General features: G+C 51.7%; 52 protein-coding genes (1 of these 52 running past the window's edge). 27 read left to right on the top strand and 25 right to left on the bottom strand.

Annotated elements, in window-relative coordinates:
* Both EG028_RS25280 and EG028_RS25275 read right to left on the bottom strand, forming a co-directional pair.
* Positions 1–978, bottom strand: partial view of an FRG domain-containing protein gene (locus tag EG028_RS25280; RefSeq protein ID WP_120519141.1) — the 5' portion only. Its footprint begins 507 nt before the window's first position; the window shows 978 of its 1,485 coding nt (coding positions 1–978); the start codon lies at positions 976–978; the stop codon falls past the left edge of the window.
* A 44-nt stretch (positions 979–1,022) separates the two neighbouring features.
* Positions 1,023–1,880: an AraC family transcriptional regulator gene (locus EG028_RS25275; protein ID WP_120519140.1), complete on the bottom strand. Its 858-nt coding sequence runs from the start codon at positions 1,878–1,880 to the stop codon at positions 1,023–1,025.
* Between the two features lie 130 nt (positions 1,881–2,010).
* Here EG028_RS25275 and EG028_RS25270 point away from each other — a divergent pair, with 130 nt between their 5' ends.
* The 5 genes from EG028_RS25270 to EG028_RS25250 all read left to right on the top strand — a co-directional run bounded on the left by EG028_RS25270 (position 2,011) and on the right by EG028_RS25250 (position 8,628).
* Positions 2,011–2,961 (top strand): dihydrodipicolinate synthase family protein, encoded by a 951-nt coding sequence (locus EG028_RS25270; RefSeq protein ID WP_174235439.1) that lies wholly within the window; start codon positions 2,011–2,013, stop codon positions 2,959–2,961.
* Between the two features lie 193 nt (positions 2,962–3,154).
* On the top strand, positions 3,155–4,585 hold the full coding sequence (locus EG028_RS25265; RefSeq protein ID WP_120519139.1) for an aldehyde dehydrogenase (NADP(+)): 1,431 nt from the start codon (positions 3,155–3,157) through the stop codon (positions 4,583–4,585).
* A gap of 29 nt (positions 4,586–4,614) precedes the next feature.
* On the top strand, positions 4,615–5,628 hold the full coding sequence (locus EG028_RS25260) for a 4-hydroxyproline epimerase (RefSeq protein WP_120519138.1): 1,014 nt from the start codon (positions 4,615–4,617) through the stop codon (positions 5,626–5,628).
* A 27-nt stretch (positions 5,629–5,655) separates the two neighbouring features.
* Complete coding sequence (locus tag EG028_RS25255; protein ID WP_120519137.1) at positions 5,656–6,900, top strand: NAD(P)/FAD-dependent oxidoreductase; 1,245 nt, start codon at positions 5,656–5,658, stop codon at positions 6,898–6,900.
* 9 nt (positions 6,901–6,909) lie between these two features.
* A complete protein-coding gene (locus EG028_RS25250; RefSeq protein ID WP_206614516.1) occupies positions 6,910–8,628 on the top strand; it encodes a DUF885 family protein in 1,719 nt (572 codons plus the stop codon).
* A 14-nt stretch (positions 8,629–8,642) separates the two neighbouring features.
* Here EG028_RS25250 and EG028_RS25245 read toward each other — a convergent pair whose 3' ends face one another.
* Entirely contained in the window at positions 8,643–9,353 is a 711-nt protein-coding gene (locus EG028_RS25245) for an NUDIX hydrolase (protein WP_317127255.1), read from the bottom strand.
* 144 nt (positions 9,354–9,497) lie between these two features.
* Here EG028_RS25245 and EG028_RS25240 point away from each other — a divergent pair, with 144 nt between their 5' ends.
* Positions 9,498–10,625 carry an aldose epimerase family protein gene (locus EG028_RS25240; RefSeq protein ID WP_174235438.1) on the top strand — a complete coding sequence of 376 codons (1,128 nt, stop codon included), beginning with the start codon at positions 9,498–9,500 and terminating at the stop codon, positions 10,623–10,625.
* 34 nt (positions 10,626–10,659) lie between these two features.
* A complete protein-coding gene (locus EG028_RS25235) occupies positions 10,660–11,079 on the top strand; it encodes a hypothetical protein (protein ID WP_120519136.1) in 420 nt (139 codons plus the stop codon).
* Positions 11,080–11,153: 74 nt separating this feature from the next.
* Here the strand turns inward: EG028_RS25235 and EG028_RS25230 are convergent, their stop codons facing one another.
* The 4 genes from EG028_RS25230 to EG028_RS25215 all read right to left on the bottom strand — a co-directional run bounded on the left by EG028_RS25230 (position 11,154) and on the right by EG028_RS25215 (position 14,168).
* Complete coding sequence (locus EG028_RS25230) at positions 11,154–11,723, bottom strand: hypothetical protein (protein WP_120519135.1); 570 nt, start codon at positions 11,721–11,723, stop codon at positions 11,154–11,156.
* Between the two features lie 533 nt (positions 11,724–12,256).
* On the bottom strand, positions 12,257–13,258 hold the full coding sequence (locus EG028_RS25225; RefSeq protein WP_120519134.1) for an NADP-dependent oxidoreductase: 1,002 nt from the start codon (positions 13,256–13,258) through the stop codon (positions 12,257–12,259).
* Complete coding sequence (locus EG028_RS25220) at positions 13,255–13,680, bottom strand: organic hydroperoxide resistance protein (protein ID WP_120519133.1); 426 nt, start codon at positions 13,678–13,680, stop codon at positions 13,255–13,257. Before EG028_RS25220 ends, EG028_RS25225 begins: the two co-directional genes overlap by 4 nt.
* A gap of 38 nt (positions 13,681–13,718) precedes the next feature.
* Entirely contained in the window at positions 13,719–14,168 is a 450-nt protein-coding gene (locus tag EG028_RS25215; RefSeq protein WP_120519132.1) for a MarR family winged helix-turn-helix transcriptional regulator, read from the bottom strand.
* A 115-nt stretch (positions 14,169–14,283) separates the two neighbouring features.
* Here EG028_RS25215 and EG028_RS25210 point away from each other — a divergent pair, with 115 nt between their 5' ends.
* From EG028_RS25210 to EG028_RS25190, 5 genes are all read left to right on the top strand, one after another.
* Positions 14,284–14,865: an RNA polymerase sigma factor gene (locus tag EG028_RS25210; protein WP_120519131.1), complete on the top strand. Its 582-nt coding sequence runs from the start codon at positions 14,284–14,286 to the stop codon at positions 14,863–14,865.
* Positions 14,866–14,942: 77 nt separating this feature from the next.
* On the top strand, positions 14,943–16,016 hold the full coding sequence (locus tag EG028_RS25205) for a FecR family protein (RefSeq protein ID WP_120519130.1): 1,074 nt from the start codon (positions 14,943–14,945) through the stop codon (positions 16,014–16,016).
* Positions 16,017–16,056: 40 nt separating this feature from the next.
* On the top strand, positions 16,057–19,782 hold the full coding sequence (locus tag EG028_RS25200) for a SusC/RagA family TonB-linked outer membrane protein (protein WP_206614515.1): 3,726 nt from the start codon (positions 16,057–16,059) through the stop codon (positions 19,780–19,782).
* Positions 19,783–19,806: 24 nt separating this feature from the next.
* Positions 19,807–21,489 carry a SusD/RagB family nutrient-binding outer membrane lipoprotein gene (locus EG028_RS25195; protein WP_120519129.1) on the top strand — a complete coding sequence of 561 codons (1,683 nt, stop codon included), beginning with the start codon at positions 19,807–19,809 and terminating at the stop codon, positions 21,487–21,489.
* 132 nt (positions 21,490–21,621) lie between these two features.
* Complete coding sequence (locus EG028_RS25190) at positions 21,622–22,584, top strand: YihY/virulence factor BrkB family protein (RefSeq protein ID WP_120519128.1); 963 nt, start codon at positions 21,622–21,624, stop codon at positions 22,582–22,584.
* On the opposite strand, the gene EG028_RS25185 is transcribed toward EG028_RS25190, so the two are convergent.
* Complete coding sequence (locus EG028_RS25185; protein WP_120519127.1) at positions 22,579–23,325, bottom strand: DeoR/GlpR family DNA-binding transcription regulator; 747 nt, start codon at positions 23,323–23,325, stop codon at positions 22,579–22,581. The genes EG028_RS25190 and EG028_RS25185 overlap by 6 nt on opposite strands.
* A 95-nt stretch (positions 23,326–23,420) precedes the next feature.
* On the opposite strand from EG028_RS25185, the gene EG028_RS25180 reads away from it, so the two are divergent.
* The 3 genes from EG028_RS25180 to EG028_RS25170 all read left to right on the top strand — a co-directional run bounded on the left by EG028_RS25180 (position 23,421) and on the right by EG028_RS25170 (position 24,776).
* Positions 23,421–23,969 carry a 5' nucleotidase, NT5C type gene (locus EG028_RS25180; RefSeq protein ID WP_120519126.1) on the top strand — a complete coding sequence of 183 codons (549 nt, stop codon included), beginning with the start codon at positions 23,421–23,423 and terminating at the stop codon, positions 23,967–23,969.
* A 95-nt stretch (positions 23,970–24,064) separates the two neighbouring features.
* A complete protein-coding gene (locus EG028_RS25175) occupies positions 24,065–24,277 on the top strand; it encodes a hypothetical protein (RefSeq protein WP_123864795.1) in 213 nt (70 codons plus the stop codon).
* Between the two features lie 79 nt (positions 24,278–24,356).
* Entirely contained in the window at positions 24,357–24,776 is a 420-nt protein-coding gene (locus EG028_RS25170) for a DUF6169 family protein (RefSeq protein WP_120519124.1), read from the top strand.
* Between the two features lie 37 nt (positions 24,777–24,813).
* On the opposite strand, the gene EG028_RS25165 is transcribed toward EG028_RS25170, so the two are convergent.
* The 6 genes from EG028_RS25165 to EG028_RS25140 form a co-directional block, all read right to left on the bottom strand.
* A complete protein-coding gene (locus EG028_RS25165; protein WP_241559220.1) occupies positions 24,814–26,007 on the bottom strand; it encodes an epoxide hydrolase family protein in 1,194 nt (397 codons plus the stop codon).
* 169 nt (positions 26,008–26,176) lie between these two features.
* Complete coding sequence (locus tag EG028_RS25160; RefSeq protein WP_120519123.1) at positions 26,177–26,977, bottom strand: 3-keto-disaccharide hydrolase; 801 nt, start codon at positions 26,975–26,977, stop codon at positions 26,177–26,179.
* Positions 26,978–27,011: 34 nt separating this feature from the next.
* On the bottom strand, positions 27,012–28,253 hold the full coding sequence (locus tag EG028_RS25155) for a DEAD/DEAH box helicase (RefSeq protein ID WP_120519122.1): 1,242 nt from the start codon (positions 28,251–28,253) through the stop codon (positions 27,012–27,014).
* A gap of 62 nt (positions 28,254–28,315) precedes the next feature.
* Complete coding sequence (locus EG028_RS25150; protein WP_120519121.1) at positions 28,316–28,858, bottom strand: class I SAM-dependent methyltransferase; 543 nt, start codon at positions 28,856–28,858, stop codon at positions 28,316–28,318.
* Positions 28,859–29,224: 366 nt separating this feature from the next.
* A complete protein-coding gene (locus EG028_RS25145) occupies positions 29,225–30,238 on the bottom strand; it encodes a winged helix DNA-binding domain-containing protein (RefSeq protein WP_120519120.1) in 1,014 nt (337 codons plus the stop codon).
* 66 nt (positions 30,239–30,304) lie between these two features.
* Positions 30,305–31,891: an FMN-binding glutamate synthase family protein gene (locus EG028_RS25140; protein WP_120519119.1), complete on the bottom strand. Its 1,587-nt coding sequence runs from the start codon at positions 31,889–31,891 to the stop codon at positions 30,305–30,307.
* Positions 31,892–32,054: 163 nt separating this feature from the next.
* Here EG028_RS25140 and EG028_RS25135 point away from each other — a divergent pair, with 163 nt between their 5' ends.
* The 4 genes from EG028_RS25135 (at position 32,055) to EG028_RS25120 (ending at position 36,737) form a co-directional block, all read left to right on the top strand.
* Positions 32,055–33,725: a sensor histidine kinase gene (locus tag EG028_RS25135; RefSeq protein WP_162946636.1), complete on the top strand. Its 1,671-nt coding sequence runs from the start codon at positions 32,055–32,057 to the stop codon at positions 33,723–33,725.
* Positions 33,718–34,461 carry a LytR/AlgR family response regulator transcription factor gene (locus EG028_RS25130; RefSeq protein ID WP_120519117.1) on the top strand — a complete coding sequence of 248 codons (744 nt, stop codon included), beginning with the start codon at positions 33,718–33,720 and terminating at the stop codon, positions 34,459–34,461. The genes EG028_RS25135 and EG028_RS25130 overlap by 8 nt, the downstream gene beginning before the upstream one ends.
* Before the next feature lie 442 nt (positions 34,462–34,903).
* Entirely contained in the window at positions 34,904–35,464 is a 561-nt protein-coding gene (locus EG028_RS25125; RefSeq protein WP_123864794.1) for a hypothetical protein, read from the top strand.
* Between the two features lie 106 nt (positions 35,465–35,570).
* A complete protein-coding gene (locus tag EG028_RS25120; protein WP_120519115.1) occupies positions 35,571–36,737 on the top strand; it encodes an AGE family epimerase/isomerase in 1,167 nt (388 codons plus the stop codon).
* An 81-nt stretch (positions 36,738–36,818) separates the two neighbouring features.
* Here the strand turns inward: EG028_RS25120 and EG028_RS25115 are convergent, their stop codons facing one another.
* Together EG028_RS25115 and EG028_RS25110 are read right to left on the bottom strand one after the other, a co-directional pair.
* The gene (locus tag EG028_RS25115) at positions 36,819–37,571 is read right to left on the bottom strand and encodes a hypothetical protein (RefSeq protein WP_120519114.1); all 753 of its coding nucleotides are present in this window, start codon (positions 37,569–37,571) and stop codon (positions 36,819–36,821) included.
* Between the two features lie 50 nt (positions 37,572–37,621).
* Positions 37,622–38,440: a universal stress protein gene (locus tag EG028_RS25110; protein WP_120519113.1), complete on the bottom strand. Its 819-nt coding sequence runs from the start codon at positions 38,438–38,440 to the stop codon at positions 37,622–37,624.
* A 133-nt stretch (positions 38,441–38,573) separates the two neighbouring features.
* On the opposite strand from EG028_RS25110, the gene EG028_RS25105 reads away from it, so the two are divergent.
* Entirely contained in the window at positions 38,574–39,692 is a 1,119-nt protein-coding gene (locus EG028_RS25105) for a glycosyltransferase family 2 protein (RefSeq protein ID WP_120519112.1), read from the top strand.
* Here the strand turns inward: EG028_RS25105 and EG028_RS25100 are convergent.
* Together EG028_RS25100 and EG028_RS25095 are read right to left on the bottom strand one after the other, a co-directional pair.
* Positions 39,677–40,477 (bottom strand): glycosyltransferase family 2 protein, encoded by an 801-nt coding sequence (locus tag EG028_RS25100; protein ID WP_120519111.1) that lies wholly within the window; start codon positions 40,475–40,477, stop codon positions 39,677–39,679. The genes EG028_RS25105 and EG028_RS25100 overlap by 16 nt on opposite strands.
* A gap of 186 nt (positions 40,478–40,663) precedes the next feature.
* Complete coding sequence (locus EG028_RS25095) at positions 40,664–42,484, bottom strand: ABC transporter ATP-binding protein (protein ID WP_120519110.1); 1,821 nt, start codon at positions 42,482–42,484, stop codon at positions 40,664–40,666.
* Between the two features lie 179 nt (positions 42,485–42,663).
* Between EG028_RS25095 and EG028_RS25090 the strand changes: the two genes are divergently transcribed.
* Positions 42,664–43,116, top strand: coding sequence for a PA2169 family four-helix-bundle protein (locus EG028_RS25090; RefSeq protein ID WP_120519109.1), 453 nt, complete (start codon positions 42,664–42,666; stop codon positions 43,114–43,116).
* 146 nt (positions 43,117–43,262) lie between these two features.
* Here EG028_RS25090 and EG028_RS25085 read toward each other — a convergent pair whose 3' ends face one another.
* The 5 genes from EG028_RS25085 to EG028_RS25065 all read right to left on the bottom strand — a co-directional run bounded on the left by EG028_RS25085 (position 43,263) and on the right by EG028_RS25065 (position 50,621).
* Entirely contained in the window at positions 43,263–43,640 is a 378-nt protein-coding gene (locus tag EG028_RS25085; protein WP_120519108.1) for a DUF3037 domain-containing protein, read from the bottom strand.
* On the bottom strand, positions 43,618–44,421 hold the full coding sequence (locus EG028_RS25080) for a HipA family kinase (RefSeq protein ID WP_241559219.1): 804 nt from the start codon (positions 44,419–44,421) through the stop codon (positions 43,618–43,620). The genes EG028_RS25085 and EG028_RS25080 overlap by 23 nt, the downstream gene beginning before the upstream one ends.
* A gap of 65 nt (positions 44,422–44,486) precedes the next feature.
* The gene (locus EG028_RS25075; RefSeq protein WP_120519107.1) at positions 44,487–47,402 is read right to left on the bottom strand and encodes a leucine-rich repeat domain-containing protein; all 2,916 of its coding nucleotides are present in this window, start codon (positions 47,400–47,402) and stop codon (positions 44,487–44,489) included.
* A gap of 110 nt (positions 47,403–47,512) precedes the next feature.
* The gene (locus tag EG028_RS25070) at positions 47,513–48,730 is read right to left on the bottom strand and encodes an O-antigen ligase family protein (RefSeq protein WP_120519106.1); all 1,218 of its coding nucleotides are present in this window, start codon (positions 48,728–48,730) and stop codon (positions 47,513–47,515) included.
* Complete coding sequence (locus EG028_RS25065) at positions 48,681–50,621, bottom strand: hypothetical protein (protein WP_120519105.1); 1,941 nt, start codon at positions 50,619–50,621, stop codon at positions 48,681–48,683. The genes EG028_RS25070 and EG028_RS25065 overlap by 50 nt, the downstream gene beginning before the upstream one ends.
* 330 nt (positions 50,622–50,951) lie before the next feature.
* Here EG028_RS25065 and EG028_RS25060 point away from each other — a divergent pair, with 330 nt between their 5' ends.
* A complete protein-coding gene (locus EG028_RS25060) occupies positions 50,952–52,445 on the top strand; it encodes a hypothetical protein (protein ID WP_120519104.1) in 1,494 nt (497 codons plus the stop codon).
* A gap of 71 nt (positions 52,446–52,516) precedes the next feature.
* Here EG028_RS25060 and EG028_RS25055 read toward each other — a convergent pair whose 3' ends face one another.
* Together EG028_RS25055 and EG028_RS25050 are read right to left on the bottom strand one after the other, a co-directional pair.
* Entirely contained in the window at positions 52,517–53,155 is a 639-nt protein-coding gene (locus EG028_RS25055) for a Type 1 glutamine amidotransferase-like domain-containing protein (protein WP_120519103.1), read from the bottom strand.
* Between the two features lie 149 nt (positions 53,156–53,304).
* Positions 53,305–54,297, bottom strand: a complete 993-nt coding sequence (locus EG028_RS25050; RefSeq protein ID WP_120519102.1) for a GlxA family transcriptional regulator — start codon at positions 54,295–54,297, stop codon at positions 53,305–53,307.
* 113 nt (positions 54,298–54,410) lie between these two features.
* On the opposite strand from EG028_RS25050, the gene EG028_RS25045 reads away from it, so the two are divergent.
* The 5 genes from EG028_RS25045 to EG028_RS25025 all read left to right on the top strand — a co-directional run bounded on the left by EG028_RS25045 (position 54,411) and on the right by EG028_RS25025 (position 57,434).
* Positions 54,411–55,211: an AraC family transcriptional regulator gene (locus EG028_RS25045; protein WP_120519101.1), complete on the top strand. Its 801-nt coding sequence runs from the start codon at positions 54,411–54,413 to the stop codon at positions 55,209–55,211.
* 91 nt (positions 55,212–55,302) lie between these two features.
* Positions 55,303–55,803 carry an anthrone oxygenase family protein gene (locus EG028_RS25040; RefSeq protein WP_120519100.1) on the top strand — a complete coding sequence of 167 codons (501 nt, stop codon included), beginning with the start codon at positions 55,303–55,305 and terminating at the stop codon, positions 55,801–55,803.
* A 267-nt stretch (positions 55,804–56,070) separates the two neighbouring features.
* The gene (locus tag EG028_RS25035; protein WP_120519099.1) at positions 56,071–56,322 is read left to right on the top strand and encodes an RNA recognition motif domain-containing protein; all 252 of its coding nucleotides are present in this window, start codon (positions 56,071–56,073) and stop codon (positions 56,320–56,322) included.
* A 165-nt stretch (positions 56,323–56,487) separates the two neighbouring features.
* Complete coding sequence (locus EG028_RS25030) at positions 56,488–56,898, top strand: DoxX family protein (protein WP_120519098.1); 411 nt, start codon at positions 56,488–56,490, stop codon at positions 56,896–56,898.
* On the top strand, positions 56,895–57,434 hold the full coding sequence (locus EG028_RS25025; protein WP_120519097.1) for an SRPBCC family protein: 540 nt from the start codon (positions 56,895–56,897) through the stop codon (positions 57,432–57,434). The genes EG028_RS25030 and EG028_RS25025 overlap by 4 nt, the downstream gene beginning before the upstream one ends.
* Positions 57,435–57,671: the final 237 nt, after the last annotated feature.

Here is a 57,671-nt window from a genome sequence, read left to right as displayed (position 1 = left end):
TAAAAGCTTTATTATAGTGCTTCTGTATGATGAGTACCCGGATAATACTTGCTCCACGTGTTCAGCGAGTGTATCTACCTCCCAGTTTCGTATCCGGGTATAGGAGAATTGAAACTCCAGCACTTTCTTATTTTCAAGGTGATCCCAGTGTTCTTCAAAGTGTTTTCGCCATTGGATTGTATTTTTTAGCCGCCAGGAGTAATGAGGTTTACATTTATCATCTATATAGTCAAAGATATTTTGCCCAGGTAACCGGCGCACCTTATCTTCTCCAAGCCAGGCAATAATTTTTTTCATATTATTGTTACGTCTTTCGGTTGTGAAAAAGTGATCGAGGTGCGATTCCAGTATGCTTTTTGAAGTGGGGTAAATATCTTCAGTTTTGAGACCGTCAAATGGCTCCGTGAAGGGGAACAGGATTCGATCGAATGGATAAATTCTTTCAATTCCGGGAAATGGCGTATATAGAAAATGTCCCTTCTGCGCCTGAAGCCGCCAGAGGTTTTTTACGTCAAATGATAAAAAGGCGGGTTGATGACCATTCTTCAGGTATTTATTGAATACAGGTTTTCCAAATGCAATTGTGTCTTTGAAATCCTCCTTGTTGGCGCAAATAATGCATGCATATTCGCCGGGCCGGTTCCCTGAGTGGGTCGCGAAATACGCAGCCACGTAGGGATCTGTTGTGAAATCTATATAACTTGTTGCCAGCCCATAATGCTGGGCGATAGCAATAAAATGGTGGAAATCGTGGATGTAGCTCTTTAAAATTTCATTGTTTTTCATAAAGAAGAACAGGGTTTCAACCCGTTCCAAGCACAAATCATGGTCGTTTTGATGTTTGTTCCGGTGAATACTGGCAAGGAGTTTCCAATTCCTGCTTTGACCCCTGAATAAGTCAAACTTTCCTTCACGTTGCCATTGTTTTGCCAGGGCAAGGGCTTCCTCCAGTGAACCAACTATTGTTTCATATTCCATATTTTAAGTCTTTAGAATCAATTAAGCCCATCAGCCTCTTTTGTCTATTTTTCCATTTCCCTCACATATTCCCTCGGCGCCAGCCCCGTCACGGTTTTGAACACCCTGTTGAACGTGGCGATACTGTTAAACCCGCAACGGTAGGCAATGGAAGCAATACTTTCCTCCGCGCCGCCCGCGAGCAGTTTGCTGGCTTCATGCACTCTCACTTCATGCAGGAACTCCACGAAAGTCAGTCGTGTATGTTTTTTGAAATACCGGCAAAAGGCCTGCGGCGTCATGTTTGCATGACGGGCAATGTCGTCCAGCGGAATGTCTGTTTCATAATGTTTCATGATATAATCATAGATGGCGCCGATGCGAAGGCCTTCCTGTTCGTTCACTGCGGCGGGTTTGGTACCGGTCACCAATGGCTCGAGGTCTGTAATGCCGCGCAGGTAACCCAGCAGCCTGATAAACTCGGCGAACTGCGCGGCGCCTTTTGTTTTGTCCAGCTGCTGCATCATCGCGCCTACGATAGGCGCCACACGGTCAGGCAGCTTGAAGCCGCGCGGGAACCGCTCAATAAAAGCCTGTACGGGTTTAAGTTCCGCCAGGGCAAATACCGGAGCCAGCCGGCCGGCCGGGTCGAAGAAAAGGGTAAAAGACTGGGAGCCGCTGTCGTTCTGGGTTCTGTCGCTGCGAAACACATGCGGCTGGTTGCCCGCCAGCCAGTATATCTCGCCGGGGCGGAAGGCGTGCATGCTGTTGTCCGCCACCAGCGTGCCGGAGCCCTGCTGTATCCAGGTGAGCTGCACTTCGCTGTGACGGTGCAGGTGAGGGTAGAAGTAAGGCAGGCGCTCGTTTTGCAGGATGATGTTTTTGTCGGGCGCTACGGGAATGGTGAACTGCAGAACTTTCATACCCTTAAATTATGCAAAATTTAACCGGATTGTACACTGTAAAATATCTCTTTGTTAAAAAATGAGCAATATTGATCAATAAGCATAGCTCCGGCGGTAACGCTTCCCTTTACTTTTGATAAAAAAACGCATGGCTATACAATGGAAAGGAGTGTATCCGGCACTCACCACTAAGTTCACCGCAAAGGAAGAGCTGGACCTCGACCTGTTTGGAAAAAACCTCGACGCACAGCTGGCCGCCGGTGTGGCGGGCGTGATCATCGGCGGTTCGCTGGGAGAAGCCAGCGCGCTTGCCCTGGAAGAAAAAGGGGAGCTGGTGCAATACGCCGTCAGGAGGCTTGCCGGTAAAATCCCCGTGATCCTCAATATCGCCGAAGGCGCTACCCGCGACGCGGTAAAACAAACCGCGCTGGCGGAGCAGTGGGGAGCGGAAGGGCTGATGTTGCTGCCGCCTATGCGTTATAAATCAGACGAACGGGAGACGGCGCAGTATTTCCGCACCGTGGCGGATTCCACCGGCCTGCCCATTATGCTGTACAACAATCCTGTTGATTATAAAATAGAGATCACGGCCGCCATGTTCGAAGAGCTGGCTGCCTGCGAAAATATTAAAGCGGTAAAAGAATCCACGAGGGACGTCACCAATGTGATCCGCATGCGCAACCGTTTTGGGGACAGGTACAGCATCCTGTGCGGCGTGGATACGCTTACGCTGGAAGAGCTCGTAACCGGCGCCGATGGCCTGGTAGCGGGCCTTGTATGTGCATTCCCGGAAGAGACGGTGGTGCTGTATAACCTGGTGAAGGCCGGCCAGATCAAAGAAGCGCTGGAGCTGTATCGCTGGTTTATGCCGCTGCTGGAGCTGGACATTCATCCCAAACTGGTGCAGTACATCAAACTGGCTGAATCCTATACCGGGATTGGTTCTGAGCATGTGCGCGCACCGAGGCTGGTATTGCAGGGGGAAGAGAAAAAACGTATTTCCCAAACCATAGAGCAGGCAATAGCCACGCGCCCCGACCTCCGGAAGTTTGCCGTGCCTTCCATCAACCCTGTATTAGCAAAAGAAATGAACGGCTGATCATTCATCCGGTCCATGCAAAGGACTTGATTCACTAATGATCCATCTTCCTGCCGGCGAAAGAAATGAACGGCCAATCATCCATCTGTTTCCTGCAAAGGAATTGACCCGGTAAAGATCAATCCTCTGGCTGGCGAAAGAAATGAACCGCTAAAAACCATACGCCGCTGAGGCTTGCAAACCACAAAATATCATGACGACGATCACCCAGATAATGCGGCAATCCGGCGAAGCCTTCGCGGAGTACCGTAAAACCGGTCCCGCGCAACGGGCATTGTTCCTGGAGACTATTGCATCCGGATTAGAAGCCCGGCGCGAAGCGCTTACAACAATCACGCAGGAGGAAACCAACCTGCCCCCGGCACGCCTGAACGGGGAATTGTCCCGCACGACCGGCCAGTTGAAAATGTTCGCCAACCTGGTGCGGGAAGGCAGCTGGGTATCCGCGGCTATCGATACGGCGGACGGGCAACGTACGCCGCCAAAGCCGGATACCCGCAAGATGTGCGTTCCCCTTGGGCCGGTAGTGGTATTCGGCGCATCCAATTTTCCGTACGCTTTTTCTACAGCCGGCGGAGACACTGCCAGTGCGCTGGCTGCCGGATGTACCGTGGTGATCCGCGCGCATTTTGCACACCCGCGCACATCCGTGCTGGTATTTGAGGCGATGGCGGAAGCCGTAAAAACCTGCGGCCTGCCGTCACATACCGTGCAGCACGTAACAGAGCCCGGTAATGAAGCGGGGAAAGAACTGGTGATACATCCGCTGACCACGGCCGTCGCTTTTACCGGTTCGCTCAGCGGCGGTACCGCGCTGATGCGATACGCCCATGAAAGGCCCGATCCTGTGCCTGTATTCGCCGAAATGAGCAGCATTAATCCTGTTTTGTTACTTCCCGGTAAGCTGAAGGAAGATGCGGCCGCATTGGCCCTTAAAATGGCCGGTTCTATCACACTGGGCATGGGGCAGTTCTGCACCAATCCCGGCCTGATGATCGGGATAAAAGGAGCGGAGCTGGATGCCTTCCAGGAACAGCTGGCGGAAGAGATCGGAAAATTCACCCCGCAGCCTATGCTGCATGAGGGGATACAACGGCACTACGACACATGCACCATATCAATAGCAGCAAAGCAGCAGGTCCGCATCGTGGCCGATCATACCGCTATGATCGCCACGGTGGCGGCCAGAGACTTTTTGCAGGACGTTCATTTCCGCGAAGAGGTATTTGGCCCGTATTCGCTGCTGGTGCAATGCCAGGATAAAACGGAAATGCAGCAGGTGATGGACAGCCTGAAAGGCCAGCTCACCGCCACGCTGATGGCCACGGAAGAAGACCTCCGCGGGCACGCCGCGCTGCTGGACAGCTGCATCCGCACAGCCGGCAGGGTGATCGTGAACGAGGTGCCTACCGGTGTGGAAGTATGCAGCAGCATGGTGCATGGTGGCCCATTTCCCGCCACGTCGGACCCGCGGTTTACATCCGTCGGTACCGCCGCCATCCAGCGATGGGTGAGGCCGGTATGTTACCAGAACTTTCCGGACCACCTGCTGCCCGAAGCCCTGCAACGCGCCAACCCGCTGGGTATCTGGCGCACAGTGAACAATGAATGGACGAATACATGATATCTTGTTAATTTTCTTATTTTGTATTGATGAAACAGGCCACCAAAAAGACCTTCTTTTGTATAGACGCCCATACCTGCGGCAATCCCGTACGCGTGGTGGCGGGCGGAGGCCCCTCCCTGAAAGGGGATAACATGAGCGAAAAACGCGCCCACTTCCTCCGGGAGTTTGACTGGATCCGCAAAGGCCTCATGTTTGAACCGCGCGGCCACGACATGATGAGCGGCAGTATCCTTTACCCGCCGCACAATCCGGACAATGATGTGGCGGTACTGTTCATCGAAACGAGCGGCTGCCTTCCCATGTGCGGCCATGGTACCATCGGCACCATTACCATCGCCATCGAAGAAGGCCTGCTGCTGCCTAAAACACATGGCACTGTGAAGATGGAAGCCCCGGCAGGGCTTGTGGACATTAAGTATACCACCGTCGGCAATAAAGTAAAAACAGTAAAGCTCACCAATGTGCCTTCCTGGCTGGAAGCTACGGACCTCACGGCGGAATGCCCGGAACTGGGAGAGCTTACATTCGACGTAGCCTACGGCGGCAACTTCTACGCCATCGTGGATGTACAGCAAAACTTCGCCGGGCTGGAACATTACCCCGCGGACAAACTCATATCCTGGGCCCGCGAATTACGGAACCGTATAAACGAAAAATATACTTTCGTACACCCGCACGACCCCACCATCAAAGGATGCTCGCACATCATGTGGACGGGCGCCGTGCTGGACCCGACGTCCACCGCGCGCAACGCCGTGTTTTACGGGGATAAGGCTATTGACCGCTCACCCTGCGGTACCGGCACTTCCGCCCGTATGGCGCAGTGGTATGCAAAAGGGAAACTGAAAAAAGGAGATGCCTTTTTGCATGAAAGCATTATCGGCTCCAGGTTTACAGGCACCATCGAAGAGGAGACGACTGTGGCGGGAAAGCCCGCTATCAGGCCCGGTATTGAAGGATGGGCAAGAGTTTACGGATATAACACCATCAGTATAGACCCGGAAGACGATCCCTATGCATACGGCTTCCAGGTATTGTAGTCAACCAAAAAGCTAAATACAGTCAGGATGAAATGTGTAATCATCGGCGGCGGCATCATTGGCCTCAGCAGCGCGCTTTACTTACGGCAGAGCGGCTGGGAGGTGACGGTGCTGGACAAAGGGGACTTCTCAGACAACTGCTCCTACGGGAATGCGGGGTACGTCTGCCCCAGCCACTTTGTGCCTATGGCAGCGCCCGGTATCGTCAAACAGGGTTTTAAATGGATGCTGGACGCCGAAAGCCCGTTTTATGTAAAGCCCCGCCTGAGCAGGGAGCTCATAGACTGGGGCATGAAATTTATCCGCAGTGCAAACGCGGCGCACGTGGAAAGAAGCGCCATCCCGCTGCGTGATATCGCCATCCTGAGCAAACGGATGTACGAAGAATGGCTGCAGCAGCCGGGCTTCGATTTTGCCTATGAGCAAAAAGGCCTGCTGGACCTTTTCCAGACACAAAAAAACGCGGAACATGCGCATCATACCGTTGAGAAGGCGCAGGAGCTGGGCCTTGATACGGAGTATCTTACCGCAGAACAGGTACAGGCCATGGAGCCGCAGACCCGCCTCAATATCCTCGGCGCGGTATATTTTAAATGCGACGCACATCTGTATCCCAATAAACTCATGCATAACCTGCGCCAGTACCTGCCCGCCACAGGCGTACAACTGGTGCCGGGCGAAGAAGTGACCGGCATCGAGCAGGCGAACGGGAAGATCACCAAAGTAAAAACACGGCGCGGCATATACGAAACGGACATGGTAGTGGTAGCCACCGGCTCCTGGAGCCGCGGCATGGCCGCCCGCCTGAACGTGAACCTGCCTATGGTGGCAGGCCGGGGGTATTCCCTGACCTACGAGGACGCGCCCTACAAAATGAACCATCCCGCCATCCTGATGGAAGGAAGGGTAGCGGTAACGCCCATGAACGGGAACAAGATCCGCTTTGGCGGCACGATGGAGATCACTTCTCTCACCGCCCCGCCAAACATGAACCGCGTAAAAGGCATCCTGCGTACGGTAAAGAACTTCCTGCCGGATTACGACATCCCGATGCCGGCGAAGGAACAGGTATGGTTCGGATACCGGCCCTGCTCAGCAGACGGGCTTCCCTACATTGGCAGAATTAAACATCTGAAAAACTGTATACTTGCAACCGGGCATTCCATGCTGGGCCTCAGCCTTGGCGCAGGCACCGGGAAGCTGGTGAGCGAGCTGGCCAATGAACAGCCTGTGAGTATGGACATCCGGCCGTTTGCGCCCGAACGTTTTTAAAACTTACTTATGAGAAAATTTCTTTGCTGCATCGTATTCGTCGCGTTGCAGTTCGCCGCCTATGCACAGTCCGCCGATACTGACCTCTACCGTCAATCCAGCGAGGTGAACAACATTATGGTGCAATACAATGCGGACCGTGGCACCCTCAGCCGCTTTTACGCCATCCCGAACACGCCCGAGCGCCGCGAAAGGATGAAACTATTGCAGGACACCTATATCAAACGCCTGGAGCAGCTGGACTTCGATAAACTCCCTACCGGCTCCCGCGTAGACTATATCCTGTTCCACCGCAACCTGGACGATGAACTGTTCCGGCTGAACGAAGAAAAAGAGGAGTATGCCGCCGTTGAAAAATGGTTCCCTTTCGCGGAACGTATGTATGCCATTGAACGTACCCGCCGCCGCGGTACCGCGCCGGACGCGGAAAAGCTGGCGGGCGAACTGAACAGTATTGCAAAGGAACTGCTGGTTAAAAAGGCCGCCTTGCAAAAGGACAGCGCCATGCCGCTGGCACTGAGCCGCCGCGCGGCAGGGATAGCCAGGGGATTGCAGGCTTCCATCAAAAGCTCCTACGATTTTTATAACGGTTACGACCCGTTGTACAGCTGGTGGATACCCATGCCGTACAACAGGCTGGACAGCCTGCTCAGTGGTTATGCCGCCCTGTTCCAAAGCAAAGGCAAAAACGCCGTCTCGCAAAAAGACGATGGCAGCGGCATCATCGGCAACCCCATCGGCAATGCGGAGCTGATCCGGCAGCTGAAGGAAGAGATGATCGCCTACACACCGGACGAGCTGATCGCCATTGCCAATAAAGAATTTGCATGGTGCGATGCCGAAATGCTGAAAGCCAGCCGCGAGATGGGCTTTGGCGACGACTGGAAAGCTGCCATGGAAAAGGTAAAAAACACCTATGTGCCCGCGGGCAAACAGCCGGAGGCCATGATGAAGCTCTACAACGAATCCCTTGATTTTATCAAGAAGAACCAGCTGATCACCATCCCCGCGCTGGCGGAGGAGACCTGGAGAATGAACATGCTGAGCCCCGAAAGGCAACTGGTTGCGCCCTTTTTCCTGGGAGGAGAGGAGTTTCTCATTGCGTACCCCACCAATACCATGGCGCATGAAGACAAGATGATGAGCATGCGCGGCAACAACCCGCATTTTTCACGCGCCACTGTTCACCACGAGCTGCTGGCCGGCCACGCCATGCAGCAGTTCATGAACAGCCGTTACCGTACCTACCGCCGCTTCGGTACGCCTTTCTGGACAGAAGGCTGGGCATTGTACTGGGAGCGCCTGCTCTGGGACCTCAAATTCCCGCAGGGCCCCGAAGACCGCATCGGCATGCTGTTCTGGAGAATGCACCGCTGCGCCCGCATCATATTTTCCCTTAGTTATCATACCAACAAATGGACGCCCCAGCAATGTATCAACTTCCTGGTGGACAGGGTGAACTTTGAACGCGCGAACGCTGAAGGCGAAGTGCGCCGTTCTTTTACAGGCGGTTACGGCCCGCTGTACCAGGTGGCTTATATGATCGGCGGTTTGCAGTTTGAGGCGCTGAAAAAGGAACTGGTAGACGGCGGGAAGATGAGTTATCGCGAATTCCACGACGCCGTGATTACGGAAAACGCGATGCCCGTGGAGATGGTACGGGCAATATTGCTGAAGCAGCCGCTGAAAAAGGATTACAAGACCAGCTGGCGGTTCTATAAATTATAAAAACGATTATCCTTTCACCCGAGGTTAGTAGGATTGGGAATAAAGTTGAGGAAGGCATTAAACTTCGTCTGGTACTTCCTTTTATCCAGCTTATAATAAAACGCGCCGCGTTTGGAACTGAGGCGTTCTTTGTCTTTTTGTTTGATCAGCAACCCCGTAGACAGCACTTTCCGAGAGAAATTCCTTTTATCCATCAGCGTGTCGAATATGCCTTCGTAGAGGTTCTGCAACTGCGGAAGCGTGAATTTCTCCGGCAGCATTTCGAACACGATGGGGTGGAAGGCGGCTTTGTAACGGAGTTTTTGTTTGGCCAGCTCCACCATATCCCGGTGATCGAAGATGAGGGAAGGGAGCTTTTTGAGCGGAAACCATTCGGAATGATACTCCTGGTTGATCTGTTTTTTGAACTTGTTGATATCGATCAGGCTGAAATATACCACGGACAAAGTTCTTTCCACGGGGTCGCGCTCCACTTCCCCGAAGGTATGCAGCTGCTCCATGTATACGTTCTCAAGCCCGGTGAGCTGTTTTAATACCCTGCTGGCGGCATGATCCAGCGTCTCGTTTGGATGGATAATGCCACCCATGAGGCTCCAGCGGCCCTTCTCGGGCTCAAAGCCCCGCTTGATGAGCAGGATCTTCATTTCGGTGCCGTCAAATCCAAAAATAATGCAGTCTACAGCCACCAGCACCCTGTTCTTGCCGGAGTATTGAGAGATTTTCAATGTTGTATCAGTTTAACGCGGATCAATTATAATAAATGTCGCTGAGACAATTTATAGAACATTCATGAAAAATAGCTGGAATTTTCGGGATTTAATGCGGATATTTAAAACTACATCCACCCACATTAAACCAAATCTCACGTCATGTTGAATAAGCTATCCACAATTATGGCCTACTCCTTCAGCGGACTGCTGGCTTTTTCAGCCTGTAACAACGCGGCGGAAGAAAAGAAAACAGGTACTATGCTCACATCACAGCCTTATGGCAACCTCGCCGGCACGGAGATCGTGCAGTACACACTGACCAATGCCAACGGGATGGTCGTGAAGGTGCTGAACTACGGCGGCGTTATTACGGACATTATTACGGCAGACAAAGACGGTACGCCCGGCAACGTGGTACTGTCCTACGACACCCTGGCAGGCTACCTCCAGCCCGGCAACCCTTATTTCGGCACCCTGGTGGGCCGGTATGCGAACCGCATTGCCAAAGCCACTTTTAAGATCGATACGGCTACTTATCAGCTGGCTGTGAACAATAACGGCAACGCACTGCACGGCGGGCTGAAAGGGTTCGACAAGGTAGTGTGGAGCGTTACCCCGCTCCCGGGAGACAGCAGCCTGCTGCTGGAATACCAGAGCAAAGACGGCGAAGAAGGGTATCCCGGCAATCTCAGCGCCAAAGTGATCTATACCCTCACGGATCAGAACGCCCTGAAAATAGAATACGTGGCCACTACGGACAAACCGACACCCATAAACCTTACCCAGCATACTTACTTCAACCTCTCCGCCGGTAAAAGCCCGGATATACTCAATCACGAGCTGCAACTGGACGCGCCGGGCTACACCCCGGTGGATGACGGCCTCATCCCGCTGGGAAGGATCGATTCCGTGAAAGGCACGCCCATGGACTTCACTACACCCCAGCGCATCGGCGCCCGCATCGATTCCGTGAAAGGCGGCTATGACCACAACTGGGTATTTGCCAAAGAAGGTCTGGCGCAGGTGGGCACCCTTCATGATCCCGCTTCGGGCAGGCTGATGACCATCTTCACCTCGGAGCCGGGCATCCAGTTCTACACCGGCAACTTCCTGGACGGTTCGCTGAAGTTCGCGCGCAACGGGACCACTTACGGCAAAAATGCGGGCCTCTGCCTGGAAGCCCAGCATTTCCCCGATTCGCCGAACCAGCCTACTTTCCCGACCACCATCCTGAAACCGGGCGAGAAGTATACACAGACGACGATCTACCAGTTCGGCGTGAAATAATATTAAGGAATAGCAGCGCGGACCGGGATACCTGATGAAACATACGAACCAGCTGATCGTGATCGCGATCATTACCAATATGCTGATACTCGTGCCTGCAGGGCATGGCATCGGCGTGATGATCATCCTGGAGTTCATGCTTTTTTCCTCCGGGCTGTGGAAAGAGCTGGTGTTTGTAAATCCGGGGGGCTACACGGGCGGAAGTATTTATATACCTGCTTCTGCTTTGTTGTCCATGCTGGGCCAGTTATTGTTGATCATCGGATTGTTTCAGCGGAACCACAGGAAGAAAAAAGCCTGGAGTCTCGCAGGGCTGCTGGCTGGTGCGGGAGGTCTGATCTATTATGTCGGGGCCTGTGATGGAACCGCTTTGGCAATGAGCATTCCTTACATTTTCCTGTTCCTGCTCCTGCTGGCAAGAATACTTTTCACTGATGCAGAGGAGGCAGCGTAACATTTCCTTTTACAACAGACATATTTCAGCAGATAAAGCGGAGGCCGCATACGGCCTCCGCTTTTTTATGCCTGCTATACAAACACCTCCAGCGCCGCCGTATTCCCCGGAATGTCCGAAGCAACGGCCCTGATCAGGGAACCGACAGGAACGGCATTTGTTTGAGTGGCGGTATACGTCCAGGTTAAAAGGTTCACCGGGCTTAGAAAAGCATGCCCTTCTTCCAGTAAAGTGCCGTCCGCATTGAAGATGCTCACCTTCACCGCCGCCACCCTGAAATCATCTTTCGCATGGATGATGATGGATGACCCCGGCATTCCGTTATAATCCGCCGTCCTGATCTTCTTCACCACCGGCGGTCTCAGAAAGTCGCGGATAGCAATGTTATGCGCCGTTTTGCCTTTTGTCGCCTTTTTCCGGTATGCCTTTTTATAGTCGGCGGACTGGAGGATATTCCTGGCGAAACAGGTGGCCGCTGCAAACCTGTTGCGCGTCTCCTGCTGCTCTTCCGACGACGGTGCATCCGGATCGAAGACAGGCATCAGGGTGATAATGGTGTCATCACCGTGTTTCCTGTACACGAACTGTTTACCTACATTCCCTCTTGCGCCTTTCACAAGAAGGTTTTTACTGATATCTGCCATTTTACAATGTTTTAAACGTTAAAAAATAATTGACCCGTTCCGCCGCGGGAAGGAAATGCCTGTGGCCGATACTCCACCTGCATTTTAGCGGTGCTTCCATGACGGCGGGATAAAACAAAAATAGGGTCCTGGCACACGCGGAAAAAAAGAAAGGGACGAGACTGCGGCGGAGTTGGGGCGGGCTTCGGTAAAACCTGGGACGAAAGGAAAACAGTCCTGTCAAAAACGGGTGATTTTCTGGCTAAACCCTGGAGAACCTTCAACACATCTCCCAAACTTCTTCAACAGATCCGCTGCAAACCTCCGGCCATCCTCCGACGAACCTCCGGCGATCCTCCGGCCAAAGTACCTCAAACCCTTGCTACGACCGAACACGGTCGGAGGATGGTCGGAGGATGTCAGCAGGATGTCAGTAACCTTGCCGTACCGGGGGTAAGTACAACAGGTTGTTTTTTATTGACTTAGAAATAACGGAAAAAAGAAAGGACCGGATTACCGGCCCTTTTTATAAAAATAATGTTTTGTATCGTCTGCTATACTTTCACGATCATCTTCCCGGTGTTCTGCCCGGTAAACAATGCCAGGAATGCTTCAGGTATCTTTTCAAATCCTTCCACGAACGTTTCGGTGAATTTTATCTTGCCGGCTTTTACCAGCGGGGCCAGGTATTGAATGCCTTCCGCATAACGGGTGGGGTAATTCCGGATAATGAATCCCTGCATAAGCACGCTGCGCGTAAGCAGGGTGGGTTGTATACGCGGGCCTACGGATGGTTCCTCGTTATTATAAATGGCAATCTGGCCACAGAGGGGGATCCTGGCGAAAAAATTCAGATGAGGCACCACGGCGTCCGTTACATCGCCGCCCACATTGTCAAAATAGATATCCACGCCATCGGGGCAGGCCTTGGCGATCTGTGCGGAGAGATCACCTGTTTTGTAATTCAGCGCTTCATCAAAACCATATTCCTCTTTGAGCATCTTTATTTTGTCTTCGGAACCGGCGATGCCGACCACGCGTAATCCAAGATGTTTGCCCAGCTGCCCCACTACCAAACCTACGGCGCCGGCAGCGCCGGATACCACGAGGGTTTCCCCGGCTTTGGGTTTACCGATGTCCAGCAGGCCGATATACGCTGTGAGGCCTGTCATGCCCAGCACGCCCAGGAAATAACTGGCGGGAGCGAGGTTGGTATCGATCTTTTTAACGGTTGCGGCGGGCACCACCATTTCAGTGGCCCAGGGCAGGTAAGGGCCCAGCACCAGGTCTCCCGGGGCAAAGGCCGGGTCTTTACTTTCCACTACTTCCGCCACTGCGCCGCCTTCCAGCGCGTGTTCCAGTTTAAAGGGCGGGGAATAACTTTTCACATCGTTCATCCGGCCGCGCATGTACGGGTCCACGGAATAATACCGGCCTTTCAGCTGCAATTCCCCTGTTTTGACCTCCGGCAGGGCCACATCGTCAAAACGGAAAATGGACATGTCCGGCATACCTTTTGGCCTGGCGGCCAGGGTGATCTGTTTTACTGTTTTCATGCTACACGGGTGTTAATTGTCACTTCTACATTATTCCTGACCGCATTGGAGTATGGGCATACCTGGTGCGCTTTGGCTACCAGCTCTTCCGCGGCGGCCTGGTCAATGCCGGGTATCAGTACGTCCAGCGTTACCGCGAGGCCGTATCCGCCAGCGCCATTGGAGCCGAGGCCTACCTGCGCGGTGACGGCGGTAATGCCGGTTTCGGCCTTTGATTTCCGGATCACCAGGTTCAGCGCGCTGTCAAAACAGGCGGAGTATCCGGCTGCAAATAACTGTTCGGGGTTGGTGAACTCGCCGCCGGGGCCGCCCAGTTCTTTCGGGGTAGCTGTTTTTACATTCAGAATGCCGTCATCGGACGTTACCTGCCCGTCTCTTCCGCCGGTGGCCGTAGCCGTGGCGGTATATAATACTTTAACCATTGTGAAGATGTTTCGGTTTTATGTTGTTTGAAAAAATATCAGATTTCATCCGCCGGCGCCTGTACCGGTTTGATCTTGTCCATCAGGCGCTGGAGCTGTTTATGCAGGGTTTCCCGCTCTTTGTCGTCCAGGTTGAGGCTGGCCTGCAGCTGCATGGGGATCTTCTGCGCTTTTTTGCGGAGGTTCATGCCTTCGGGGGTGATGACGATCTCCACGATCCGTTCGTCCGTTTTGCAGCGGTAGCGGGTGATGAGGCCTTTTTTCTCCAGGCGTTTGAGCAAAGGAGTGAGTGTGCCGCTGTCCAGGCAGAGCTTTTCGCCCAGGTCTTTCACGGTTTGCAGCTTATGCTCCCAGAGCAGCAGGAGCACGAGATACTGGGGATAGGTGAGGTCCAGCTTCTCCAGCAGCGGCCGGTAATGGGCGGTCACCTGCCGGGAAAGAACGTATAAAGGAAAACAGACCTGGTTATCGAATTTCAACTGTTCCATTGTTATCAATTAGATTGTGCAAAATTAAATAGGTTCAAATTATCAGCCGCGTATATGCCTGTTAAAGTTCTGCAAAAATATACCTACCTTACCGCAAGAAAGCAGCCGAACCAGCATGCCGCAACACGATAAAACACCTTCAGCCGGTGAGCCGGTATGGGAGGATTTCAGAAATGGGGACCGGGATGCATTTGCGCAATTATACCACGGGCATATACAGCAGCTGATAGCCTATGGAATGCGGATCAGTGGTGAGCAACAGGTGGTGAAAGACGTCATCCAGGATCTATTTGTGGAGCTATGGCGCTCCAGGACGCATCTACAGTCCGTTCAGTCAGTCAGGGGCTACCTCCTGAAAGCGCTTCGTTATAAACTCCTGCGAAACGCCAAAGTAAAAACACGTTATTATGCGGAACTGCCGGACCAGGCCGATCCGGACAATGCGGAACTGCACCGCCTGGAAGCCGAAACGGAACAGCAGCGCAAGGAGCGCATCCGCCAGGCCCTGCTCCGCCTGCCCGGCCGCCAGCAGGAAGTGATCAATCTCCGTTTTTACCACGGCTGTACCACGGAAGAAGCCGCCGAGATCATGGCGGTGAACTACCAGTCCGCCGTGAACCTTTTGCACCGGGCTATTGTTCAGTTAAGAGAAATGCTTGGCCCCGGACTGATCTTTATGCTATTTATCTTGTTTTAAAAAAAATATCCCGCCAGGTGAGTATCGGAACCCCACCCGGTACACTTGTATTTAACCGCGCATAATTTTTAAGCCGTATGTCGTATTCGCAACAGGAACTGGAAGCATTATTGCAGAATGATGAATTTGTACGATGGGTATTACAGCCCAACGAAGAAGGCCATGCTTACTGGGAAAGCTGGATGAATGAACACCCTGACCGCAGGGCGCTGGTAGCGCGCTCACGTGAGGTGATCAGGCTGATACACGAAACAGAACATGAAGCCGTCAGCAGCCACGACCTGGCTGAACAGATATGGGAGGACATGCAGGATGAGCTGCGCCCGCGCATCCCATGGTACCGGCGTTACGCCGCGGCTGCCGCCCTTCTTGTACTGCTGGGCCTCGCGGGAGGCGGCTGGTATGCGTTCATCCGCGTCAAGACCAGCACCATCCTTAATGAAAACGGCATTTTAATGGCCAGGACCGGCCACGCAGACATATCAGTGCAGAATACGGGCAATGCCCTGAGAACGGTCTACCTGGTAGACGGTTCCCGCGTCACCCTCAACCCCGGCGCGAAACTCAGGTATCACAGCCTGCTGGGCAAACGCAAAAGGGAAGTGACGCTGGAAGGAGAGGCCTTTTTTGAAATAGCCCCTGACGCTTCCAAACCATTTTCCGTATTAAGCGGCGGTATCGTGACAAAAGTACTGGGCACCAGCTTCCGCATCGCGGCGCAAAATGATGTGGTGGTATCCGTAAGGTCCGGGAAAGTGGCGGTGACCAGGCAGGAAAAGAACGTGAAAGAAAAACCCTGCATCCTGGTGATGAATGAACAGGCGGTGTACAGCGCCAGCCGGAATAAACTGGAGAAAACAACCGGCCCCGCGCCCACGCTGCTGGCCAATCCGGTACCAGCCTGGGAAACGATGTACTACGACGAAGCCACCATGGACCAGATCATTGCCGTGCTCACCCGTACTTACGGCGTGGAGTTCGAGTATGACCGGGAAGTATTTGCAAAATGTAAAATTACGATTGCCCTGGACCAGGGATCGATGTACGATAAATTAGACATATTGACCAAAGTGCTGAGCGCAACATATGAAGTAGACGAGGATGTTGTGCGGATTAGCGGCCCGGGATGTGGTAACTCAGCCGTCCTTTAGTTCGGGAATTTACATTACTGTCAACCAAAATAGTATGCGTATGAATACCTTCTTTTTAAAGATGCGGGTAGCGCTATTGATGTCCTTTTTATGCCTTGTTGCAAGCACATTTGCCTACGCCGGCAGATATTCTTCAGCCGGGATACTGGACAAAAAGATATCGCTGTCCATGTCTAACAAAGGCCTGAAAAACGTACTGGCAAAAATAGAACAGGCCGCCGCAGTCAAGTTTGCATATGCCACCCAAACCATCCCGCTGAACAATAAAGTAAGCATAGACGTAAAAGACCAGCGCCTGGGCGATGTGCTGGAAACGCTGCTTTCCCCTTATAAAGTGAGTTACGAAGCGGTGGGAAACCAGATCATTATTCAAAAAGACGGGATGAAAGTGGTGATCAACACCCGCCCCGTTGATCCCTCGGCTTTCAAAAAGGTGACGGGCGCTGTAAAAGCGGCGGACGGCACCAGCATCCCCGGCGTGACGGTGACCGTAAAAGGCACCGCCAAAGGCGCGGTGACGAATGCGGACGGGCGTTTTGAACTGGATGCGGACGAGGGCGCCACCCTGGTGTTCACCGCCATTGGTTTTGCCACACAGGAAGTGGTGGTGGGCAGCGGCGCTGTATACGATGTGGTGTTGCAGGAATCCAAAAAAGAATTATCCGAAGTGGTGGTAACGGCGCTGGGCGTACGAAAAGAAAAACGCGCGCTGGGTTATTCCGTTACGGAAGTGAAAGGATCGGAGCTGGCGGCCACAAACGAGGTGAACCCCATCAACGCTTTGCAGGGCAAGGCGGCAGGGATCAATATAGACCAGGGCTCTGGCGGCCTCTTCGGCAACTCGCGCATCCTGATACGCGGTAACTCCACGCTGAGCACAAACAACCAGCCTATCTTCGTAATAGACGGCGTGATACTGGACAATGATGCATTTGACGGGAAAGGAAGGGATTTCGGGAACGACCTGAAGAACCTGAATATGGAGGAGTTTGAAAGCGTGTCCATCCTCAAAGGCTCCGCCGCAGCCGCGCTTTACGGCACCCGCGCCATCAACGGCGTAGTGCTGATCACCACCAAAAAAGGTCGTACCCGCAAAGGATGGGGCGTGTCCGTTTCACAATCCGTGACTGTACAACAACCCTACGCCGGCCCCGACTTCCAGAATGAATTCGGCGGTGGCACCGTAGGCGCGTTTTTTACCGATACACGCGACCCGGGTTATAAAGACGGGCAGAACTGGCAGACCAAAGTATTCCCCACGAACGCGAATGGCGAGCCATACATAGACCCGCAGAAAAACAGGGAACTGGAGAACTGGGGACCCCGCTTTTCCAACCAGCGCGTGCTCAACTATGACGGCACCTGGACGGAATACAAAGCCGCTCCCAATAACTACCTGGACGCATTCCAGACCGGCACGAGTTTTCTCACCAATGTGGCGGTAGACGGGGCAACGGACAAATCCACCTTCCGCCTGTCTTATTCCCGCAACGATGCCGAGGGGATCAACTTCCGGAACAAAATGATGAAAAACGCCTTCTCGCTGCGCGCCACGCATAACCTCACCAGCTTCATCACGCTGGACGCGGGAGCGGATTATACATCGCTGGACGGCGAAAATCCCCCGCAGCTGGGGCTGAACAACTTCATCTGGATATTCCCACGCAACTACGATACAAAATACTGGATGCAACGCAGCAAATACACCAGCCAGCTGGGCGGCGTTCCGAAAGTATATGACGCGGCCGAAACGAATGTGGTGCCGGGCGCGGATTACTGGTTCCGTATATTCGAGAACAACTATCTGCAGGACGAACAGATGTTCCGTGGCCGCCTCACGATCACGGCTACACTGAATAAATGGCTGCGGATGCAGCTGGAAGGAAACTTCAGCAACATAGACATCAAAAATGAAACAAAGGAGCTGGGCCAGGGATACAACTTTACCGGCGCGGACAATACCTCCGGCGGGTTCTACTCCCTCAGTCATGCCATCAAAAAAAGCTACTTCCTGAAATGGATGGGCCTGGTGACCAAACAGCTGTCCAAAGACCTTTCCCTGAACGGTTACATCGGCGGGGAAACGCAGCGTTACAGCCAGACCTACAATCAATCGCAGACGGACGGCGGCCTGGTGTTCCCGGGGAACTACTTCCTGAGCAACTCCCAGAAACCGCAGATATCCAACGGCGGTGAACGCCCGCGGAAAAATATCAATTCCATCTACGCCAGCGCGGACCTTGCCTATAAAGAAATGCTGTTCATGCAAGCCACCTGGCGCGGCGACTGGTCTTCCGCACTCACCTACAGCGACGGCACCGGTAATAATTTCTACAACTACCCGGCCGTGAGCCTTTCCTGGATATTCACGGAAACCTTCAAGATGCCGTCCTTTATCTCCTTTGGTAAATTACGCGGCAACATTGCCTGGCTGGGTGGTGACCTCAACCCCTTCCTGATCAACCCGGGATTTGAGCTGAGGGGATTCACACAGGCGCTGAACGGCAACATCCCGATGCTGACCTTCGTGGATGAGAACGGGCAGAGTTTTGTGGTGGACAGAAATATCAAACCTCTCCGGAAACGCGCTATGGAAGCGGGGCTTGACCTCCGGTTCCTGAAAGACCGCATCGGGCTGGACGCGACCATTTACCGCGACAATACCTTCAACCAGGGCATCAATATCCCCGCGGCCGCCGAATCCGGCGTGAACAGCCTGCTGATCAACGCGGGGAATATCCAGAACTCCGGAGTGGAACTGGCGCTGAACGCAACGCCGGTGAAAACCACCAACTTCGACTGGAACACGACACTCACCTACACCCGCAACCGCAACAAGATCGTGGAGCTGTACCAGGACCGTGAATACTACGCACTGGATGACGAATCGCTGGGCGGAAACGACCAGATACCTTATGCCAAGGTAGGCGGCACCTACGGTGTGATCCGCACGCGCATCAGTTCCAAAAAATTCCAGGCGGTAGACGGCAGCGGCAAACCCGTCGATCACCCGAACAATGGTAAAGTAGTGCTGGACTGGCGCTCGGACGCCCGCGCCGCCTTCCCCAAACGCAGCAACGAATGGGCCGATGTAGGCGATATCAACCCCGATTTCCGGGGCAGCTGGGATAATACTTTCCGCTACAAAAGCCTTTCCCTCAATGTGCTGATCGACGCCAAAATAGGCGGGGATATGGTGATGCACACCATGCGTTACGGCACCCACACCGGCATCTTCAAATCCTCGCTGGAGGGCCGCGATGCGGCAAACGGCGGCATCAGCTGGACCAGCAAATACACCAACGACCTGGGCACCTACGACGACGGTATCATCCCGGACGGTGTGTTTGACAATGGCCAGACGATCACCCAGCCGGACGGCACCAATGTGAACGTAGGCGGCATGACCTACAGGGAAGCCTACGAAAAAGGATATGTGGAACCTACACATCTTCCGCAATACAATTACCGTTACGGCTCTTTCTCTACCGCGGTGGGCGATTACTGGGTGATCAAAAACTCCTGGGTAAGCCTGCGGCAGGTAGCGCTGAACTACACGCTGCCCGCTACAGTCGCATCCCGGCTTCATCTGAACAACCTGGGCGTGAGCCTCATTGGCCGCGACCTGTTCTACCTCTACAACTCATTGCCGAACAATATCAACCCGGCTTCCAATAACTCAAACAGAACCAGTGTGAACAAAGAGGAAGGATTTGTGCCGCCGATGATGCGTTCATTCGTATTCACGATCCGCGCGGGATTTTAACGGTCATTCACTAAACGAAGCAACATGAAAAAGTTAACGATATATACACTCTTCATCTGCACAACGGTTATTGCCGCTATATCCTGTAAAAAGGATTTCGGGGAGCTGAATACCGATCCCAGCGTGGTGACCGTGCCGGATATCAATTCGCTGTTCGCCTACTCTATGGACAACCTGGAAACCTACCAGGGCACCGAGTGGATATGGGAAAACCTGGAACAGCTGCTGCGTTTCAGCCAGCACCTCACCACGGACCCTTATGAGCTGAGCACAAACATCAACTCAAGGTACCGGGTATTGTACAACAACGTGCTGCCCAACCTGGTAGAGATCCGCAACCAGGTGGATATGCGCCCCGAGCGGCCGCGTTACCGCAACGTGCGCGCCGTCACCTATATCGCGGGCGTTCTGCAGGCGCTTAAGACGACGGATATGAACGGCTCCATGCCCTACACCGAAGCCGTTAAAGGCAGGACGGACCAGAACTTCAGGCCCGTGTACGATGACCAGAAAGTACTGTTCGACACCTGGCTGGCGGAACTGACCGATGCCATTGATTCGCTGTCAGAATCACCCACCGGCCAGCTGAACTTCGGCAGCGCGGATTTTTATTACCGCAATGACTGGACGAGCTGGATCAAACTGGCCAATACCCTCAAGCTCCGCATAGCGGTACGGTATGAAAACGCCGATGTGAACGCGGCCAAACGTGTATTCAGGGAAGTGATGGAAGACCTTACCGGGCCTATAGACAATGACATTTCCCAGTTTGTATATGACCGGCCGCAGTGGAACCCGATAGGGAACGATATCGATTACCGCAGCCCGCGCTTTGGTACATCGTCCATCATCAACTTCCTCAAGTCCACGAACGATCCCCGGCTGCCCATTTATTTCACGCCGAACGACCTGGTGGGCGCTTTCAGGGACACGCTGACCAAATACAACAAGACCCTTCCCGCGTTCATCAATATCAACGATCCGCTGGTAAGGTTCCAGGGAGGCCCGGCAGACTGGACTACAGACCCGGCCACGGCCACCTGGTACAAAAGCACCTTTGATGTAAGTACCTGGAGCAAATGGAGGCTGATCGGCTTCATCAACAAAAAGTTCTTCGCGCCGCGCTACGGCACCAATACATCCGGCCGTATGCTCGATTATATGGTGACGGAGGCTGAAACCGCGTTTTATATTGCGGAGTTTATCCAGAAAGGTTACGGCGCCGGGTTTGATACCAAAGGCTCCGCGGAAGAATGGTATAACAGGGGCATCACCAGCTCCATCCGTACGATGAATAAAATAGCGCTGGCCGCTGAATCTACCACCGGCTACACCGGCACGGGCGATACTGAAATAGGGGCGTACCTGGCGCATCCCAATGTGAAATTCAACGGGGTGAACAACCTGGAGCGTATCTATATCCAGCAGTACCTGAACTTCTACCGCCTGGCGAACGAGGCATTTACTTTTGTGCGCAGGACCGGTTACCCGAAGAACAATTCCGCTTATTATCCGCGTAATGCTTGGAATGAGCCCATTCCCCGCAGGTATCCGCTGGATGAGCCGCCGCTGGGCACGAACAATGCCAACTGGCAAAGCTCCCAGCAGGAGCAGGGTTTTACCCCGGGAGACAGGGGAGTGCCCGCATTAAGCACACAACGTTTGTGGTTTGACAAAAACAGCCCGGCATTCGGGCAGGGAAATTAAACTTTCCTTTATAAGAAACATCCCGATTGAAACTACAGTGAACCAAAGGGGCCGTCTCAATAAAATGAGGCGGCCCCGATGTTTATGGGAAGGCGGTACATGCGATGGCCCCGTTTTTGTGTTACCCCCTGTATGAAAAAGCCATTTTTCCTCAAGAACTGGTGGGAGCTGTTCAAATGCGCCGGGTCTGATTTTATGGATGACAAGGTGCTGAAACTAAGCGCGTCACTGGCTTATTCGACCGTATTCTCCATTGCGCCCATGCTCATCATTGTGCTTTTTTTCAGCGACATTTTCCTGAAAAAGGATGCGCTGGAAGGTAACCTGTACGGCCAGCTGAATGGCTTGCTGGGCCCGTCGGCCGCCACACAGGTGCAGGAAATAGTCCGCAACTCCGCTTTGTCCCCGGACCTGGGCTGGTCCACCATCATCGGTTTTATTACTCTTATCATAGGCGCCACGGGTGTATTCACCGAGATACAGGATTCCATCAACCTTATCTGGCGGTTAAAAGCCAAGCCCCGTAAAGGGAAGGGGCTGATCAAAATATTACTGACGCGGTTGTTGTCCTTTTCCATGGTGATCAGCCTCGGGTTTGTACTGGTGGTGAGCCTGGTGATACATGGCATTATAGAAGTGCTGCTGTCCCGATTGAGGGAAATGTTCCCCGATGTGACGGTAGTAGTGGTATATGTGGTGAACCTCGTTATCACATTCGGTACCATTGCGGGATTGTTTGCGGTCATTTTTAAAGTGCTGCCGGATGCGAGGGTGAAATGGAAACATGTGTGGGTAGGAGCCATCACCACGGCTGTGCTGTTTATGCTCGGGAAGTCCGCTATCGGCTTTTATCTTGGCAACAGTGCCATTGGCACTACCTATGGCGCGGCCGGCTCCATCGTGATATTGTTGACCTGGGTGTATTATTCCGCCACCATTTTATATTTCGGCGCGGAGTTCACGCGGCAGTATGTGCAGAAAAAGGGCGAACGTATTCACCCGAACGATTATGCCGTATGGGTAGAGCAGGTGGAGGTAGAGTCCAAAGGGAACATCCCTGAAAAGCAGGCGCCCGTAGTCGAAAAGAAGCTATAGTACCTGCAAACCCAGTTCACGGTAAGGCTCCAGCGATTCCTGCGCCGGATCGTCCGTAACGATAATGTCTATATCCGTGATACCGCACACCCTGTAAGGCTCCGCGGTCCCCATTTTATCGCCGGTAGCCAGCGCTACTATCCTGGCGGACGATTCCACGATCGTTGTTTTTATAGCTGATTCTTCCAGGTCCATGCCCGTTACCCCCAATATGGGATGCAGGCTGCATACTCCCAGGAAACCGATATCCGCTCTTATTTTCCGGAACATCTGGATGGTCTCCAGGCCGCCGGATACCTGCGAATCTTTGATGATCCGCCCGCCGGTAAAGATCACTTCCACGCCAGGATGTTCTATGAGGTGCATTACGATGGGTACACTATTCGTAATGACGGTGAGTTTTAACGTGGGGGGAAACAGTTTTACGAGGGAAAGGGTAGAGGTGCCGCCATCGAGAATGATGGTCTGGCCGTCCTGCAGCAAAGAGAGGGCTTTGCGGGCCATATTCACTTTATCGTCGGGATGCAGGTTGATGCGTTCTTTGAAGGAATAAGGGTTGGGGGAATGGGGGATGGCGCCGCCACGCACTTTGATAAGAAGGCCGCTTTGCGCGAGGGATTCGAGGTCCCGGCGTACGGTGTCTTCAGATACCTGGAGGTCCGTGCTCAGCTCTGTTTGCAGTACTTTCTGGTCCGTTTTCAACTTCTTGAGGATATAATCCAGGCGCTCTTCCTTCAGCATAATATTGCAGTTTTCAGCAAATTTAGGCAAAATAACGCAGATTTAATGTCGGAATATCGATAAATGTTGCATAACTTTGCATCAAATAGCAGAATATGGCAAAAAAGAGAATAGCAATCGATATGGACGGGGTAATGGCCGATCTGAACCAGCATTACTGCGACTGGTACTTTGAGCGTACCGGCGAGCGGGTGACGAAGGAGCAACTGAAAGGCCTGCCTGAAACGACCGGTTTTCCGCAGGAAGGCATTGTGCATCATTTTTTACATACGCCTGGTTTTTTCAGGACGGCGCCGGTGATGCAGGGCAGCCAGGAAGTGATCCGCGCGCTGATGGAAGACTATGAAGTGTTCATTGTGTCCGCCGCGGTGGAGTTCCCGCAATCCCTTACAGAAAAGATCGATTGGCTGAAGGAACATTTTCCTTTTATCAGCTGGAAAAACATCGTTTTCTGTGGTTTAAAAACGATCGTAAAAGCGGATTATATGATTGATGATTACGATAAGAACCTGCGTTATTTTGAAGGGGAGCGTATGTTGTTTTCCGCCCCGCACAATTCGAATTATGAAGACTACAACCGTTATGATACCTGGGAAGATGTGGCGAAGTTTTTCGCGGCGCGGCAGGTGGAAGTAGCGGGATAAAATTGTTTGAAGCAGGGGCGCGTGTTTGGGGATTTTTTTGATTGTAGGGGAATCAAAAATGAAGTTGAATGATTGTTTTTGGTAACTTCATTTTTATGGAAAAGGAAACAAAAACAACTCTTTTGTGCTCTGAAATGTCAACGCCCAAAAGAGTGGATTCATTCACAGAAATCCTGGTGGATATCATGCGGTGGCATGATGGCATTACCGAAGGGATTCCTGTATCATTCATTAAAGGATTGAAGTTTGTTGAACCCCTACTTATTGACGGAAAAGTCTTCCTCAGGCAGACGAGGAAAGGCGTTTGAGTTTGTAACCCGATCTGGTGACCGCTACTAGATCTACTTCGGCAAATATTATCTGATTGGCAGTGAAGATGAGGACCTGGTGGTAGATTCCATCGGCTTTAGCCGGGAAGGGAATCAATTGGGAATATTTGAGTATGATGAAAGGATTAAACATACCATCCTGTCAGTTATTCTTGACTTCTTTGACAAGAACAAAGATGAGGCACTTGTCTTCCTATGTTCCACGGAGGAGGGGCGTGCCCGGCACAGGAGTATCCTTTTTTCAAGATGGTATCATGAGATCAGCAGTGATATCAAACTGTATCAGCCGGATAAATTATTCAGGAGGATTGGTCTTTACGGCGGTTTGCTGGTACATAAAGATAATACCGGGAAATATGAGAAGATCAATGCCTTTTATCGTTCTATCAATGCACTTTTCCCCGATGGTGTGGAAGAAGCAGGAGTATCCGTCTCAATAGAAGAAATTATCGCTCCATACAAAGAAAGGCCGCTATAAGCAGCCTTTCTTCGTTTATATAAAACAATCCTTTGTTTTATTTCGCGGCATCGCTCCAGAAAAATGCATTCAGTTCATTTACCCATTCCTGTGGCGTTTCCAACGCAGCAAAGTGCCCGCCTTTCGGCATGACGGTAAACCGTTTCACATTTACATTTCTTTCGGCCCACTCACGCGGCATCGGCGCATCGCCGGGGAATACCGCCACGCCGGTGGGCGTATTTACCTTATTCGCGGAAGCCAGCTGCTGGTGGGCACCTACGGCATAGGAGCGCATGGAAGAATTGATCGTCTGGCTCACCCAGTAGATCATGATATTGGTGAGCAGCTCGTCTTTGGTAAAATGATCCTCGATAGTGCCATCCGGTGTGCGCCAGGTATTAAACTTCTCGATGATCCAGGAGGCAAGGCCGGCGGGAGAGTCGTTCAGGCCAATGGCTTGTGTTTGCGGCTTGGTAGCGTGCAGCATGGCGTATGCGCCTTCCGTATACCACCACTGCTGGATAAACTGGCCAAATTCCTGTTCGGGTTTGCTCATGGTGCTCCAGTCTTCCGAGCCATTGGGGTAACCAACGTCCGAGAGATGGATAGCGGTGACGTTTTCAGGATAAAGATTGGCGATCGATTTGGTGATGAGGGAACCAACATCGCCGCCCGCTGCCACAAAGGTTTTGTAGCCCAGCACGTCTTTCATCAGCGTGGCAAAGATCTTCGCGGAGCCGTGGTCTGTGAGGGCCTCGTGGCTGGAGAACCCGAAGCCGGGAATGGAAGGGATCACCACATCGTAACTCTGCTCTCCTTCGGTCAGCAAGGGAATGACTTTGATGAAGCGGTAAAAACAATCCGGCCAGCCGTGCGAAAGCAGCAGGGGCTTGGGGTTTTTCCCTTTGCCTTTGATGTGGAGGAAGTGAATGGTGAGCCCGTCTATTTCCACGGTGTACTGCGGGAACTTGTTGAGGGCGGCTTCCTGTTTGCGCCAGTCGTAACCTTTTTGCCAGTAGGCAACGAGGCTTTGGAGATACACCGGGTCGGTACCGTATTTCCATCCTACATTCTCAGGGGATTCCGGCCAGCGTGTCTGGCTGAGGCGGTGTTGCAGATCATCCAGTACGGATTGTTGCACTTCGATCTTAAAGGGCTTTACAGTAAACATATTGTTAGGTTTTTTGGGTTGCGCGTTCGCAAATAACGTGATAACAGCAATAGTCAGGGTGAAAAAGATCTGTTTCATATCATGTGTGTTTGATGATACAAATCTCTTACAGGGTTATGACAGCCGTATGTCAGCAGTAAAATACGGTTAAAAAATAAAAATGGGAACGGGGTTGCATAAATATAACAAAGCGGGTGCGGAGACGGCTTGATCCGTACCTGCACCCGCTTACAACAGATGTTGTGCTTTATTTTTTCCTGTTCACGATCCCTTCCAGGTTCATGATCCGGATATTCCTGAAGTCGATGGGCTGGCCTTCGCTCTGGAGGGCTATAAAGCCGGAGGAAAGCAGTTTGCCGTCTGTCTTTTGGGCGGGATCGTAGCGGTTCACCACGGGGCCGCCTATCTGGGGTTTGGAATATTGTAAAACGGTATCGCCGTTGATGATGTGCGTGATCAGGGAATCGCCCAGCACGATCAGTTCGGCTTTTACCCATTGTTCCCCTTCATAGGTTTTGGAGGTGGAATTGATACAATGCCGGGTGTCCAGTTTGCCTTGGTACACAATATGTGTGCCGGGAGAGCACATATTGCCGGTAGGCCGGGGTTTTCCATCACCTAACCCCGCCAGGAACTGCATTTCGATGGAAATAGGCCAATCCTGCTCCATGGGCATGGTGCGCGGGTCCTGGGAGTGAAACATCACCCCGCTGTTCAGGATGGTGTAGGAGGGGGCGCTTTTGTACCATTCCCCTACAAAGCGGTATTCCAGCTGGAGATGATAGTAGGAGTAAGGCTGTTTAAAATAGAGATGGCCAAACTGGTCGTTGAAGTCGCCGTACTGGTCATAGCGGACCTGTATCATGCTGTCTTTCACCCGGAAGGTATTGCCGTAGTTGTCACCGGTAGGGTGATGGTGGATCTTTACGAACCAGTTGCTGATGTCTTTACCGTTGAACAGGGGTTCCCATTTGCCTTTTTCCTGTGCCTGCGCATACGTGGAAAGGGTTGTGGCTGCCAGCAGGCAGCACCAGAGTTTTTTGATCATAATTATCGGAGTAGCTTCCGATAAAAATAATCATTTACTTCTTTTTCTTTTTCCTTTTTGCGCCTTTCATGGCTTTTTCGTGTTCGTCTATCAGAAGCTGCCAGTTATCGTTGGGTACTTCTTCGGAGAAACGGATGGTTTCCTGGTAATCGGACTTGTTGATGGTCATCACCTGTATCTCCCTGCCGGTGTATTGCTGGATGGCATCCAGCAGCGGTTTTTCTTCGGGGGCGCAGAAAGATACGGCCTGCCCTTTCTGTACGCCGCGGCCGGTACGGCCCACGCGGTGTACATAGTTTTCCGGCTCTTCCGGCATATCATAATTCACGACATAATCCACATTGGGGATATCAATGCCGCGGGCATTCACATCGGTAGTGACCAGTATCCGCACGTCTCCTTTCCTGAATTCATTCATCACGCTCAGCCTGTCTGCCTGCTCCTTGCCGCCGTGCATCACCAGGCTTTTGATACTCACGCGCTCCATAGCCAGGGCTACTCTTTCCGCTCTTACTTTTGTGCGGACAAATACGAGGACCTTATTCTCGGGGAATTCACGGACCAGCCTTTCAAGGAAAAAACGTTTGTCGTCCATACTCACAAAAGCCACGGAGTGGTTCACGTTTTTGGACACAGGATCGTCCGGTGATATCTGGATGCGGATGGGATTGCGTACGATGGAATACGCCAGGTCTTTGATCTCTTCGTCGATGGTGGCGGAGAAAAAAAGCGTCTGGTGGTTGCGGGGGAGGTGTTTGATCACGTCCCTTATGTCGCGGATGAAGCCAAGGTCCAGCATATGGTCCGCTTCGTCGAGGATGAGGGTTTGTACATGGCCGAGGTCCAGGTGGCCCTGGCTGACGAGGTCGAACATACGGCCGGGGGTGGCGATCAGGATATCCACGCCTTTGTCCAGCTTTTTGATCTGCGCTTCCTGTTCCACGCCGCCGTAAAGGCCCATGATGTCCACTTTGGTGTATTTAGCGAGGTGTTTGAACACATCGGATATCTGGACGGCCAGCTCGCGGGTAGGCACCATTACGAGGCATTTTACCTCACCTTTGGTGCGGGAGCGGCTCCGTTGTTGTAAAAGCTGTATGATGGGAATGGCAAAAGCGGCGGTTTTGCCGGTGCCGGTTTGTGCAATGGCCAGTACATCGTCCCCTTTCAGAATGGAGGGAATGGCCTTGTATTGTATGTCAGTGGGCCTTTTAAAACCCAGTTCTTCGAGGCTTCTTTTTAATTCTTCCGAAATGCGGTATTGTTCAAATTTCATGCGAGACTGCTTGTACTAAAGGGTACAAAGGTAGGCAAATTCCCGCTGGGCGGAGGAATAGTTCAGGCCGTGGCCCGGGAGCTGCCCGCAATCACTGAGGGCTGGGAGATAATACAAACGCAGGGACTTGGTGAAATTCGCTTGTACAGCACGTCGCGGATGAGGTATCCTCCTTTTGCCAGTTCGCCGGAGATCTTGTCCGCAAAGGACTTTACGACATCGATATTATCGGTGGGTGGCGGCTGGTGGAAAATGTACAATGCGCCCAGCGGAGCCAGGTAATCCCGGATCAGTTCCAGTTCTTTTTCGGCGTCTTTGTGGAACACGTTCACGTTAAAGGCGAAGATCTTGTCGAACTGCCGGTCTTTGAGCGGCGCTTCAATCAATGATCCATTGACGAAGGAGGCTTTTAATCCTGCGTTTTTCCGTATGGCCTTGTCTATCATAGCCGGGGAACTGTCTATGGCTGTGATGAAGCCTTTTTTTAACTGCGGCGCTATGAGTGAAACTGCAATGCCATGCCCGCAACCAATCTCCAGAATACGATCGTCGGGATGCACATGCAGCATTTCCACTGCCCAGTTGAATCGCTCGTTCATTTTCATATGCGTAATCAAACGTTATTAATATAAATATATTAATTTAATTTGATATTCTTACCGCAGTGGGCTGTGGTAATTTTGCAGCGGGTTAAATGATTGATATCCAGGGAAAAAGAAATCATTTCCCCATCTCTTTACAGTTGGCCCCCAGCCGGTGGAAAGTACCGGTATGATAGTATTTTGCCTTTTGCCCGCGGATAGCCTTGAAATAACAGTGCATTAGCCGGAGAACAGCCAGGGTAGATATAGGAGAGGTATAGGCAAAGCGGAGTTGAGGTGGAGATGAGGCGGACCTGATCCGCCGTTGAACCGGTTAATATTTTATCAGGACCACCGGAAAGTCGCGGAAGAGTTTAATCGGTGAGACCCTTACTTTTCAAAGAAATCCAGGTAATCGTCAATGGCTGCCTTTACGGCTTTTTCTTCTTTTTTATCCAGGGGGATGGGGAAATCGGTCTGTATTTTACCTTTTTCATCTTTCAGCCAGGTACCCCTTATCCTGCCATCCACCACGAAATTGTGGAGGTATTTGCGGGGGCCGGGGTGATTGTTAAGGAAACTTTTGTCTTTATAACTCATGCCGTATTCTTCATAATCAGGCATGATGAAGGTGGTCTGCCGGAGCGTGGCGGCTTTGGGTGTAGCCGGCACAAAATAATAATCCCCTTCTTTTTCAATGGAAGAGGGCAGGCCGTCCAGTCCGGCTCTGGCTTCTTTTATGGTTAACCCCGACCAATACACGAAATCCTGTATGGTGGCGGGGCCTCTTGTAATAAAAAAGCGGTGGAGGAATTGCGCCAGGGCTTCTTCCGTACTCATCTTTCTGACGGGGGGTACTCTTTCTTCCAGCAAAGCGTAAGTGAACTGTTTACCGATCCTCGGCCCGCTGCAAATGATGCCTTCCAGTTCGGCGTACATCAGCAGGTAGGCAAGCCTCAGTTCTTTCGCGTCCACCTTTGCTTTTTTAAATGCCTCGTTCAGCTCCGCACGGGTGAGATGATTGCCCGCCAGTGTTTTTTCAATCACTTTACAGGATATTGAAAACACGGTTTTATCCAGCCCCAGCTGCCGGTAATAATAAGCATTGGCCTGGTGTACCCTTGGCGCGGTAAGCGCCAGCAACCACCGGATATCGGCGGGGCCGGCGAAGTGCCAGGTGGGGCGCATGAGGTGCGTGCGTAATATTTTTCCTTCGTTGAAAGCCTTGTCTGCCGCCGCTTCGGTAAGCCCGGGCAGGCGCAGGCGGAGGGAGAATTTGGAAGGCGCATAATCCTGCGCCTGAACGGCGATCATCGCCTGTACCACTTCTTCGGGGCTTTTGCAGGCAGGCTCGGTGATCTGCTGGTTGTGCAAACGGAGCTGGACGAGATCGGCGGGTTTCATGTCTTAAATGTAAAGAAAAAAGCGGCTGCTCCCGGGAGGAACAGCCGATTTTTGAAAACGTTTTATTTAATACCAGCGGTCCGGGTGGGCCATTTCGTAATCCTGTTTGTATTTCTCCGGGATCTTGTTCGTGATCATGCAGCTGGGCTCCAGCGAAGGGAAAATATCTTCGAAAGTACGCACTTCGTTCATAAATACGCGGCGGTAGATATGCGAGCGGGTCAGCTTTTTATAATCATCAATGCCGGCGGCGCCCATAAGCTCCACGAATGATTTCACCGTGTCTTCGTGATAATTCGCCACGCGTTGTTTTTTATCGCTCACCACCAGTCCGATGGAAAGGGCCGGGTCCTGTGTGGCTACGCCGGTCGGGCATTTGTTTGAGTTGCATTGCAGCGCCTGGATACATCCGATGGCCATCATCATCGCCCTTGCGCTACTGCAGGCGTCCGCCCCCAGCGCGATGGCGCGCAGCAGGTGGAAGCCGGACAATATCTTGCCGGAGGCAATGATCTTGATATGCTGGCGGATATTAAAACCTACGAGCATATTGTGTACAAAGGCAAGCCCGTCCAGCAGGGGAGCGCCCACGTGATTGGAGAATTCCTGGGGAGCGGCGCCGGTGCCGCCTTCGCCACCGTCCACGGTGATGAAGTCCGGGTAGATGTCCAGCTCCAGCATGGCTTTGCAGATGCCGATAAATTCGCTTTTGCGGCCGATACACAGTTTGAACCCTACGGGTTTGCCGCCGGACAGCCGGCGCATCCTGTGAATGAACTGCACGAGTTCTTTCGGGTTCGTGAACGCGCTGTGATAGGGCGGGGAATAGATCGTGGTGCCGGGCTTCACGTGGCGGATGGCAGCAATTTCCGGTGTGTTCTTTTTAGCGGGAAGGATGCCGCCGTGGCCGGGTTTTGCGCCTTGTGAAAGTTTGAGTTCCACCATCCTGATCTGAGGGGCGGCAACATTTTGGGCGAACAGTTCATCGGAGAACTTCCCGTCATCGTCGCGGCAGCCAAAATAACCGGTGCCTATCTGCCAGATAATGTCCCCGTTGTGTTTCAGGTGATAAGGACTGAGGCCGCCTTCGCCGGTGTTGTGAGCGAAGTTGCCGATCTTTGCGCCCGCGTTCAGGGCCTCTATTGCATTGCTGCTCAGCGAGCCGAAGCTCATGGCGGATACGTTGAAGATACTGGCGGAATAAGGCTGTGTACAGTCTTTATTGCCGATCGTTACGCGGGGTTTATGGTCCAGGTTGTGAAAGTCTTTGGGGGAAATGGAATGGCTCATCCATTCGTAACCTTCTTCGTACACATCCAGCTGGGTGCCGAAAGGCATGGTGTCCATTTCGCGTTTGGCGCGCTGGTAGATGGTGGAGCGGTCTATGCGGTTGATAGGCCGCCCGTCTATGTCGGATTCCACGAAATACTGGTACATTTTGGGGCGGAGGGCTTCCATCCAGTAACGCATCCTGCCAAATACAGGGTAGGTGCGCATGATGGAGTGACTGGTTTGCCGCATGTCGTTGATCCCCATGATAAAGAGCGTGATAATCAGAGCCAGCAGTACGTACCACCAGGGGCTGGCGAAAAATCCGAGGAGGAATGCGCCGATTATCCCGATGACCGCACTGATAATAAATCCTTTCCGCATTGTTGGTCGTTTTTAATCAACTGCAAATTTAGGGAATATTCAAATTGGCGGCTGTTTTACAGAATTCAAACGCAAAGCCCCGGAATTCAGGAAAGCCGTTCACCCAATGCTGCAAATCGTGAAGATTTGTAAAAAAATCAGCATTAACTTTAGAATTCATCTTATGAAGAAAATTTTCGCACTCTTTTGTTTTCTCTCTTTTGCAGGCGCAATGAGCGCCAGGGCGCAGGTATTTTTTGAGGACCATGACATGAGCCACTATTTTCTATTGCAGAAAACGATAGTGACGGTACATGCCAATTATTTCGTTCCAAAACAAACCCCCAAACGAGACCCCGTCTTCATCGATTCAGCTTCGCAGCTTTTCGCATACGATACCTACAGCAGGGACCTGACGGTGAGCATCGTGGAAGCGGATCATAAATACTGGTCATCCCCGCGTCTTTCCGGGCAGTTTTTTACAGATCAGAAAACCAGCAGCCAGGATTATTATAAAACGGACAGGATGGAAGTGCGCATCACACATAATGGCCGCATAAAGGACTGGAAACCGGTGGAAACCATGCCGTCCTTCGAAGATCCATGGATACGCAGCAATAAAGACGGCGGGTATAGAATTTCCTGGTGGCTGTTCAAAGACACGCTGGCGGTGGGAGACAGCCTGTTGATAGAACTTCGCCGCAAAGACGGCCTGAAGCTCCAGCGTATTGGTTTCGTACGTAAACCCACAGACTTTAAACCGTTTGTCATCCAGATAGGTCACGATACTACGCAGCGCTCGGAGCAGGCATACATCAATTCATATATCAAAATGCTGCGGCTGTCCGAAAACGGCGAGGCCTTTTATAAAGACCGGCCGGGTAATAACGGGCCGGAAAAACGGGAAAGATACTTTCCCGGTTCGAGGCTGACCTTTTTCTTTCGCAGGCCCTCCTTTTCGAAAGATGAACAACCTTTTGAGTACCGCATCACCGGTGGCCGCTTTAAGATGGACTGGGAATCATCCGGGCCCGTGATCATCACCGGCGCGCTACAGGCCGGCGACGATGCGGTGCTGGAAGTACGATACCGTGAAAAGCCACAGGAGGTGTACAGATATGGATTTTATGTACCGGAGGCATATTACCAGGCGCCCTGGTTCAAAATACTGGAAATAACAGGCATTATCTTCGTGATAATGCTTGTCGTTTTTATTTTCATCACGCGCCGCAGAAAACGTGAACTGAGCCGGCGTAAACTGGAAATGAAAGCCCTCTACGCCCAGTTAAACCCGCACTTTGTATTTAACGCGCTCAGTTCCATCCAGGGCCTCGTAAACGACCGGCAGACGGACAAAGCCAATGAATACCTCACCGGCTTTTCCACCCTGCTCCGCAATTCCATGCAAAGCGGCCAGAAGGAAACCGTACCGCTGGAACTGGAACTTCGCCACCTGGATAATTACATCCGCCTGGAGAAACTGCGCTTTAATTTTGAATACGGCCTGGAACTGGACCCTCTATTGCCGCTGAATGACCTGGAAGTACCGCCTTTTCTGGCGCAGCCGATGGTGGAAAACGCGGTGAAACATGGCGTGGCCGCAAAAGGAGAACAGGGCGAACTGATCATCAGGGTTAGCCGGGAAGGACGGGATATCGTATTTTCCATTACGGATAATGGCCCGGGCTTTAACCCCACGGCTGTTTCAGACCGCCAGGGCATCCGCCTCACCCGCGACCGCATTGCCCTGTTCAACAAAACGAACCGCGAAAAACAAGTGCAGATGAACATACAAAGCAACCAAACCGGTACTACCGTTGTGATACTTTATAAAAACTGGACAGAAAATGCTTAAAGCCGTACTGATAGACGATGAGCCGCATAACCTGCTCAACCTCCGGCGCCTGCTGGAGCAGCATTGCAGCGAAGTAACCGTGGCGGGTGAAGCGCATAACGCGGATGAAGGCATTCTCCAGATCGGCAAACACCAGCCCGATATCGTTTTCCTGGATATCCAGATGCCCGGCAAAAACGGTTTTGATGTGCTGCTGGCCCTCCCTGACGCGCAATTTGAAGTAGTTTTTGTAACGGCTTACGATCAATATGGCATTCAGGCGGTGAAGTTCTCCGCCATGGATTACCTTCTCAAACCAGTCAACATCGATGAACTGAAAGGGGCCGTCAGTAAAGCGCTTCAGCGCCGCGCACAAAAAGACCGCCAGCTGGGGCACCTGCTGACGGTCTTAAAACAGGGCAGTCTTCAACAGGACCACCGTATTGTATTGCCTTCGGCGAAAGAAAACCGCCTTGTATTTGTGAATGACATCACCCGCTGCGAAAGCAACAACAGTTACACCACCATGTACCTCCGGGGCGGTGAAAAGATGCTGGTATCCGTTCCGCTCTTTGAATACGAGGAAATGCTGCGCCCTTACGGTTTTGTACGCTGCCACCAGAGCCATCTTGTGAACCGCCGCCATGTGCGCAGCATCCTCAAGGACGGCGGCATGGACCTGCTGATGGAAGATGGTTCCCGCGTGCCGGTTTCCCGGGACAGGAAGGATAAGGTGAGGCAGGAGCTGGTGAACTAAGTATGTAACAGGGCTGTCTCCCGGCCGTTTATTGCATAGGTCACTTATGGGCATCCTTTTACAGAAGACAACAAATAACCTATCTCCGGCGTTATACCTAAACCCCTTAAGCATCAGCACACTCACTGTTCTCCTGTCATCTTAAAACCATGCATATGGCACAGGTGTTGATTTTTTTCCACGGTATTAACCCACCGGAACATGCTCCTCCCTGAGTACAGGACGCTCACCCAGGCCCGTTTTTCTATAATTAACCGGCAACAAAACAAACCGTAAAACACGGCAAACTTCTTGTTACGTTGAAATATGAATCCAACAGGTGATCCATTGATCAACAAACCGGAACAATTACCCTGAAACACTGAAGCGCCCGCCCCGGCATAAACATTGAGCACCTGCCTTCCCCCACTGGCCGTGGAAACACTGCCGCAAATCATATTGTATGAGAAATCTGTTAGTAATCTGTTTGTTAGGAGCACAGTTAACCGGCACGCCCCTTTTTGCTCAAAACGAAATATCCGGCGAAACACCGGTCAAAAAGGAAAAAGAATCCCTTGTGGCCGATAATGATATTGTATTCCGGCTATTCGGGAAAACCCGTGAAGACCTCTTTTCCAATTACCTCCACATAACGCGCAGCGAACAAACGGAGTTTACCGAAGCCCTGATGCAGTACGAAAACGAAAAAGCCCCTTTCACGGAAGAAAGGATCGCCCTGCTGAGACTGTATAACGAAAAATTCCAGAGCGTGGACGAACAAATGATGACCGAGCTGACCAAAAGCATCATCAAAAACGATAAGGAATTTGTATCGCTGCAGATCCGGTATTACCGCAGAATGATCAAATTGCTGGGCAGCAACCGAGCGGCGATGTTCTTCCAGCTGGACAATTACCTGGAGCTGAGCAGCAGGCTTTATATACAGGACGGCCTGCCGTTTATCAAAGAACTTGAAACGGACCGCAAGCTGGCCGTTGCACGACTGCAGACGGATATACATTAGCGGCCTTTCATATCTCGGCTCTTCTTTCCTGACTGCCGGACGGCAGCCAACGGGTTGTTTTGGGCTATGCCGGAACAATTGGCGCGATTTTGTTGTTCTTCATCATATGCAAACCGATTTAAAACCAGCTTTACAACAGGAGCTGACCAGCGTCCTGGATTTTTGGATGAAACATACCGTGGACGAGCAATCCGGAGGTTTTTACGGAAGGCTGGCGAATGATAATACGCCGGACCGTTTTGCGCTGAAAGGCTCCGTGCTGAACGCCCGCATCCTCTGGGCTTTTTCCGCTGCGTATACGGCAGACCGTAAGCCTGAATATCTTGAAATGGCCCGCCGCGCCTACGATTTCATCAATACATACCTGGTGGACAAAGAGTTTGGCGGAGTGCTCTGGTGCGTGGATTATTCCGGCCATCCTGTGGAAACGCAGAAACAGGTATACGCCATCGCCTTCACCCTGTACGCTTTCAGTGAATATTTCAAGGCCACGGGGCTGGAAGAGGCGAAAGAAAAAGCGATCGGGATGTACAGTCTTATCCAGCTGTACGGGTATGATTGTATCCACGGAGGTTACCAGGAAGCGTTTACCCGCGACTGGAAGGATTTTTCACAGCCTGAGAAGGACATGGACGTCAAAAAGTCCATGAATACACACCTGCATATCCTGGAAGCATATGCGAACCTGTATTCCATCTGGCCGGACGAGTCGCTGAAAACCCATCTCCGGGACCTGCTGCTGGTATTCCACGACAAGATCGTGAACAAAGAAACGGGGCATTTGCACCTGTTTTTTGATGAACAATGGAACCCGCAGGGAGAGACGCTGAGTTACGGTCATGATATTGAAGCCAGCTGGCTTTTGCAGCAGGCAGCCGAAATACTGGGTGATGAAGAATTAACAGGGAAGTTCAAAATACTGGCCCCGCGGATGGCCGATGCAGCTTCTGAAGGATTGGATACAGACGGTGGTCTCTGGCAGGAATTTGATCTTTCAGATCAAAAGCTGGTCCCTGAAAAACTGTGGTGGCCACAGGCGGAAGCGATCGTGGGGTTTGTGAATGCATACCAGGCAAGCAATGATGAGAAGTACCTGCGGATGGCTGAAGGTTCCTGGGATTTTATCCGGACGCATATCCTGGACAGGGAGCATGGTGAATGGCACTGGGGCATAGATGCGGAGAAACAGCAAATGAAGGAAGATAAAGTGGGCATCTGGAAATGCCCTTATCATAACAGCCGGGCCTGTCTGGAGGTGATGCGCAGGCTGTAAAGATTACAATATGCCGTGGTGCATGGCAAAGTTCGCTGCCTACATCCTGATAATCTCCACTTCCCGTTTCGTGAGCTGGTGTTACCAGCCCGTCGCAAAAAGATTACGTGCGCCTTTGATGCCGCAGTGCTGGTATTTGTTGTACGCCTGCGCCACCTTTTCACGGATGGATGCGGCGGTTTCGTTCAGCAGCCAGGCATCCACCATCGCATCCAGCGTATAGGCTTCGGGAGAAAGCAGGTGGGTGGTCCAGATCAGGGGCTGGGCGCCTGTTTTTTTGAGGGCTTCGTAAAAGTAAGGTTTGCTTGCGCAGGCGAATATCGCGGCCTGCCGGGGCCTGTTATTTACCGGTGACGGCGTTTGTGTGAGCTGGAAGTCCATCAGGCCGTTGTGGCCCACAAAACAGATCAGCTGCGAGCCGCCGCCTGCCGGTATGGCCGGTTCGCCGAGAGTGAAGGATTGTTTGCCGGCGGCATAGTCCAGGAAGGTGGAAACGGTTTGTTTCATATACGCGCCGTTGTACGCATCCGCCACCAGGTAACAGTCCTTGCCGGTATGTTTGAACACCAGCCGTTCGTAGATATTGGCGGAAGGATTGGCGATAGTACGCAGCAGTTTCCAGTCCGGTTGTTTTTTCAGGAATGTTTTGACGCCGTAGCCGCAACCCCAGTAGAGATTGTTAGCGGGGTCCTGCCCGTTGCCGATGCGTGCGGGCACTTTTACAATACCCTGGTATTGGTTGTCACAGAGGGCTACGAGCACGTGAATCGTTTTGGTCTGGGCGGACAGCAGCTGTGTGCAGCAAAGGCAGGTAAGGAGGATTATCACGCGCATGTGGATGTTTTACAGGTAGATGCTTTGCGTCGTTTATTCCATAAGGTATACTACCGCATGATCACCACCGGCACATCCGCGTTAAAAGCCAGCCGTTTGGTAATGCTTTTGTGAAACAGCTCCGCAAAGAACCCGTATTCCCCGGGAATGGCGAGCAGCATATCCGCGTTGCTCTCCGCCGCGTATCCCTGTATGCCGGCGATAAGGTCAATATTCTGTACTTCGTGGTAAGATGAAGGCGTGAGGCCGAATGCCCGCAATACCTCTTCGGGCGCTTCGCCGCTGTTTTCTTCCGTGGTGGATACATGCACGATCTCCAGCGTGGCATGCAGGTCGTTCAAAATCGACCGGATGCCGGATACCTGGTGATCCTGTAAGGGTTGTTTTGTGTTGTAGGCGAACAATATGCGGTGCACTTTTTCGTATACAACGGCATGCGGCACAATTACGAGCGGCAGATTGGTTGTATCGGCTGCGTTCAGCGCGTTGCTGCCGATAAAACGTTGCTCCAGCGCACTTTTCCCGGTGATGCCCATGACGGCCGCTGAGATGTTTACATCTGCCAATGCTTCGTGCAGGCCTTCGAGGAAGGTGAGGGGGCTTATTTTTGTTTCGATGTTGACGTACTCCACCAGCAGGCTTTGCAGTTCCTGTTTCAGTTTAGCCATCTGCTGATCCAGCATCTGACGATATTCGGGCGTATCCGCATCCGTCAGCGCGAGTATGGCGCTGGTAGGCTGCGGGGGAAAGCCATAGGCATGAAAAAGAACAATGTCCGTGGCTTTTGCCTGCCGGGCAAATGAAACGGCATAACGGGCGGCGTTGAATGCCGTGTCTGAAAAGTCGGTGGGTACGAGTATTTTTTGCATGTCTGGTCTGGTTATGTAGTGTAATAACAAAACATGTACCGGGTAGTTGAAATATACCAGAAAAACGACAATAAATAGTAGCTTTGCGGCGCGGCTTTCCGCATTTTACTGATCTAAATTTTAACATATCCGCATGTCCGTTCAAATAGATGTAGTTATACCTTCATTCAGGCTGGAAGAGCATTACCTGTTGCCGATCCTTTCTTTGAAAAGGCCTGCGGATACTGAGATCAGGTTTTTCCTGGTGGCGGACAATCCCGCTGTGGTGCCATCTCCCGCCATTCAGCAACTGGTGGACAATCAGCGTGTATTCCTCTCTATCAACCCGGAGAACCTGGGCGCGGCGCGCACGCGTAATAAAGCCATGGAAATGGGCAATGCCGAATGGATATTGTTCCTGGACGATGACATCACCGTGCCGGCCAACCTCCTGGAAATTTACGCGGAAGCCATCCGCAGGTTCCCAAAGGAGATCGGTTTTATCGGGCTGGTGAATATGCCGCCGCCACACAAGGCTTTCTCTCACGCTATTGTTGCCAGCGGCAGCATGGATATTTTTAAGATCGCGAAAGACAGGAAATCTTTTGCCTGGGGCGCTACGGCAAATATGATGATCAGCCGCGTGGCCATGGGGGATGTACGTTTCTCCGAGATATTCCCGAAAGCAGGAGGAGGGGAGGATGTGGACTTTTTTATGAATATCCGTGAGCGGAATAACTTTACCGATTTCAAATCCTTACCGGAGGCCGCTGTGGAGCATCCCTGGTGGAACAACGAAGCGTCTAATTTCAAACGGCCTTTCCGTTATGGCATGGGCAACAGCTGGCTGCCGCAGCTCAATCCGAAATATGCTTACCACGACTTTCCGAATACCATAGAAACTGTTTTCCTCGCATTGATAACCGGCATTGCCGCCGCTTTTCTGAAACCGTCGCTGCTGCCTGCCATTGGCCTTTTCATCGGGGGCGTGGTGTTAATAGAAATAGTGGCGGGAGCCGTACAGTCCGCCAAAAGAAGAGCCAAACCCAGCATTGAAGTGTATTTTTACCTGCTGCTGCTGAGGCTGATCCAGGAAGCCGGGATGTTCTGGGGGAATATTTCCAGGGGGCGCCTGGTGGGTATTACCGAGCGCTTTAATTACAACGGCAGTTTCAGGAAGACCCATTTCTACCGTACCAACACTTACAAACTCGTGAAATGGGTGCTTTATCCCTTACTGGTGATCTGGATCTGGCGTTACACCTCCGCGTAACCGTTCAGGCATGAAATGATCTTGTAACGGATCGTTTCCATATACCGGTATTCATTCGCAATCACTTCTGATTTTGAATTGCACTTGTGGTGAAGGTGATAACACACCGCCGCCATTTTAAGGCGTTTTTTGAGGATGCCGGCATTGATCAGCCGTGCCGCAAACTCGTTGTCTTCAGAGCCCCAGCCGTTGAAGGTATTGTTATAACCGTTGATGGCAATGAAGTCCTCTTTCCAGAAAGCAAGGTTGCAGCCTTTGGTGTTAGTGGATTTTTGTTTGGTCATCTTGAAGATAAAAGACAACCAGGGCATACGCAGTGAATTGATCCTGCTGCCGATACCCGTGCTGAAGAAATGCAGCGGGCCTGAATGACCGTGTGAAAGGATATCTCCGGTCCTGGATTCGCTGATCATGGTGCGGGCGCCCTGGATAAACTGGCCGCGGCGCGCATGACGAACGTGATCCTGCACAAAACGGGGGTGTAATAAAATGTCCCCGTCTATTTCAATGATGTAATCTACTTCGGATAATTTAACTGCCTTGTTCAGGATAATACTTTTTCTGAACCCGTCATCATCATGCCAGGCATGTTTAAAGGGGATCTGAAGGATGTGCTCCCAACGGCGGATCACTTCCGCTGTGGCAGGTCCGGAACCGTCATCGGCAATGATGATCTCGTCCGGCATTCTCGTTTGGTTTTGGATGCTGGCAAAAATAGTTTCGAGCGCTTTTGGCCAGTTGTAGGTTGAAATCAGCAATCCTACTTTGAACGATTGTCTTTCCATTCAAGGATTATTTCAGGTTTTTACTAAAGATTGGCCGTTCGCAGACCATATCTTTGGTCGATAGTTGATAGTCAGGTTTCGGCATCCCTGTTCCTTTTATAACGGGGATCATTCGAAAATGTTACAGCACGCGCTTAAAAATATGAAAATATAAGTTATAAAAATAGAGTATATATTTATTTTTTATCAGCTGCCGCTAAAAGTCTGCATTTCTATCAACTTCCTGTATAGACCATTTTGGGCTAATAACTCAATATGAGTGCCAGTTTCAACAATCCTTCCCTGCTCCAGGACAATGATTAAATCAGCACTCTGAATAGTGCTTAAACGGTGGGCAATTATAACGGAAGTCCTGTTTTTCATGAGATTATTGAGAGCATCCTGCACCATTTTCTCGGATTCCGTGTCCAGGGCGGATGTAGCCTCGTCAAGCAGCATCAGGGGCGGGTTGCGGAGCACTGCGCGGGCAATACAGATACGCTGGCGCTGGCCGCCGGAAAGTTTTACTCCGCGGTCCCCAATACGCGTCTGGTAGCCGTTTTCAGTGCCTATGATGAACTCATGGGCATTCGCGATCCGGGCTGCGGCTTCCACTTCTTCCTGCGTAGCAGCAAGGTTCCCGAAAGCGATATTGTTAAAAATGGTGTCGTTGAACAGAATGGTATCCTGGTTGACTATTCCCATCAGGTCCCTTACGGACTCCAGGGTGTATTCCTTGATGTCATGCCCGTCTATCCTTACTTCCCCGCTCCAGGGCTCTATAAACCTCGGGATAAGGTCCATCAGGGTGCTTTTGCCGCCGCCTGAAGGGCCTACCAGCGCCACGCTTTTCCCTTTGGGGATACTGAAGCTCACATGGTCCAGGATCGTCCTTTCGCCATAACCGAAGGTCACGTCGCGGAACTCGATCCTGTCTTTAAAGTCCTTGATGGGCTTCGCATCCGGCGCATTTACGATGCTGGGTTTAGTGTCTATCAGGTTCAAGACCCTTTCACCGGCCGCAATACCGGAGTGAATATTGGAGAATGATTGTGAAATAGCCTTGGCCGGGCGCATGATCTGGGAAAAAATAGCAATATATGCGATGAACGCCGCCGGTTCCAGCTCCTTGCTGCCCCCCGCAATGAGGGTGCCGCCGTAATAAACGATGCCCGCCACCATCAGTACTCCCATAAATTCGGATACCGGGGAGGCCAGCTGTATCCTTTTGGCCATGGAGCGGATGATGCGGCTGTATTGTTTGTTCTCGTTGTTAAAACGTTCCTTGATATATGGGGCTGCATTAAAAGCCTTGATGATCCTGATGCCGGAAAGGGCCTCATCCAGGTAACTGATCATATTCCCGTAAGTTTCGTGGCTTTCGGTAGCCTGCTGTTTCAGCCGCTTTACGATCTTGGAGATCAACCAGCCCGCCAGGGGGATCACCAGCATGGAAAACAGGGTGAGTTTATAAGAGATCATGAACAACATGACCAGGTAAGTGATTAATGTTAAAGGTTCCTTAAAAATTACCTGGAGGGTGCCTGTTACTGAAAATTGAACGGTCTGCACGTCCGAAGACACCTTCGACATGATATCGCCCTTCCTTTCATTGTTAAAATAAGCAAGGTCGAGGTTCATCACGTTGTTGAACACGGATTTCCGGAGATTCAGCAAGGTATGGATGCGGAGGTTTTCCATTGTCTTTTCGGACAGGTACCTGAAGATATTGCTGATGAGTACGGATAATATAATAACCCCGCAAACCCAGAGCAGGGTCTTTTCGAGCCCGATGGTCGAGTTGAATTTGGCGGCGTAATAGTTCAGGTTATCAATCACGTTAAAAGAGCTGGTGGGCGGCTCGGGGTTGACTTTGGCTTCCTTGTCAAACAAGGTGGTGAGCAATGGAGCCACCAGCGCAAGGTTCAACGTGCCGAACACCACGGATATCAGCGTGAACAGGATATATGGGACTGCATATCTTCCAATCGGTTTAGCAAACGATAAAAGCCTGAAATACGTCTTCATGTATTGATTAATCTAGATAAAACGTGCAAAGCTAGTTATTATTTGGCAGATTGCCCCCGAAATGCGTATGGTACGCCATGGACGGATATCTACAGAATGGGCAAAACAGGCCGGAAACAGGCGGTTTAGGGGGATGGCATGTTTATGGCCCTGTATACTGTGAGCCAAAACCCATTTTTATGAAAGAGATACAAGAAACAACAGGCATCCTGAATGACCTGATTGCTATTCATAACGACCGTATTGCCGGGTATCAGACGGCCCTGAAGGAATTAAAAACCGACGATACCGACCTGGAAAGACTGTTTACCGGCATGATCGGTGAAAGCCAGGACATCAGGGAAACCCTCGCCGCCGAGGTAAGGTCTGCGGGAGGTGACGTGGAAAGAGGCACTACCGTAGCCGGCAGGATATACCGCGCATGGATGGATGTAAAGGCGGCCTTTACGGGCAACGACCGTAAAACCGTGCTGGCCAATTGTGAAGCGGGAGAAGATGCCGCGCAGAACGCCTATAAAATGGCATTAAAGGAAGACGGCCTTCCGTCTTACCTGAGAGAAGTACTTACTTCCCAGATGCAGTCGCTCAGAGCGTCTCATGATGAAGTGAGAGCTTTGAGGGATGCAGCGTAAACAGTTAAGTTAACTAAAATGGTTTTGAAAGTATGGGATCTCTATAAAGGAACCGTGCTGAAAAGAACGAATGTTTGGGAACCAGGTGGACGTAGTAAGGAAGAACGGGGAGCCGCGCAAGCTCCCCGTTTTATTTGAGCCTGTTTTTATAACACCAGTTCTGCATGTAATCTATTAACCGTTTCTTCCGGGCTGCCGCCGCAGAGGCCGGGATGTACCCGTGAGGTCTGGAGGATGGAGCTGCGCATGGCCGTGAGCCAGCGGAAGCGGCTGGCAAGGTCCAGCTGGCCGATGGGGCCTTCGCCGTGGGTGACTTTCTCAAAAGCCATCACATATCCTTTGAGCGCTTCGATATCGAGTTCGGGATAAAGTATCCGTAGTTTTTCCTCGTTGAGAGTGATCATGGCCTGCAGGAACTTTTTCTGCTTGCAGAACAGGATCACGCCGATGTTCAGGAATTCCTCCCTTTCCACCCGCGGCACAACACGGATCACCGCATATTCATATAAGTGATTGTCTGGCATGTAGTGCTTCGTTTAAAAAGATAGGGGAATGTTGTAAACGCGTGGTCAGGAACTGATAGTACACCTCGCGGGACGCTTCGGGCTCTTCGCCGTGTGTGATCAGCCACTCGTCAGGGATGAGGGATACTACGGCGCGGATATGCGCGGGCGTTAGCAGGGCCTTGTATCCGGCATCCACGGCGGCCAGTTCGCTGGCGTAAGGAAGCAGCACATGTTCCTTTACCTGTACAAAAGGTTTTTTGGACTGTTCTTCCCAATTGGTCCAGGAGTGATGGAAATAAAGGGCCGCGCCATGGTCTATCAGCCACAGTTCGCGGTTCCAGAGCAGCATATTGGTATTGCGCGCCGTCCGGTCCACGTTGGTAAGCAGGCAGTCCAGCCACACGATGCGTGAAGCCGTGAGCGGATCGATGGTAGTGGTGGTGGGGTCGAAGGTGATGGCGCCCGAAAGGTAATGCAGGCCAAGATTGAGTCCCACGCTGGCTTTCAGGAGGTCTTGTATTTCTTCGTCCGGCTCTGTGCGGCCAAAGGCGCTGTCAAGGCTGGCAAATACGAGTTCGGGCACTTTCAGGCCCAGCAGGCGTGCTATTTCCCCACCGATCAGCTCCGCGATCAGTGCCTTGATGCCTTGCCCCGCGCCGCGGAACTTCAGCACGTACAAAAAGCCGTCATCCGCCTCTGCAATGGCCGGGAGGCTTCCGCCTTCCCTGAGCGGCGTCACGTACCGTGTCACATTTACCTGCCTGAGTTGTATTACTTCCGTCATAGTTGAAATGATCATTCCCTGTTGGAATAAAAGGGGAAATTACCGTAAAAATCTCATATCACGAGGCGGAAGCAACAGCCTCAGACGTGCACCGGGTCGCGTGACGCGATCTTAAAATCGTGGATATTGCGCGTCTGGCTGCTGAAATTGAGGCCCACGAGAATGATCTTTTTGTTTTCCAGCTCGTAGGGGAGATAATATTTTTTACGGTGTATCTGGCTGATGGCATCTATGGAACTGCCGTCCAGCTTGATCTCGAATATGTAAATGTAATGTTCCGTTTTTAAGATGATGTCCGCCCGCCCGGCCGCCTGCATTTCGTCTGACACTACCGCGCTGCCGAAAATGGCCCGCAGCATTACGTGCAGGGGTACATGGTAAGACTTCTCGGTGTTGTCGAACAGGAGATAGGATACGCTGCTGAACACGGACTGGATGATCCTGATCAGCTCGTCTGTAATGCCGTTCTCCACTGTTTTTTTGATCTTGTACGAAGTGGTGCCTATCAGTTTTTCGATCTCCTGTTCCATTTCCTTTCGCGTCATCAGCACGCCCAGCAGTTCATTGATCCGGACGCGCTGGCCTGAAAACTTGCAGAGATGGAAGTCGTTGTTATTATCCCTGGCGCTTATAAGGGCGTTGTAATCAAAATAATGAGGTTTGTCCGAATGGCGGCACTGCGGGCAGAAACAGCGGATGCAGATCTCGTAATCAAGCCCCTCGTACAGTTTGTTGATCTTCTCAAAGTCGGACACAATGCCGGCAATATACCCGCGTTTTTCCTGCCCGTGTACGTAACAGGTGATCTCTTTATCTTCCTGGTCCACACGGATGAGGCCGGTGCTTTCATAAAAGGGGTTGGAGATGACGAGGCCTGTGCGCCATTTGATGTCCTGGTGGATTTCTTCGTGGCGGCGGACCATAAACTTTGGCAATACCGATTTGGGCAGGAGATTTTTGTATTTCACTTTCAGCGTCAGCAGGCCTTTCTCCGGGAATTCAAAATCTGGCTCTTCTTTACTCAGCAGGTCCGGCAGGATAAAGTTCTCTTCATCGATCTGGTAGCACAATTCGAACTTTTTCATGAGGTTCAGCAGGAAGGCGTGTTTTTGTGCGGGATATTTTGTTTTGTGAAGGATCCGCTCCAGCTGTTTCAGGTGAAACTTGCCGTGATGACTGGCTACCAGCCTGCTGTTGATGATCGTGTAAAATGCCTGGGTGATCCAGGAGGGATTGATGACGTGTGTTTCGCTCAGCCCGTGATCTGAAAAATAAGTGATCACGCCCAGCTGGTGGAGCCATTTTATCAGGGTATCCCGTTGCAGGACGGGAACTTCAAACTTGTCGCAAAGTTCCTCGTATTTGTCGTAGTGGATATAGTCTTTCAGCAGGTGCCCTTCCCGCATTGCCTCCAGTTCTCCTTTTACTTTCAGCCAACTGTAGCTCCATAGGGTTCGTACATGGCTAAGTTCGTTGACAGTGGTGAGGAGCATTTTTTTCAGGTCTTTGAGCCCCGTTTTTTTTCGGCAGGAGATCTTTACATACCGGCTGTTGATATTCGGGTATTTTGTATTGAGGTATTTGATATTCTCGTGTGCGGATGCATTTTCGTCGATCTTGTTGGTAGCGATGATGACCGGAGAATCCCCTCCGAACACCTGTATGAGTTTCAGCCACTTTTCCGTGTCGCTGTTTTCGCGGGCATTGAGCAGCAGGATGTAAATGCTGTTTTGTGTGAGGAAAAACTGGTGGGTATGATGCATGATGTCCTGGCCGCCAAAGTCCCATAGTTTGATGGTAACGCCGTTATCCAGTTTGAGGTTTTGCAGGTTAATGCCATGCGTTTGTGATTCGGAGGGGTTGAAGGGGCGGCCCAGTAGGTGGTTCAGCAGGGATGTTTTACCGGCGGAACCGTCGCCCAGGAGGATGACTTTAATTTCATTGATAGGCTGCGTGTTTGTTTCGAGGGATTTTAGGTAGTTGAGTATGGCCGGGGGATCCAGCTTTAGTATCCCGGAGGGGATGTTTTCGATGGGGTTGTCAGAGAAGCCAAGCGCATTAAACCAGCTTGTATATTCGAAGAACCAGCCGGGCAGCTCCCTAATATCATTGTTCCGGACATTTAAATGTTTCAGTTGACCTTTAATATCTCTCAGAGGGGAAATGTCTTTGATGTGGTTGTGACTGAGATCAAGCGCGCGTAATTTTTTCAGATGCCTGACCGGGTTGATGTCCCAAAGATTGTTTTTATTCAGATAAAGATGGGTCAGGTTAGGAGTATCCGCAAGAAAACTTATGTCGCTGATAAAGCATTGCGAGAGCCCTAATGTATCAAGTTTTTTCAGCGTGGCAAAAGAAGGCGGACGCCTGATGGATAATCCGGAGAGGTCCAGAACCCTGAGTTCTGTCAGATGCCTGAGTGTATACAGCCTTGTGAGGCCGGGGTTTGTAGAAAGGCTTAGCCTTTTGAGATAACTTAACCGCCTGAGGCTTGTAATGTTTTCAATGTTGTTGTTGTTGAGGATCAGTGTCTTCAACTTTTCGCAGGTTCTCAATGGGGCGATATCACTGATAGAATTACCGCCGAGATACAGATATTGTAATCTGGAAAGGTTTTTCAGGGGAGTAATATCATCTATCCTGTTATTACTCATGCGCAACATTTCGAGCTGCTGAAGCCGGGCCAGCGGTGTGATGTCAGTCAATTCGTTGGATGACAAGACCAGGTTCCTGAGTGTAATATTCAGGCATAAAGGCAAAATGTCAGTAATCCTATTGTTGTCGAGATAAAGGGACTCAAGCCGGGTGAATGCGGATAACGATTGTGGAACTGAAATGAGCTGGCAATTGACAAGGTTGAGCGATATTACTTCTTCATCCTCTATGACGAACGAGCGCTCTCTTAGCATAAAATCATCTTCACTTACTTCACTCAGCTTAATATTACATTCCTCTTCCAGCGCACGGATAAGCGCTGTTGCATTGGTTGGTTTCATGGCGGGTGATGTGCGTTTTGGTGTGGAATACAGGGTGTAAAATTACACCTGCCCGCAATATTCCCTTCACCATTCAACACATAAAGAACGCAACCATGTTTGAGAGAGGCTTATTGTACAATCATGTTGGCAGAAATATAATCCCTGATCGAATTGACCTGCCGGGAGGGAACCTTTACCGGCTGTTCCAGTATGGCTTTCCCCCAGAACGTTGCTTCCCGCGGGCGTTGCTGGCGCTGGTAAAAAGTAAAAAGTTTCATTTTGGAAACAAACCTGTTGGGGACCATGTAGGCCGCTACAAGGTAGGTGTCTTCCGCCTGTTTTGTTTGGGCATTGGCCTCATAGGCTTCCGCCAGTTTAATCAGCCAGGTATTTTGGGGCTGCCGCCGGTTGGCTTCTTCCAGCACGGGTACAGCCCGGGCAGGCTGGTTCATTTCCAGCAGGTGGGTGCCATAGAGTTTTAGAAAACCCGGCTCATTTTGTAAAACCGGGTATAGTGTATCGAAGTTATCCAGCGCCTGCGCCCGGCTGCCGGTGGCCAGCAGTTCTTTTGTTTCGGCCAGTTGCTGATAACTGCGGAAATGCAGGAGATATTGCCCGTAGTGAATAAGGCATACGAACACAGTAGGCACCAGTGATATCTGCCAGCGCAGGCCGATGATCACCGACAAAGAAAATACGGTGATGAACTGCGGCAGCGGTCTTTCGAACACATGGGTGAAACAGGCCGCGATCATAATAGCCGCCAGCTGCGCCACGGCGGATACGTTCAGCGGGGTGTTCCGCTTTTGTAATGCGCGGATGCAGAGGAATATGATCAGGGCGAGGCAGAGCGGTATCAGCGCCGCCGCTATCCATCCGCCTTCGATCAGCCATTGGTAATAATCGTTGAAGGCAAACCAGGTATTGTCCGCAAGGAGCATTTCTTTTTCAGTGTAGGCGCCTTTTCGGAAGTAGTCTGCCTGGTAGTAGTTATACACTTCTTTGTACCTGCCCCAGCCTATGCCCGATGGAAAATGTTCTTTCAGAATGTTGGTGGATACTTTATAGATCAGCAGCCGTCCCCTGCTGGAATCCTGTTTCAGGCCGGCGGCGAGCAGCAGCGGCAGGGCCAGCAGCAGTACGGCTGCGGCGTAGAGATACCATTTCCGGGGCTTCAGGGCCGGGTGCATCATCAGCGTGAGCAGCAGGGCCGCGCTGTAGCCGCATACATACGCCCGGCTGCGGGCGATTACCGCCAGCAGCAGGCATATCGTTACAATCTCCACGGCAAGGGTGTTACCACCATACCTGCCTGCCATTTTCGTAAGTAAAGATTCTTTCTTCATTGCCGCGGGTTAAATTATGAAGTATATACACGGCGCCGGCGGGCACCTGCTGAAATACTACTTGCTGGTCGGTGGCCACCTGTTTGCCTGCTATTGTCCAGCGTGCGCCGTCCCAGTACCGGAGCTCGTATTCATCACCCTCCAGTATAAAATTGGTGTCGCTGCGGGGGCAGTAGCGGATGCGGGTAAGCTGCCGCGGCTGCCCGAGGTCCAGCCCGGCCCAGCATACGCCGTCCTGCATGCCGGAAAAATACGTTCCTACATCGCCGTCAAATGCATTTACCAGCGCGGTGCCCGTTTCTTCCTGCGATACATCCGGGAAGCCGGTCACTTTACCCTTTAAAGGTAGGCCGTCTTTGCCGATGAACTGCAACTCCGCTATGTTCGCCCGCACTTTGGCAGCGGGTATAAAACGTACATACCGGAAAGGTTGTGCGGTGGTGACGTCCGCCGATTCTATCTTTTCCGGCACCTGCGTGACGGTGAAAAGATTGACGGAATCCGAGAAGTCGGCTTTGTTTGCCCCCTGGAACCGTCCGCCTGTCATCGCTTTCATGTGATTGAGGGAGAAAGGGAAACAGGGATATTTTCGTAATAAGGTCATCGCCAGCGTTTGCCCGGACAACTGTACATAACGAAGCTGCCCGTTTTTGTCCAGGATGAAAGGGTTCGTGGCGGGATAAAACGTGCCCTGGTGATAATACATCACGATATATAACAGGTTGCGCCCCATTTTTTGGAAAGTGGCGCGGCCGTTCCGGATGGGGCCGTAGGCCTGGGCGCCCCAGCTGGTCGTTCTGAATGTGCAAAGTATGGCGTATTCGCGCGGCAGATCAAATTTGCGGGTCAGCGGGATGTCCAGGTCGCTCACCTGGTTGTAAAGTTCTGTCACATCCATGTCGTGTATGTCCACCAGGCTTTCGGGCACTTCCTGCCGGGGCGGGATGGTCCGTGGCTGTGCGGCAAACATTCTCCGGTATACTTTGCAGAAGCGGTAAGGATATGTGTAGATACCTCCGAAAATAAGCGCGGTGGCGTCGAAGGGGTAGGTGGTGCCGTCTTCTTTCAGCACCACATTCCAGGTATGGCCGCGGTTGAGATCGCCCCACATGGGTACATAGTCGATGGCGGCGGGTATGCCGTTGGCCCGCAGCGCCATCATTTCAAACTGCGCGAGGTGCTCGCAGGAGCCCCGGCGGCCTTTTTCCATCTGGCTGATGCTGATATCGAAAGGGTAGAGGCGCATCATATTACTGACGCCCATAAAGGCGCGCGCCTGCAGGTTGAACTGTTCGGTGAAGTCATAACGGTTACGGGCTTTGCAGGTATCCCTGAGCGCGGCAAACCTTGCGCGCATACGTTCGTGCACCGGCTCCGGCGCTTCGGTGGCGGCACGGTAAGGGAGGATGTATTCGCAGAATGCCTCCACGGAAAGTCCTTTGCACCAGGGGCTGGTTTTCCAGACCTGTACACTGCTGTCTATATGCTGTATGAGAAAGTCCGCTTTCAGTGCAAGGTGATCAGGCTGTTGCTGCATGTCTCCTTTCTTTGGGGCCCCGCCGGTCTTTACCAGCGAATCCCAGGCCTGCGCAAGGATGGGGGAGGTGATGGGCACCGGTATCTTGTGGCGGTGCAGGGAATCCAGTACGGTGAAGATCCCCGCGTAATGTTTCATCTCGTCTCCCGTGAGCGTATAATGCCCGTCCATATTGCCGATGAGAAAATACGCGGCTTTCAGTTTATCCGGGTCGTCTTTACAATGCTCAATCACTTTTTCAAGCTCCGCGCGGTTGCCGCCGGCTTTGTCCAATACGGCGCTCACGTTGGCGGGGCGCTGATGGCATGAAGGTAAAAGAAGGGTTACCAGGAAGAGGGTTACAAGGTATCGCATAGGTGGAATTGTCTTCTAATATAATGGCTTTTTTGAAAAATTGCACCGGGCGGAAGAAATTTTCGCAAACGTTTGCATATTCCGGTTACTGGTCTTATATTGTTTACCGAACCCGATACCGTGACCCAGTAAAGTGTTTGTTGAGTGCCCTGTTGAACCCGTGTCCCTTTTATTTTTCCAGTGTAAATGATATTGTTGAGAGTTTACAACCAATGCCCGGTAATGCCATGCTGCCATGCATATCCCCGAACCATGTACCTGTTTGAAGCACAGTGAACCCCTATTGTCGCCCTGAGATTTATTGAACATTTATAACTAAACATTCCACTTATGAAAATCAGAAGCCCGCTTTTTGCGGTGCTGGCTTTATGCGCGGCCAGCATCATTACTTTCATTGCCTGCCGGAAAGAAAACAAATCTTCCGCGGATGAGCCATCCGTCCCGCAGGAATTGACCGTGAAACAGGCACGCGGTCATTTTTACAAAAATGTACGCCCGATCCTTGCACAGCATGAGCTTAAAAATGAGCACAAAAGGGGCAAGCTGTACCCGATCTGGGATAAAGCAAAAGCTTATTCCAAAGGGGAATTTGAAATGGTGGAAGTGCCCATCTATTGGGAGCGGCGCCAGCTTACTACCATGCACCGGCGTAGCACAAAAGACACTACGAAAAGGATGGCGCCGGACATGTCCGATCTGGCGGGTTTCGACCGGATCGTGTTTTTTAAAGACAAAAAAGGGAATGTAGGGCAGAAGCTCGTTTCCTATTCCCCGGATGCCGCTTACCTGGCCCGCCACCGCTATGATGCCAGCCAGAACACGCTGGGAAAAATGGATGATGATTTTTCCGGTTATCTCATCGAACGCTCGCTGAGCGGGAAGATCACCTTTCTGAAAAAGGTGAAGAACGGGAAAGTGACCGGTACCATGGATTATCAGAAGGCGCTTGCCAAACGCAAACAGAACCCGCAGGCAAGGTACGAGGAAGAATGTACCCTGGTGGAAGAAATCTACATTTACGAAAATATTTGTCTCCTGATCGTGGTAGATTCGCCGGAGGAGGGTTACTGGGAATATGTGGACTGCGGCGACTGGGAACTGGTGGAAGTGATACTGGTGTATGAATGCGTGGATGTATGGGTGCCGGATGATCCCTGCGAGGAGAACCCGCAGCCCGGATGCCCCGGTTACGATTACTGGCCGGACGGCGAGCCCAACCCCGGCCCCACAGAACCCTCGGCGATCCCTTATCCCGTGCAGGTTCCTGCCGGCGCGCCGATCACAGATCTCGCTTCTTATCTCTCCGTATTTGACACAGGCGATCCCGCCACGCTGACGGTGGCTGTGAATCAGCCTTCGCCCGGCTTCCGCACGGTGCACAATAACTATTACTTCGGGGATGTGTACCTGACCATCGAACAAACCGTTGGCGGTCTGGTAAGACGCAGAACGTTGAGCCTGTTCCCTTCGGCGCAGGTGTCCTACATCAACATTTCCGCGATCTCCCGGTTTGCGCAACGGAAGGATATGATGTACAGCGCGGATTACGATGTGAAGATCGAAACGGGAATTTCCGGCCTTCAGCTGCATAATCTCATCCTGCTGTTCCAGGGCTGGAATGGAAGTCCCTACAATTTGAATACCTACAACAACGCCACGTTCGGCGGCGTTGCTTTGCGTACGGTGGGCATCAATGTGCCGCCTACGGAAAGTACGTGGATATACGGCGGAAGAGGCAATACCCCGGCCGATCTCGGGGAAGATATCAAAGCATTCTCAGGCGTAACGGTAGGTTACGGTACCACACCGGCCAACCTGAACTAAACCCGGGTAAAAATTACAGTGCCATCCCTTCGTTTCACCGGGATGGCACTTTTTATTTTAATGGCGATAAATTACTCAATGATCCGCTGATCGTCCCCGGAGATCACCAGCACTTCTTCGTCACCCAGCGGCAGGGTGTTATATCCGGCGGCCTGGAGGTTCATATTGGCCTGGTGGGCGCCATCGATAAAATCTGCGTTGTCTATATGCGGTATCACGATGATATTGGTCAGGTTCAATCCTTCCAGGATCACTTCCGGTGCATCGGCGGGATCATCCATGGTATCGAAGTATTCGATGGTGGGGCCTGCTACGATGGCACCCGCGCTCCAGCCGGAAAATACTTTGCCCTGGCTTACGAGGGTGCGGATGATATCATCGGCGCCGCTGGCGCGGAGTATCCACCGGAGATAAAAGGTATTGCCGCCGCCCAGCCAGATCACGTCTTTGGCGGAGAGTTTGTCCCGCAGCTGCTGCTGGCGGTTGCGGAACAGGCGGAGGTCCACCGGCTCCACCTGGTAACCTTTGCGGCTGAAACTGTCGCGCACGGCCTTTACCCAGCCTGCAGACTGCGGTATCACGTCAGCCGCGTTTTCAATAAAAGCCAGTTTGATCATGGAGGGTTCTTTGCCCACCAGCCGGTTTAGTGCATGCAGCTGCCGGTCATTTATTCCAAGGGAATACAGGAGGAGTTTATATTGTTTAGGCATGAGCTCGTTTGGGTTGCGCAAAAGCAGGTGTTCCCGCGGGTATTTCCTGCCTGCTTATTATAGCTTGATTACTCCTGTAAAGGTAGAGGGGTTTGGGTGAACCGGCGGGTTGCTTTCCCGACAAATTAAAGGGGTAAATACGACAACTTTCAGGCCTCTTGTGCCAGCACGGCTTCTTTGTTGTATTTGTTCCGGTATTCGATGGGGGAAAGGCCGGTTACGCGCTTAAATACCGTACGGAAAGCTTTGGTATCGTTGTACCCAACGTCGTACATCAGTTCGTTCACGCTTTTACGGCTGGTTTCGAGGCCTTTTTTAGCCACTTCTATCTTTACCCGCTGGATGTATTCCACGATGGTGTTGGAAGTAGCTTTTTTGAAACGCCTTTCGAGGTTGCGGCGGCCCAGGGCGAACATACCGGCGAGTTGCTCGACGGTGATCTTTTCCTCGAAATTCTGTTCGATATATTCCTGTGCCCGCCTGATGGGCTCGTCCTCATGCGCCTTTTGCCCTTCGAACATAATAAAAGGGCTCTGGCTGGTGCGGTCTATGTCTATCATATAGGCTTTAGCCGCCAGGATGGCTACTTCGCGGCCCGCATATTTTTCGATGAGGTAAAGGATCAGGTTGAGCCAGGAATAAGCGCCGCCGCTGGTGTAAATACCGTCTTCCTCCGTCATGATCTTATCATCCACCAGGTTCACGTCCGGGAACATATTGCGGAACTCGTTCGCCAGTTTCCAGTGGGTGGCGCAACGTTTGCCTTTCATCAGACCGGTGCTTGCCAGGAAAAACGCGCCGATACAAAAGGCCGCCAGTTCGGCGCCGTGGTTATACTGGTCGGTTATCCAGGGAATAAAACCTTTGTTCAGCTCCAGTGCCTGGTACTGATCCCCGTGCATGGCGGGTATAATGACCAGGTCGGTTTTTGTCACTTCTTCCACCAGTTTGTCCGGCCGGATGGAAAACAGGCCATTGCGCTGGCTGTTGTCTTTCACGAGGCCTACCATCTCTATCGTAAAAAGCGGCGGCCTGCCTAAACCGGCAAGGAACCCGTTCACTTCAGACAGGATCTGGAGCGATCCTTCTATGTTCGTTACGCTGGTGTGGCCCTGGGGCACAAGGATGGATATGTGTTTCATACCCTAAAATTACAGCGGCCTGCTGTCGCAATCAACCCCCTCGAATGTCTCTTTTGCATCCCTTCCCCGCATCAAAAAAGGTTAGTATATTTGTTATACCTAACTTTTGGTACATGAAATACCAGCAACTGGTTCCTCCGTCACATTTAAAAGACTATATCCGCCACTTCTGGATACTGGAGAGCGAGCACGCGCATAGCGACCGCACTTTCAGGACCATTGCGGACGGCAGTCCCGGCCTCATCATCCAGGATGTAGACAAAGGCGTGATGTTCAAAAACGACCAGGAGTTGCCAGACGCTTTACTCTACGGGCAAACCACTTCCCATGCGGAAGTGAAGGTGGACGGTATGTTCAGTACCATCGGCATTTATTTCAGTCCCAGCGCGCTCCGCACGGTATTTGGCTTACGTGCCGACGAACTCACCAATGGTTGTTTGCCGCTTGACGAGATCGCCCGCTCTTTTTCCCGGCAGCTGGCGGAAGCCGGCAGCCTGGAGGCAAAGGTAAAACTGCTCACCGGTTTTGTAAGCAACCAGGTAAGCCGTCACGAGCAGCGTGTGGACAAGAGCATGGAACATGCATTGAACCGTATCTGGACTTCCGAAGGCACCGTGCCCCTTAAAGAACTGCGCGATGAACTGGCGATGTCCGAAAGAAGTTTCGAACGCCGTTTTAAACAGATCGTAGGCGTACCGCCCAAAATGTTCCTGCGTATTTCGCAGTTCCAGGCCTCGCTCACCCAGCTGCGCAACCTGAAGTATGAAAAACTCTCCGATGTGGCCTTTGGCAATGAGTATGCAGACCAGAGCCACTTTATCCGCACCTTTAAGGAATTTGCCGGCGTATCGCCATTTAAGTTCAGTACACATGCGCCTGAAGTGATGGAGAACTTTTCCGCTGTAAACAAATAATCTCACCCGAAACATTTTTTCCGCCCTGACGGTTTTATTCTATTTTCCGGCATACCGGCGGGTTAGCTTTGCTGTATAAATAATCCAAATCATGATCGTCAACATCGTACTTTTCCTGGCCACTATGGCCGCCATGCTGGCCGCGGGCCTTTTTTACGCATATGCCGTATCCGTAAACCCGGGTCTTGGCCGCCTGCCGGACGCCGCTTATCTCGCGGCCATGCAGAACATCAACCGTGTTATCCTGAATCCTCTATTTTTTATGAGTTTTATGGGCGCGGTATTTCTTTTACCGGCAAGCACTTATCTGCAATACAGCCGGAACACCGTTCGTTTCTGGTGGCTGCTCGCAGCTTCGGTGGTATATGTGGTGGGGGTGTTTGGCGTAACGGTAGCAGGCAATGTGCCGCTCAATAATTCCCTGGATGCCGTGAACCTGGACGGGGCGTCGGCTGAGCAGCTGAGCAGCTTTCGCGCCACGTTCGAAAAACCATGGAATGCATTAAATACCGTACGCACGCTTGCGGCTGTAATTACAGCCGCGATACTGGCCGGCATGTTCATATTCACGAAGGATACGCAGGCGGATTAAATCCGCCTGTTTGTGACCTTTTTAACAGTAATTTGGTTATCTTCAGTAAGTCTTAGAAATACACTGTATTCTCCATACAACTGCTTTCTCACAAACGAACAATCATTTCCCGGCAGCTTTATTCCTGAATCTCTGCGTTTTTATTTCCATTCCGGGAACCTGGCACTGCGTGCCTTTATGATGAGTCCCGCTATAAGTCGCATATCTCCTGCCATCCAGGACCATTAGCCGGACAGCCCGCTTTTCTCACTTTCTAAAATATTGATTATGAACATGTATGTTTCGAACCTGATGTCTCATGTCACGGACACCGATCTTAAGAACCTCTTCTCCGTATATGGCCGGGTAACGGCCTGTAAAATAATATCAGACAGTGTTACGGGCGTATCCCGCGGCTTTGCTTTTGTGGAAATGAAGGATGATGAAGCGATCCTGGCTATGAAAGAACTGGAAGGCGTAAACCTGGAGGGAAGGAAATTATCCGTGGCAGAAGCAAAAGGAAGCCGGAGAGCGTTCTGAAATAGAACCTGTTATGCCTGTTGACCCGATATTGCGGCCGTTATTCCCGGCCGCTTTTTTTATGCACTGTCGTATTCAACCCCATTTTTGTCTTAATCACACATGGCCTGGAAACGGAATTCAGCCTAAACTTGCAGTACGATTTCACCACAAAACTTTTAACTCATGAAACCTAAGACAATTAAAATTACGTACTGGATACTGACTTCCCTCTTCGCCCTGTTCGCCATATTTGACGGCATCGGCGGTGTAACGCGCCAGCAGGCGGGCATAGACGCGCTGAACATGCTGGGGTATCCCGCTTATTACCTGACCATCGCGGGCGTTGCCAAGATCCTTGGCGCCATCGGCATCCTGCAAACGAAATATACAACTATCAAAGAATGGGCTTTTGCAGGTTTTGCCTTCCAGTCGCTGGGGGCTTCCGCATCCTGGTCGTATGTAGGCGCGGAACCTTTCCCGGTCATCTTCCCGCTGTTCGTCCTGGCCTTTATGTTTGTGACGTATTTTTTCTGGAAAAAATACGAACAGGTTAAGGCAAATGCTTATTTTCATACAAACAGTTACACCAAATGAACATCCTTATCACCATCCTGCTCATCCTTGCCGGTATCATCGTATTGCTGCTGATCATCGGGCTCTTTTCAAAAAAGGATTACGCCATTTCCCGGGAAGTGGTTATCAATAGACCGGTACCCGCTGTATTTGATTTTGTAAAGTACCTGAAGAACCAGGAACAGTATTTCAAATATGTGATGATGGACCCCGGCATGAAAAAGGAATATCATGGCACAGACGGTGCGGTGGGCCTGAAATATCACTGGGATAGCCAGCACAAGAACGTTGGTAAAGGCTCGCAGGAGATCAAACAGGTCGTGCCGAATGAACGGATCGATTATGAAGTGGTATTCCTCAAACCATTTGAGGGCGTGCTTCACAGCAGCCTGCATACGGACGCCGCCGGACCTGACAGCACAAAAGTGACCTGGAAAGCTGCCAGCAGTATGAAATACCCGATGAACATCATGTTGCTGTTCATGAACATGGAGAAGATGATCGGGAAGGATTTCGACGAAAGTTTGCAGAACCTGAAGAAGGTGTTGGAAAAGTAGGATGTACTTTGAATATATTTGAAGGCTGCTCCGGGATGGGGTGGCCTTTTTTATGTCAAAGGTGATACTGGGAAACCCTTCAGAAGTGATACAGTCAGCCGTATCAAATGTGTCTCCTCCTAAATAAGCTTTACAGATTGCGGTAGAAAATATATAGATTCAAACTACCCAATATGAAAAAGAAGCGACAGGGGAAGCCCCCCATTTACGAAGATGCCTTTAAGATATCCGTGGCGC

It is taken from the genome of Chitinophaga barathri, assembly GCF_003807585.1.
In the GTDB taxonomy this organism is placed as follows: domain Bacteria; phylum Bacteroidota; class Bacteroidia; order Chitinophagales; family Chitinophagaceae; genus Chitinophaga; species Chitinophaga barathri.
The sequence above is the reverse complement of the archived record's forward strand: the minus strand, read 5'-3'. Positions and strand labels throughout refer to the sequence as shown.

Bases quoted from the DNA above. Each gene is read 5' to 3' on its own strand.
- EG028_RS25275 (WP_120519140.1), bottom strand. From the start codon at position 1,880: ATGAAAGTTCTGCAGTTCACCATTCCCGTAGCGCCCGACAAAAACATC.
- EG028_RS25270 (WP_174235439.1), top strand. From the start codon at position 2,011: ATGGCTATACAATGGAAAGGAGTGTATCCGGCACTCACCACTAAGTTC.
- EG028_RS25265 (WP_120519139.1), top strand. From the start codon at position 3,155: ATGACGACGATCACCCAGATAATGCGGCAATCCGGCGAAGCCTTCGCG.
- EG028_RS25260 (WP_120519138.1), top strand. From the start codon at position 4,615: ATGAAACAGGCCACCAAAAAGACCTTCTTTTGTATAGACGCCCATACC.
- EG028_RS25255 (WP_120519137.1), top strand. From the start codon at position 5,656: ATGAAATGTGTAATCATCGGCGGCGGCATCATTGGCCTCAGCAGCGCG.
- EG028_RS25250 (WP_206614516.1), top strand. From the start codon at position 6,910: ATGAGAAAATTTCTTTGCTGCATCGTATTCGTCGCGTTGCAGTTCGCC.
- EG028_RS25240 (WP_174235438.1), top strand. From the start codon at position 9,498: ATGTTGAATAAGCTATCCACAATTATGGCCTACTCCTTCAGCGGACTG.
- EG028_RS25235 (WP_120519136.1), top strand. From the start codon at position 10,660: ATGAAACATACGAACCAGCTGATCGTGATCGCGATCATTACCAATATG.
- EG028_RS25230 (WP_120519135.1), bottom strand. From the start codon at position 11,723: ATGGCAGATATCAGTAAAAACCTTCTTGTGAAAGGCGCAAGAGGGAAT.
- EG028_RS25225 (WP_120519134.1), bottom strand. From the start codon at position 13,258: ATGAAAACAGTAAAACAGATCACCCTGGCCGCCAGGCCAAAAGGTATG.
- EG028_RS25220 (WP_120519133.1), bottom strand. From the start codon at position 13,680: ATGGTTAAAGTATTATATACCGCCACGGCTACGGCCACCGGCGGAAGA.
- EG028_RS25215 (WP_120519132.1), bottom strand. From the start codon at position 14,168: ATGGAACAGTTGAAATTCGATAACCAGGTCTGTTTTCCTTTATACGTT.
- EG028_RS25210 (WP_120519131.1), top strand. From the start codon at position 14,284: ATGCCGCAACACGATAAAACACCTTCAGCCGGTGAGCCGGTATGGGAG.
- EG028_RS25205 (WP_120519130.1), top strand. From the start codon at position 14,943: ATGTCGTATTCGCAACAGGAACTGGAAGCATTATTGCAGAATGATGAA.
- EG028_RS25200 (WP_206614515.1), top strand. From the start codon at position 16,057: ATGAATACCTTCTTTTTAAAGATGCGGGTAGCGCTATTGATGTCCTTT.
- EG028_RS25195 (WP_120519129.1), top strand. From the start codon at position 19,807: ATGAAAAAGTTAACGATATATACACTCTTCATCTGCACAACGGTTATT.
- EG028_RS25190 (WP_120519128.1), top strand. From the start codon at position 21,622: ATGAAAAAGCCATTTTTCCTCAAGAACTGGTGGGAGCTGTTCAAATGC.
- EG028_RS25185 (WP_120519127.1), bottom strand. From the start codon at position 23,325: ATGCTGAAGGAAGAGCGCCTGGATTATATCCTCAAGAAGTTGAAAACG.
- EG028_RS25180 (WP_120519126.1), top strand. From the start codon at position 23,421: ATGGCAAAAAAGAGAATAGCAATCGATATGGACGGGGTAATGGCCGAT.
- EG028_RS25175 (WP_123864795.1), top strand. From the start codon at position 24,065: ATGGAAAAGGAAACAAAAACAACTCTTTTGTGCTCTGAAATGTCAACG.
- EG028_RS25165 (WP_241559220.1), bottom strand. From the start codon at position 26,007: ATGAAACAGATCTTTTTCACCCTGACTATTGCTGTTATCACGTTATTT.
- EG028_RS25160 (WP_120519123.1), bottom strand. From the start codon at position 26,977: ATGATCAAAAAACTCTGGTGCTGCCTGCTGGCAGCCACAACCCTTTCC.
- EG028_RS25155 (WP_120519122.1), bottom strand. From the start codon at position 28,253: ATGAAATTTGAACAATACCGCATTTCGGAAGAATTAAAAAGAAGCCTC.
- EG028_RS25150 (WP_120519121.1), bottom strand. From the start codon at position 28,858: ATGAAAATGAACGAGCGATTCAACTGGGCAGTGGAAATGCTGCATGTG.
- EG028_RS25145 (WP_120519120.1), bottom strand. From the start codon at position 30,238: ATGAAACCCGCCGATCTCGTCCAGCTCCGTTTGCACAACCAGCAGATC.
- EG028_RS25140 (WP_120519119.1), bottom strand. From the start codon at position 31,891: ATGCGGAAAGGATTTATTATCAGTGCGGTCATCGGGATAATCGGCGCA.
- EG028_RS25135 (WP_162946636.1), top strand. From the start codon at position 32,055: ATGAAGAAAATTTTCGCACTCTTTTGTTTTCTCTCTTTTGCAGGCGCA.
- EG028_RS25130 (WP_120519117.1), top strand. From the start codon at position 33,718: ATGCTTAAAGCCGTACTGATAGACGATGAGCCGCATAACCTGCTCAAC.
- EG028_RS25125 (WP_123864794.1), top strand. From the start codon at position 34,904: ATGAGAAATCTGTTAGTAATCTGTTTGTTAGGAGCACAGTTAACCGGC.
- EG028_RS25120 (WP_120519115.1), top strand. From the start codon at position 35,571: ATGCAAACCGATTTAAAACCAGCTTTACAACAGGAGCTGACCAGCGTC.
- EG028_RS25115 (WP_120519114.1), bottom strand. From the start codon at position 37,571: ATGCGCGTGATAATCCTCCTTACCTGCCTTTGCTGCACACAGCTGCTG.
- EG028_RS25110 (WP_120519113.1), bottom strand. From the start codon at position 38,440: ATGCAAAAAATACTCGTACCCACCGACTTTTCAGACACGGCATTCAAC.
- EG028_RS25105 (WP_120519112.1), top strand. From the start codon at position 38,574: ATGTCCGTTCAAATAGATGTAGTTATACCTTCATTCAGGCTGGAAGAG.
- EG028_RS25100 (WP_120519111.1), bottom strand. From the start codon at position 40,477: ATGGAAAGACAATCGTTCAAAGTAGGATTGCTGATTTCAACCTACAAC.
- EG028_RS25095 (WP_120519110.1), bottom strand. From the start codon at position 42,484: ATGAAGACGTATTTCAGGCTTTTATCGTTTGCTAAACCGATTGGAAGA.
- EG028_RS25090 (WP_120519109.1), top strand. From the start codon at position 42,664: ATGAAAGAGATACAAGAAACAACAGGCATCCTGAATGACCTGATTGCT.
- EG028_RS25085 (WP_120519108.1), bottom strand. From the start codon at position 43,640: ATGCCAGACAATCACTTATATGAATATGCGGTGATCCGTGTTGTGCCG.
- EG028_RS25080 (WP_241559219.1), bottom strand. From the start codon at position 44,421: ATGATCATTTCAACTATGACGGAAGTAATACAACTCAGGCAGGTAAAT.
- EG028_RS25075 (WP_120519107.1), bottom strand. From the start codon at position 47,402: ATGAAACCAACCAATGCAACAGCGCTTATCCGTGCGCTGGAAGAGGAA.
- EG028_RS25070 (WP_120519106.1), bottom strand. From the start codon at position 48,730: ATGAAGAAAGAATCTTTACTTACGAAAATGGCAGGCAGGTATGGTGGT.
- EG028_RS25065 (WP_120519105.1), bottom strand. From the start codon at position 50,621: ATGCGATACCTTGTAACCCTCTTCCTGGTAACCCTTCTTTTACCTTCA.
- EG028_RS25060 (WP_120519104.1), top strand. From the start codon at position 50,952: ATGAAAATCAGAAGCCCGCTTTTTGCGGTGCTGGCTTTATGCGCGGCC.
- EG028_RS25055 (WP_120519103.1), bottom strand. From the start codon at position 53,155: ATGCCTAAACAATATAAACTCCTCCTGTATTCCCTTGGAATAAATGAC.
- EG028_RS25050 (WP_120519102.1), bottom strand. From the start codon at position 54,297: ATGAAACACATATCCATCCTTGTGCCCCAGGGCCACACCAGCGTAACG.
- EG028_RS25045 (WP_120519101.1), top strand. From the start codon at position 54,411: ATGAAATACCAGCAACTGGTTCCTCCGTCACATTTAAAAGACTATATC.
- EG028_RS25040 (WP_120519100.1), top strand. From the start codon at position 55,303: ATGATCGTCAACATCGTACTTTTCCTGGCCACTATGGCCGCCATGCTG.
- EG028_RS25035 (WP_120519099.1), top strand. From the start codon at position 56,071: ATGAACATGTATGTTTCGAACCTGATGTCTCATGTCACGGACACCGAT.
- EG028_RS25030 (WP_120519098.1), top strand. From the start codon at position 56,488: ATGAAACCTAAGACAATTAAAATTACGTACTGGATACTGACTTCCCTC.
- EG028_RS25025 (WP_120519097.1), top strand. From the start codon at position 56,895: ATGAACATCCTTATCACCATCCTGCTCATCCTTGCCGGTATCATCGTA.